This window comes from Pseudonocardia adelaidensis (assembly GCF_039543345.1).
GTDB classification, from domain to species: domain Bacteria; phylum Actinomycetota; class Actinomycetes; order Mycobacteriales; family Pseudonocardiaceae; genus Pseudonocardia; species Pseudonocardia adelaidensis.
Window position 1 is genome coordinate 216,104 of record NZ_BAABJO010000001.1, and the last position, 57,461, is coordinate 273,564.

Consider the following 57,461-nt stretch of genomic DNA (forward strand, 5'->3'; position numbering starts at 1 on the left):
GACTTGCCCAGATGGTCGAAGCTCGCGATACAGCGTTCGAAGGTAGTCCAATTCGAACGGGCGGAAGCCGTGAATTTCTGCCGAGCAGCCGAGCAGTCGGGCCAGCACTGGAATGTCTCGCAGCCCGCCCTCGCGCACCGTGACGCGATACTTGTCCCAGAGCTTTGCGGCCGGGCGCACTCTCCGACGAGCCCGGGCGCGCAGCTCGTCCTCTTCGACTTGAACGTCGACCCGCAGCGATCCGATGGGGGCGAGCTGAGCGTACGAGGGGCGGAAACCGGAGCTCAGCAGACTACCCCTCAGAAGTTCCCCATCCTCGGGTGGCTGGATGAACAGCGCATGGAACCGCCGCGCTGCGAGCTCGGACAGCACCCGCGTCAACAGCTGCAAGGCAAGTGTCGAATGATGCCCGGACGGACAAACCGGGCCGTAGGGGAGGTAGCCGATACTATATCCGATATTGCCGCATTCTAGAACTTTGCGATGAAGCAGCAGTCCCCCGGCCAGCAGCCTGCCCTCCTCTTGGCGCACGAATATGTATAACGGCGAGTACCCGACGTGAGCACGTACTCGCGCCCATGCGGAGAGTTGGGTGACGTCAGTTCCCGGTGCGGTGCGGACCAATTGGTCCCACTCGGCGAGCTCCCATGGCTCCGGGCACGGCTCAACTTGCACCGAGAGCGGCCCAAGTAAATGGTGCGGCTCGTGCAATCGTCGCGAACCGAACGAAATGCGAACCATTGGAGGTCGCCCCGCCTTCGTGAAACCTCACTGGCGACCATCCGCCACGGTTCTAGGGGCACGGACATGGTCGACCGAACTTGCCAAGAGCGCCGCGAGGAAGAGCCGCCACACGCGAGAATACCAGAGAACCGTGGGCGGAGCTCGTGACCGTTTGGCGGCGCCCATCCCATTCGCACCAATTGGCCTGCCGGCACAGGCGCCATTGCACGGCACCACAGTTGGTGTGCCACCGCGCCGGGGGGCGTCAGCGCACCAGGCGGAAGAAGGCCCGCAGTTCCGCGGCGAAGAGCTCCGGTTGCTCGAACGCCGCGAAGTGGCCGCCGCGGTCGGGCTCGTTCCAGTAGCGGATGTCGGGGAAGCGGCGGGCCGCCCAGCGGCGGGACAGCCGGGGGTTCTCGTGCGGGAACACCGAGCACCCGACGGGGACGCCGCGCACCTCGTCGGTGATCTCGCCGGCGAAGATGCGCTGCACCTCGCTGAGGCTCTCCCAGTACAGCCGCGCCGCCGAGGCGCCGGTGCCGGGCAGCCAGTAGAGCATCAGGTTGTCCAGCAGCTGGTCGCGGGTGAGCGTGCTCCCCGGGTCGGTCCACTCGTGGAATTTCTCGATGATCCACGCGGCGAGCAGGGCCGGGGAGTCGACGAGGCCGTACCCGATCGTCTGGGGGCGGGTGGAGTGCTCTATCGCGTAGCCGACGCCGTCCGCCTGGGCGCGGGCGAGGTCGTCGAGGGCGGCCCGTTCGCCCGGGGTGAGGTCGTCGAGGGTGGCCGGGTCCGGTGCGCCCAGGGGCGGTACGAGGTGGATGCCGGCGACGTGCGCCGGGTCGAGCTTCCCGATCCAGGCGGTGACGGAGGTTCCCCAGTCGCTCCCGGCTGCGCCGTAGCGCTCGTAGCCGAGCCGGGCCATCAGCTGCGTCCACGCGGCCGCGATGCGCTCCAGGTTCCAGCCGGAGCGGGCCGGCCGGTCGCTCCACCCGTATCCCGGGAGGGACGGGACCACGACGTGGAACGCGTCCAGCGGCTCGGTCAGCAGCGCGATCGCATCGAGGAACTCGACGACGGATCCGGGCCAGCCGTGCGTGAGCACGAGCGGCAGTGCGTCCGGGTCCGACGACCGGACGTGCAGGAAGTGGATGCCGAGGCCGTCGATCTCGGTGCGGAACTGCGGCAGGGCGTTCAGGCGGGCCTCGGTGGCCCGCCAGTCGTAGCCGTCGGCCCAGTACGCGCACAGCTCCTGCAGGTGCGCCAGCGGCACGCCCTGCGTCCAGCCCTCTGCGGTCCCGGGCTCGGGCCACCGCGTGCGCCGCAGCCGGTCGCGCAGATCTTTCAGCTCGGCGTCGGACACGTCGATGCGGAACGGTGTCACGGTCATGATTGCTCCCTTCGTACGGCCACCGCGAGCGCGGCGGCCAGTGGCAGCACGGCGAGCAGGTACGCCGCGCGGAGGTCGAGCGTCGCGCCGAGGCCGGCGAGCACGGCGGGCGCGACGACGATGGCGGTGCCGGACGCGAGCGCCCCGACCGCCGGCCCCCGCGTGACCGACATGCCCGGCACCCGGACCAGGCGGGCGAGCGTGACGGGGTAGAACGCGGCGGTGCCCAGGCCGGCGACGACGAGCCCGGCGACGACCGGCACCGGCGCGTTCGGCACCGCGACGGCGAGCGTGCCGGCGACGACGACCGCGCACCCGACGGGCACGACCGGGAACCCCCGGGCGATCAGCCACGGGGCCCCGTAGCGGCCGGCGGCCATCCCGAGCAGGAACGCGACGGCGGCCGCGCCCGCGGGGCCCGCCGCCAGTCCCGCGTCCTGCAGGCGGGCGGCGGCCCAGATCGTGAAGCAGAACTCGATCGACACGCCGAGCACCACGGCGGCCCACGCGGTGGCGACGCGCCGCGCGGCCGGTCGGGCGGCCGTCGTCTCGGACGCCGGTGTGGGCCCGGCCGCCCACGTCGCTGCGGCCGCGAGCGCCAGCAGTGGCGGCACGGCGAGCAGCAGCGCGAGCCGGCCGCTGCCCAGCTGCACGTCCAGCACGCCGACTGCCAGCGGGCCGAGGATGCCGCACCCGCTCGAGACGGCGTTGACCTGCGACAGGTGCGCCCCGACCGCCGGGCCGCGCAGCAGGGCGGGCGTGACCAGCACCAGCCCGGCCGACCCCGTGCCCAGCAGCAGGGCGCCTGCTCCCGCGAGCGCGGCCGTCGAGCCAGTCGCGAGGAGCGCCGACCCACCCGCCGCGACGAGCGCGGAACCCCGCAGCACCGGCCGCGGGCCGCGGCGCAGGAGCACCGGCCCCACGGCACCCATGAGCAGGAGCCCCACCCCGAACGACGACGAGAGCCACACCAGCTCCTCGCGCGGCCGGTCCAGGTCGCGGGCGAGCAGCACCAGGCACGCCCCCAGGCTGTTGATCGTGAAGCCGACGGCGGCCGGCCCCGGCGCGACCCGCAGGACGACGCGGTCCGTCACGGGTGGACGAGCAGGAGCGCCTGCTGCGCGGCGAGGCGGACCCGCCCGGTCCGCGGCCGCCCGGGGGTGACGGCCGCGTCGTCCGTGTCGAACACGGCGGGAGCGGGCAGCGCGATCTCCTCGGTCGGCCCGTCGCCGAGCGCGACCAGCACCTCGAGCCCGTCCCGGCGGTACGCGGTGATCCCTGCTCCCCGGTCGACCCGCGAGACCCGCGGGTCGGCGAGCCGGTGGGCCACCGCACGCCGGGTGCGGAGCAGGCGGGTGAGCGTGGCGAGCGGAGACCCGGGGTCCACGGCCTGGGCGGCCGCGGTCTCGGCCTCGGTCCGGTCGCCGTCGGGCAGCCACGGTCTCCCCGTCGTGAACCCGAGGCCGGGCCCCGGCCGCCACGGCATCGGCGTGCGTGCCCCGTCGCGGCTCTGGCCCGGCTCCGCGGTGCCGAGCGGGTCGGCGCCGGCTCCATCCGGCACCTGCCCGTCCTCCAGGCCGAGCTCCTCGCCCTGGTAGAGCCACATCGTTCCGGGCAGGAGCGACGTGACGGCGTGCAGCGCCATCGCGCGCCGCCTGCCGAGCCGGCCGCCGCCGTAGCGGGTGACCGCGCGCATCCGGTCGTGGTTGCTCTGCACCCACGCCAGCTCCGGGGAGGCGGCCGCGGCGGCGTCCAGCATCGTGACGATCCGCCGCGGGTCCCACCCGGACTCGACGAGCCCGAACCAGAACGACGAGTGCAGCCGCTCGGCCCCGACGTAGCGGGCCAGCGCCACCGGGTCGAGCTCGTAGACCTCGCCGACCAGCAGCGCGTCGTGGCGGTCCGCCACCCGCCGCCACCGCTCGTGGATCGCGTGCACGTCCGGCTGGTGGATGTCGTAGCGGTGCTCCTGGTTCTTCCACGCCTCGGTGACGCCCGCGACGACGAACGGGCGCTCGGCCGCCGGGTTGTCCGGCAGGTCCGGGTGCTTGAGCAGGTAGGCGGCGGTGTCGACGCGGAACCCGTCGAGGCCGCGCGCGAACCAGTGCTCCAGCACGGCGTCGACCTCGGCCACGACAGCCGGGTTGCGCCAGTTCAGGTCGGGCTGCTCCGGCCGGAAGAGGTGCAGGTAGTACTGGCCGGTGCCGGGGCTGGACGTCCAGGCGGGTCCACCGAAGTGCGAGAGCCAGTTGTTCGGCGGGCCGCCGTCCAGGGCGGGGTCGCGCCAGATGTAGTAGTCGCGACGGGGATCGGTGCGGGAGGACGCGGCGGCGACGAACCAGGGGTGCGCGTCGCTGGTGTGGTTGACGACCAGGTCGCCGAGCACCCGCAGGCCGCGCCGGTGGGCCTGGTCGAGCAGCTCGTCGAGGGCCTCCTCGCCGCCGAAGCGGGGGTCGACGGCGCGGAGGTCGGCGATGTCGTAGCCGTGGTCGCGCATCGGCGAGACGAAGAACGGCGTCAGCCACACGACGTCGACGCCGAGCCGGACGAGGTGGTCCAGGTGCGCGGTGACGCCGGCGAGGTCGCCCCAGCCGTCTCCGGTGCTGTCGGCGAACGAGGGCAGGTAGACCTGGTAGCCCACGGCGTCGCACCACCACGGCCGCACGCAGGCCCGCTCCAGCAGGTGCGCGAGCTGGGCGAGGTCGGTGATCCGCAGGTCGCCGTCCAGCCCGCGCAGCGCTGCCGTGCGCATGCCGGCGGCGCGGCCCGACGCGAGGCCGGGCTCGCTGTCCTCCACCACGAGGCAGGCCTCCGGGTCGACGCCCAGGCGTGCCGCCGCGATCCGGAACCCCTCCGGGTCGGGCTTGCCGCGCCGCACGTCCTCGACCGTCACGAGCAGCGGTGGCTCGATCCCGGCCGCGCCCAGCCGCGCCTCGGCCAGCCGCACGTCCGCGCTGGTCACGACGGCCCACGGCACACCGAGCCGGTCGAGCGCGGCGAGCAGCTCCGGCGCGCCCGGTGCGGCGACGACGTCGGCGATGTCGTCGTACTGCAGGTCCATCTGGCGCTGCGCGGAGGCCGCGACGGCCGCGTCGTCCAGCGCGGGGAGCAGGCGGCGCACGGTGGGTGCGGGCGGGCTGCCGTGGACGATCGCGAGCACGTCGGCCGGGTCGAGGCCGTGTTCGGCCGACCACGTGGTCCACGCCCGCTCGACGGACGCGTCCGAGTCGACGAGGGTGCCGTCCATGTCGAGCAGGACCGCACGTACCGACGTCATGTCCACGGGGGCCTCCCATTAAACTCGAACTTCGAGCATAATCCTGGAGGGAGGGGCGATGGCAAGCCCACGCTGGTACGGCGCGCTCGCCGTGCTCGTCGAGATGCGCCGCAGCCCGGGCGTCACCCGCGCCGCGGTGGCGCAGCGGCTCGGCCTCTCCAGCGGATCCGCCACGGACATCACGGCCCGGCTGCGCGAGCTCGCGCTGCTGACCGAGACCCCGGCGCCCGCCGAGGGGCGCGGCCGGCCGACCACGGTCCTCTCCCCGCACCCCGACGGCCCGGTCGTCCTCGCGGTCGACCTGCGCCACGAGGACTGGCGCTGCGCGTTCGCGGGCCTCGACGGCAACCCGGTCGTACTGGACGCCGCGCCGCACCCCAGCCGCGAGCCCGAGCAGGCCGTGGCCGCCGTCCGGGAGGCGGTCCGGCGGGCCCACGCCCGCCTCGGCGACCGGGTCCGCGCCGTCGGGGTCGCGGTCGCCGCCACCGTGCAGGACGGGCGCGTCGTGCAGGCGTCCACGCTGGGCTGGGGCCCGGTCGACCTCACACCGCTCGGCCTGCCCGGCGTCCCGCTGCGCATCGACAACGACGCCACCCTCGCCGGCGTCGCCGAGGCACGTGCCGGCGCCGGCGCGGGTGCCGGCACGGCGCTGCACGTCACGGTGGAGGTCGGGGTCGGGGGCACGCTCGTCGTGGACGGGCGGCCGGTGCGCGGGGCCACCGGTGCCGGTGGCGAGTTCGGCCACCTGCCGCTGGGCGACCGCACGCTCCGGTGCCCGTGCGGCGCGCTCGGCTGCTGGGACCTCACCGTCGACGGCCGCGCGCTCGCCCGCCACCTCGGCGAGCCGCCGCCGGCCGACCCGCGCACCTACGCCACGACGGTGCTCAGCCGGACCGACGCCGCCGCCCTGGCCGCCGTCGCACGCGCGGCGGCGAGCCTCGGCAGCGGGATCGCGGGTCTCGCCAACGCGCTCGATCCGCAGGTCGTGACGCTGGGCGGGCTCGCGGACCCGCTGCGGGCGGCCGCGAGCGAGGCGTTCACCGCAGCGTTCACCGACGGCCTCATGACGTTCCGCCGCGCGAAACCTCCCGCGCTGCGCGCCGCCGCGCTGGGCGACGACGCGGCGCTGCACGGGGCAGCCGCCACGGCCCTGGACGCGGTGCTCACCGAGGAGTCGCTGTCGACGTGGGCGCGGCTGCGGGCGGTCTGATCCCACGTCCGTTTCCCGCCAGCGCACGTCCCGGCCCTGCGGGCAGGCTCGGTGCCATGGCCGACGGCGTCGACGAGCTCATCGATCGGTACCTCCTCTCCAGCGCGCAGTTCGAGGAGAAGCTGCGCCGGGTGCGGCCCGGCCAATGGACGCTGCCCACTCCCTGCTCCGAGTGGGACGTGCGCGCCCTCGTCAACCACATGACCCGGGGGAACGTCAACTACGTGCGGCTGATCGACGGCGCGACCGGCGCCGAGTTCCTGAGGTCCCGGGACGCCGACGCGCTCGGCGCGGACCCGGTCGCCGCCTACGCGCGATCCGTCCAGGACTGCGCGGCGGCCTTCACCGCGCCCGGTGTCATGCAGCGCACCGTCGACTACCCCCTGGGCCGGGTGACCGGACGGCAGGCGCTGGCCGTGCGGACCACGGACAGCACGATCCACACCTGGGACCTCGCCCGGGCCATCGGCGCCGACGAGACCCTCGACGCGGGGCTGGTCCGGTGGATCGACGAGCACCTCGACGAGATCTACGCCGGCCTGGCGGAAACCCCGGTCTCGGCCGAGTCCACCCACCGGTTCTTCGCCACGCCGGACGGCGACCCCGGATCCGGCGCCTCGACCCAGGACCGGCTGCTGCACCGGATGGGCAGGACGCCCTGACGGCGCACCGCGTCGAGGTAGTCGGAGATCGCGTCCCGGTTGCGGACGAGGCACCCGATGCGCTCGGACATGCGCGCGTGCTCGCGTTCCAGGATCGCGATGGTCTCCGGCGTGGGATCGGCGACGTGGACCGCGCCGGTGGTGAGGCACGGGAGGATCTGCTTGATGACGCGCGTCGGCAGCCCGGCGTCGAGCAGGCCCCTGATCTGCAGCACCCGGTCCACGCAGGCCACGTCGTACTCGCGGTACCCGTTCGCGCTCCGGCCGGAGGTGATCAGCTCCTGCTCCTCGTAGTACCGCAGCAGGCGTCGGGACCTGCCGGTGCGCTCCGACAGCTGCCCGATGCGCATGTGCGCCACCTCATATCGACCATCACACTTGTGTGAGGGTTCGAGTGTAGGGGCATGCGAGCCCTCCACCAGACGGAACTGACCGGTCCGAGCCGGATGTGCCTGGTCACCGACGCTCCCGTGCCGACCGCGGGCCCGGGCGAGGTCCTGGTCCGGGTCACCGCGGCCGGCGTCAACTTCGCCGACGTCATGCAGACCCGCGGCACCTACGCAGGCGGCCCGCGGGCGCCCTACGTCGCCGGCTTCGAGGCGGCGGGCGAGGTGGTCGCGCTCGGCGCCCGGGTGAGCGGTCTCCGGCGGGGCGACCACGTGATCGGAACCGGGTACGGCGCCTTCGCCGAGTACATGGTGCTGCCCGCGGCCGGCGCCGCGCCGGTCCCGGCGGGCTGGACCGGCGAGCAGGCGCTCGGCCTGGTCCTGAACTGGGGCACCGCGCTCGCCGCCCTGCGGATCGGCCACATCGCCGCCGGCGAGACGGTGCTGGTCCAGGCGGCGGCCGGCGGGGTCGGACAGGCCGCGGTGCGCCTGGCGACGCACCACGGGGCGACCGTGATCGGCAGCGCGTCCCCGGACAAGCACGACGTGGTGCGGGCGCTCGGCGCGACCCACGCCCTCGACCGGAACGCGGACGTGGGGGCCGAGGTGCTGCGGCTCACCGCGAACCGTGGCGCCGACCTCGTGCTCGAGTCCGCCGGCGGGGACGCGTTCCGCGCCGCTCTGGCGGCGACCAGGCGGATCACCGGCCGGATGGTCGTGTACGGCATGGCCGGTGGCGAGGCCGCGATCAGCAACCGGGAGCTGGACTTCACCCACCCGATCCACCTGATCGGCCTGCACATGGGCACCCTGGCCCAGGAGGCGCCGGACCTCTTCACCGAGCTCATGGCCGAGCTGGCCACCCTCATCGCCGCGGGCGTCTACCCGCCCGGCCGGCCCACCGTCCACGAGCTGGCCGACGGGCCGGAGGTCCTCGCTGCGCTCGAGGCCGGGGCCACCGTCGGCAAGCTGGCGCTGCGCCCGTGAGGGGCGGACACTGTCCGGACCGAGCGAGCCGAGGTGAGCGGCATGCAGGCCCTGAAGCGCTGGAGCGTCGCGATCGAGATCGACGAACACGACGGCAGGACGCGGGCGGTGGCCCGCCTGGACGCGGGGGCCACCGAGCTCACCGGGGTCGGCCTGGCCCGGTGCAGCCCCGAGGACCGGGACGTGCCGCAGATCGGCGACGAGCTCGCCGTGGCCAGGGCCCTCTCGGAGCTCTCCCACAAGCTGGTGGACGCCACGGCGTCGGACATCGAGCAGATCACGCACCAGCCGGCGCACGTCCGTATCTAGGCGCGCGGCTGGGGCCCGTGCGCGGCCGCGCCTCCAGCAACGGCAGGACGCGGGGCTCCACCACGACCGAGAGCACCACCACGCTCGTCGAGCGGGCGATGGTGGGGCTGCGCCCGAGCGCGAGCAGGGTGTCCTGCAGGTCCTGGTGCGACGACGCGCCGAGCCGGCAGAGGACGTCGGACGAGCCGGTGGTGGCGTACGCCTCCAGCACGGCGGGCAAGGCCGCGAGCTCCGCGGCGACGTCCGCCAGCTGGCCCTGGGCGATCTCCAGGGTGGCGAAGGCCTGCACCGGGTAGCCGGCCGCTGCCAGGTCGACGTCGGGGCCGTAGCCGGTGATCACACCCTCGCGCTCCAACCGGTCGAGCCGCGCCTGCACGGTGCCCCGCGCGACGCCCAGCGTGCGCGAGAGCTCCAGCACCCCCGCCCGCGGGCTCGCGCGCAACGCCCGGATCAGGTCGACGTCCAGCGCGTCCAGCTCCATGTGGGCGGACTGTACAGCTGAATCGGCCATCTGACCGGCAATCCGTTCAGGCCGACCAGATCGAGCGCGGACAGTTGCGCAGCAGTTCTGGTGTGAGCTGTCCTGAAGCATGGCCATCGAGCAGACCCTCACCAACCAGGAGCGCCTGGCCGAGCTCGGCCTCGACCAGCTGCAGCAGCTCGTCGGGCTCGTCGAGTACGACGAGCAGGGCGACCCGTTCCCGGTCACCGGATGGGACGCCGTCGTGTGGGCCGTCGGCAACGCCACCCAGGCCGCGGCCTTCTACCAGCTCGCCTTCGGCATGGAGCTGGTGGCGTACTCCGGACCGGAGACCGGCAACCGCGACCACCACGCGTACGTGCTGCGCTCGGGCGCGGTCCGGTTCGTGCTGAAGGGCGGGGTGGACCCGGCCAGCCCGGTGCTCGACCACCACCGCCGCCACGGCGACGGGATCGTCGACATCGCGCTCGAGGTGCCCGACGTCGACCGCTGCATCCGGCACGCCCGCGCCCAGGGCGCCACGGTGCTGGAGGAGCCGCACGACGTCACCGACGAGCACGGCACCGTCCGGCTCGCCGCGATCGCCACCTACGGCGAGACCCGGCACACGCTCGTGGACCGCTCCCGCTACACCGGCCCGTACCTGCCCGGCTACGTCGCGCGCACCTCGGGACGGCCGCCGCGCAAGCGGCTGTTCCAGGCGCTCGACCACGTCGTCGGGAACGTGGAGCTGGGCCGGATGGACGAGTGGGTGGGCTTCTACCACCGGGTCATGGGCTTCACGAACATGGCGGAGTTCATCGGCGACGACATCGCCACCGAGTACTCGGCGCTCATGAGCAAGGTGGTGGCGAGCGGCAACCACCGCGTCAAGTTCCCGCTGAACGAGCCGGCGGCCGGCAAGAAGCGCTCACAGATCGACGAATACCTGGAGTTCTACTGCGGGCCCGGCGCCCAGCACCTCGCGCTCGCCACGAACGACATCCTGCGCACCGTCGACGCGCTGCGCGATGCAGGCGTCGAGTTCCTCCCGACGCCCGACTCCTACTACACCGACCCCGCCCTGCGGGCCCGCATCGGGGAGGTGCGCGTGCCGATCGAGGAGCTGCAGGCCCGCGGCATCCTCGTCGACCGCGACGAGGACGGCTACCTCCTGCAGATCTTCACCAGGCCGATCGGCGACCGCCCGACCGTGTTCTTCGAGCTCATCGAGCGCCATGGCTCCCTGGGCTTCGGCAAGGGCAACTTCCAGGCGCTGTTCGAGGCGATCGAACGAGAGCAGGCGAGGCGGGGCAACTTCTAGGGCCGCCCGGACGCCGGCATGGTGGCCTTACTGGCACAAGACGGCAGTAAGGCCACTATGCCGGCGTTGCCGGCCTACACCTGGATCTTCGGCATCGGGGTCGGCTTCTTCAGCCCCGTCGCCTTCTCCGAGCCCGCACCCGTCAACGCGCGGACCTCCATCTCCGCGTGCCGGGCATCGGCCGCCTCGTCCTTGCGGCCGAGGAGGGTGCCGATCGCCCCGAGCAGGAACGACGCCGGGATGGACACCAGCCCGGGGTTGGCCAGCGGGAAGACCGCGAAGTCGAGGCTCGGCACCATCGCGGTCGGGCTGCCGGACACCGCGGGCGAGAGCACGATCAGCACCACGCTGATGCCCAGGCCGCCGTAGATGCTGCACAGGGCGCCCATGGTGTTGAACCGCTTCCAGAACAGCGAGTAGAGGATCGTCGGCAGGTTCGCCGACGCCGCCACCGCGAACGCGAGCGCCACCAGGAACGCCACGTTCTGGTTGCGGGCGAGGATGCCCGCCGCCACCGCCACGACCCCGACGAGCACCGCGGTGCGGCGCGCGACCCGCACCTCGGCGTCCGGGGATGCGGCGCCCCGCTTGATGAGGTTCGCGTACACGTCGTGGGCGAACGACGCCGACGCCGTGATCGTCAGCCCGGCCACCACCGCGAGGATCGTGGCGAACGCGACCGCCGAGATGACCCCCAGCAAGAACTCGCCGCCCAGCTGGTAGGCCAGCAGCGGGGCCGCGGAGTTGCTGCCGCCGGGCGCGGTCGCGATCCGCTGCGCCCCACCCGGCACGAGGGCTGCCGCGCCGTAGCCCAGCACGAGGGAGAACAGGTAGAAGATGCCGATCAGCCAGATCGCCCACACCACGGAACGCCGCGCCTCCTGGGCGTTGGGCACCGTGTAGAAGCGCATCAGGATGTGCGGCAGGCCCGCCGTGCCCAGCACCAACGCGAGGGCGAGCGACAGGAAGTCGATCTTGGCGAGGTCGGACGCACCGTACTGCAGGCCGGGGATGAGCAGCTTCTCCCCCAGCTCCTTGACCGCGCCCGTGGCCGTCGTCATCGACGGGTTCTTCTCCACCGCCTCGCCGAGCAGCTCGGAGAAGTCGAACGCATGCCTGCCGAGTACCCACGTCACCATCGTGGCGGCGCCCACCAGCAGCAACCCGGCCTTGATGATCTGCACCCACGTGGTGCCCTTCATGCCGCCCACCAGCACGTAGGTGATCATCAAGGCGCCGACCACGGCGATCACGACGCCCTGGCCGACCGTGTTGCTGTTCGGGATCTGCAGCAGCAGCGCGATCAGCGCACCCGCACCGGCCATCTGCGCCAGCAGGTAGAACAGCGACACCACGAGCGTGGACGTGGCCGCCGCCGCCCGCACCGGACGCTGCCGCATCCGGAAGCTGAGCACGTCGCCCATCGTGAACTTGCCGGTGTTGCGCATCAGCTCCGCGACCAGCAGCAGCGCCACCAGCCACGCGACGAGGAAACCGATCGAGTAGAGGAACCCGTCGTAGCCGTTCACCGCGATCGCACCCGCGATGCCGAGGAACGACGCCGCGGACAGGTAGTCACCGGCGATCGCGACGCCGTTCTGCGGCCCGGTGAACGACCGCCCGGCCGCGTAGTAGTCCGATGCGGTCCGGTTGTTCCGGCTCACGCGGAACACCACGACGAGCGTCACGAGGACGAACGCCGCGAACACCGAGATGTTGAGGATCGGACTGCCGAGCTTCTCGGACATCAGTGCCCCTCCATGCGGGTACGGATGGAGTCCGCGACGGGATCGAGCCGGGCGCCGGCGTAGCGCACGTACACGCCGGTGATCACGAAGGTCGACACGAACTGCAGCAGGCCGACGACGATCCCCACGTTGATGTAGCCCAGCACCGGGATCGCCATGACGCGGGGCGCGTAGGAGGCGACCAGGACGTAGCCGAGGTACCAGAGCATGAAGGCCGCGCTCATCGGGAACACGAACCGCCGCAGCCGCGACCGCAGTTCGGCGAACTCGGGGCTGGCCTGCACCCACTCGTGGAGCGTCTGCTCGTCTCTCACCGGCACCGTCCCAAATCAGCTTTCGAGGTGTCTGCCAGCCCGGTGCAACGACCGGGGGACCAACCGGTTCCGCGGCCGCGACCTGCAAGATCGAATTTCGGGCACGATGGGGAGCGCCGTTTCCGACGGGGCCGACCCGACCGGGTGAACGTACGCGGCCCGCACGAGGTGTCGTCGCGTAGCAACGCGAATAGGGACACGAGGAGTAGCCGAAATGGAGCGAGTGCGCGCGATCTTCATCCTTTCGGGCCGACTTGCCGCCGCACTCCTGAGCGACATGCCGGTGCCGCGGTGTGACGGACCCCGCGGCTACGCTCCCCCGCGATGGGGGGAACCAGGGAGCTCGTCCGGGCCACGGCGCGCCCGGTCGCGGTCGGCGCCGCCACCGTGGCGTGGGTGCTCGGCGCCGTCGTCAACGACCTCCACGGCTGGCCGTTCACGCTCACGGCAGCCGTGGGCGCCGTGCTCACCGCCCTCGCCGTCGGCATCCCGCTGCGGGCCGAGCACAACGCCCGCGTGCGCGCCGGCACCGCCGAGCAGATCGCGGAGGACGCCTCGGCGCGCATCCAGCTCGTGCTGAACGACGCGCTCGAACCGCTCACCTACCTCATCGGCCGCATCACCGACCGCAGGCGCTGGTCGTTCGGGCGCGAGGCGGCCGAGCTGCAGGGCCAGGCCATGGCCGTGGTGCTCTCGGCGGCCGCCGAGGTGCTCGGCGCCAACCGGCTGCGCTCCTGCTTCTTCGCCCGCGTGGACGAGAAGCCGGTCCGGCTCGTGCCATCGGCGTTCCACGGGCGCGCGGAGGAGCCCCGCACCACGTTCGTGGAGGGCACCGAGCTCGGTGACTTCGCGCTGGGCCTGCTCGCCCGGCGCGAGGACCTGTTCTGCGCCGACACCGAGACCGCCTTCCCACCCGGCTGGGACCCCGGCCCGCACAAGTACCGCACCTTCATCGCGGTGCCGGTGGCCACCGAGGCCCGGCAGTTCGGGATCCTCACCGTCGACGGCCTCGAGGTCGGCGACCTCACCGAGGACGACGTCGCGGCCGTGCGGGTGCTCGCCCGCCTCTTGGCGGTCGCCCTCGGCGCCTGAGCGCAGCTATCCTGGGGTCGTGGCGAAATCCCGCAAGAACGGCGACGACGTGCAGCGCGCTCGGCTGGCACGCCTGCTGAGCGACCCCGCCACCTATTTCGCCGAAGCCCGTCGCCAGGCCCACGAACAGGCCAAGCGGCTGCTCGCCTCCCGCCTGGACGAGCACGGCGAGCCCTCCCCCGGCCGTCCCTGATCCGCCGGACGCACCTCTACTCCGCCGACGCGATCCGTCGACGGGTGGCGCGGGCCGACAACCGGTGCGTGAGCGGAGAAGGCGTGCGCAGCTCGGCCTGTCGACCGGGTGCACGTGCGCGGGCGACCTCCACACTTCCTCCACATCGCGGTCCGCTCCCCTCCACAGGCGCCGCATAGATTCGCCGCCATGAGCGGGGAACGGCGGGTGCTGGTGGTCGACGACGAGCCGACGATCGCCGGGTCGATCGCCGCGCGCCTGCGGGCCGAGGGGTACGCGGTCGAGGTGGCGCACGACGGCCCGTCGGCGATGGCCCGGTTCGAGGCGGACGAGCCCGACCTCGTCGTGCTGGACGTCATGCTCCCCGGCTTCGACGGGCTCGAGGTGTGCCGGCGCATCCAGGCGCACCGGTCGATCCCGGTGCTCATGCTGACCGCCCGCGACACCGAGACCGACCTGCTGGTGGGCCTCGCCGTCGGCGCGGACGACTACCTCACGAAGCCGTTCTCGATCCGCGAGCTGGCCGCCAGGGTCGGGGTGCTGTTCCGCCGGGTCGAGCGCGCGGCCGCCGCGCAGCAGGCGACGGGCCGGATCGTGCTCGGCGACCTCGAGATCGACCCGGCCGAGCGGCGCGTGCTGCGCGGCGGCGAGCCCGCCCACCTCACGCCCATCGAGTTCGACCTGCTCGTCCACCTGGCCAGGCAGCCACGCACCGTGCACCCGCGGGAGGCGCTGCTCGCGAACGTGTGGGGCTGGGCCGACGCCACCGGCACCCGCACCGTCGACAGCCACGTCAAGGCGCTGCGGCGCAAGCTGGGCGCCGACCTGATCCGCACGGTGCACGGGGTGGGCTACGCCCTGGACGTGCCCCGATGAGGCTCATCGCCCGCGTCGCGGATGCGCTGTGCTGATGATTCGCTCGCTCCGCAAGCTCCGCTCGCTCATCGCCCGCCCTCGCTTGCGCTCGGGCGACCGCTTCGCGGATGCGCTGTGCTGATGATTCGCTCGCTCCGCAAGCTCCGCTCGCTCATGGACCTGCTCCCGCGGCCGCTCGACCCGCTGCGGTCGATCAAGCTCAAGATCAGCGTCCTGCTGCTGGGGTCCGGTGCGGCGGGCGCGGTGTACCTGTGGCTGGAGTACCGCTGGCTGCCGCCGCTGGCGACCACGCTCGTGGCGCTCGCGATCGTGCTACTCACCGCGCAGGTGCTCGCCCACGGCATGACCCGGCCGCTGCGCGACATGACGGCGGCCGCGATCGCGATGGCGCAGGGTGACTACACCCGCCGGGTGCGGGCCACCTCGCGGGACGAGGTCGGCAGGCTCGCCGCGGCCTTCAACCAGATGGCGGCCGACCTCGCCGCCGCCGACCGGCAGCGCCGCGAGCTCATCGCCAACGTCTCGCACGAGCTGCGGACGCCGATCGCCGCGTTGCAGGCCGTGCTGGAGAACGTCGCCGACGGGGTGGCCGAGCCCGACCCGGCCACCCTGCGCACCGCGCTGGCGCAGACCGAGCGGCTCGGCGCGCTCGTCAGCGAGCTGCTGGACCTGTCCCGCATCGACGCGGGCGCGCTCACGCTGCAGCCGGAGCTCGTGCGGCTCGTGCCGATGCTGGACCGGGCGGTGGCCGAGGCGCGGGTCGCCGCCGAGGTGGCCGGGCGCGACGTCGGCTTCCGGCTCGACGTCGCGCCACCGGAGCTCTCGGTGCAAGCCGACGCCAACCGGCTGCACCAGGTGGTGCTCAACCTGCTCGACAACGCGGCGCGGCACGCGCCGCCGGGAACGGACGTCCACGTCGTCGGGCGTCGTGAGGGAGGGGATCTCGTGCTCGAGGTGCGGGACGAGGGGCCGGGGATCGCGCCCGAGGAGCGGGACCGCGTGTTCCACCGCTTCACGCGCGGGGAGCGCGCGGTGGGCGGGGGCACCGGGCTCGGGCTCGCGATCGCCCGGTGGGTGGTGGACCTGCACGGCGGCCGGATCGCGGTCGTCGACGGGCCGGCGGCGAACGGGCACCCGGGCTGCCGCATCCGCGTGACCCTGCCGGGGCTGTCGTGAACCGGGCGCCGGACGACCGGGGCACGCCGCAGGAGGCCGGGTCGCCGCCCGGGTCGACGACGCAGCCGGATGACTCGGGACCGGCCGTCGCGGTCGCGGTCGCACCGGTGGCGCAGGTGGGAACGGGCGCACCGCCGCTCGGGTCCACGCCCGTCGAGGTCTTCCCGAACTGGCGCGCCCCGGCCGCCCCGCCGTCCCGGCTGCTGCTCGGCGCGGCGGCCGCGGTCGGGCTGACCACGGCGGTCGTGCTGCCGCTCGAACGGCCCGGGCTCGGCTGGTTCGTCGCCGCGGTCGTGGCCGCGGTCGTGATCGCCGCCGTGGCGCGGCACGCGCATCGCCTCGAGCCCACCGCGCACGCGCGGCGCGCCCACGTCGTCGACGGGGCGTGGGCGCTCGCCGCCATCGGGCTGGTCGGGGTCACCGCCGTGCGCGATGCGGACTGGTTGATCGCGCTCTGCCTGCTCGCGGCCCCGTGCGCCGCGTCGATCGCGGTGGCCGGACGGCACTTCCGCAGCCTCGCCTTCAGCGCGATGGCCGTTCCGCTGGCCGCGCTGAGGGCTCTGCCCTGGGTCGCCAAGGCGCTGTGGGCGGCGCGGCAGGGCGCAGGCGGGCAGGCGGCGCGCACTGCGGTGGCGGGAGCGGTCGGCCTGTGCCTGGTGGCCGTGTTCGCACCGCTGCTCGCCTCGGCCGACCCGGCGTTCGCCCGGCTGCTGCACGACATCGTGCCCACCGTCGACGACGCGGGCGTCGCGCGGGCGGTGCTGTTCGTGCTCGCCGCCTGCGCCGTGCTCGGCAGCGGGTTCCTGCTCGTGGCACCGCCCGCCCCACCCGGACCGCGCGCGAGCGGGCCGGCCCGGCTGCGCCGCGTCGAGTGGGCACTGCCGATCGGGCTGCTGGTGACGCTCTTCGGGCTGTTCGTCGGTGTGCAGTTCGCCACACTCTTCGGCTCGGACGACTACGTCCGCCGCACCACCGGCGTCACCTACGCCGAGTACGCGCGCGGCGGGTTCTGGCAGCTGCTCGCGGTCACCGTGCTCGCGCTGGGTGTGGTGCTGCTCGCCTCGCGGTACGCACCCGCCCCGAGCCGCGCCGACCGCGCGTGGAAGCGCGGCCTCCTCGCGGTGCTCGCCGGCCTCACGCTGGTGATCGTCGCGTCGGCGCTGCGCCGCATGTGGCTCTACCAGGAGGCCTACGGCTTCACGACGTTGCGGCTCGTCGTGCTGACCTGCGAGCTGTGGCTCGGCGCCTGCTTCCTGCTCGTGCTGGTAGCGGTGCTGCGCCTGCGGGCGCGACCGCTGGTCCGCGAGATGGCCGCCGCGGGTGTCGCGGCCCTGCTCGGGCTCGCCGCCCTCGACCCGGACGCGTTCGTGGCCACCTCCAACGTCGACCGGTTCGCGAGCACCGGGCAGCTCGACACCTACTACCTCGGCACGCTCTCGGCCGACGCCGTGCCCGCCCTCGCCCGGCTGCCCGAGCCGCAGCGCTGCGAGGTCCTCCCGCGGATCGCCGCCGTGATGGCCGTGCCGGAGAAGAGCTGGACGGGGTGGAACGCCTCGCGGACCGCGGCCCGCGAGATGCTCGCCCGGATGCCCTGCTGAGTGGTCGCACCGTCAACTAGGCTCGGTCCCACCACGTTCGCCGCGGAATGGGGAGCACGATGACCGCCGTCCAGGAACCGTCCACCGCGGTCCGCACCGTCACCGCCACGATCGACGGCCGAGAGGTCACGGTCGCCGAAGGCACCACGATCTTCGACGCCGCGAAACAGGTCGGCGTGGACATCCCGGTGCTGTGCCACAACGAGCGCTACGACCCGGTCGGGGTGTGCCGGATGTGCGTGGTCGACACGGGTTCCCGCGCGTACGCGGCGGCGTGCGTCCGGCCGTGCGAGGACGGGATGCAGGTGCAGACCGCCACCCCCGAGGTCGAGCGCTCGCGCGCGGTGCTCACCGAGCTGCTGATGGCGGACCAGCCTGCGCCGGAGGACGACCGCAAGCACACGACCACCCGGGACAACCTCCTGTTCGACCTCGCGGACGGCTATGCCGTCGGGCAGGACACCCTGCCCCGCGGGTCGGGGCGGGGCACCGACCTGTCCAACCCGGTGATCGCGGTGGACCACGACGCGTGCATCCTGTGCGACCGCTGCGTGCGGGCGTGCGACGACGTGCAGGGCAACGACGTGATCGGCCGCTCCGGCAAGGGCTACTCCACGCGGATCGCGTTCGACCTGAACGACCCCATGGGCAAGAGCTCGTGCGTGACGTGCGGCGAGTGCGTGCAGGCCTGCCCCACCGGGGCGCTGACGAACAAGCCGATCGGCGGCATCCCGATCCGGCCCCGGGAGGAGCTGGACCAGGTCGAGTCGGTGTGCCCGTACTGCGGCGTCGGGTGCGCGCTCACCTACAACGTCGACCGCGAGCGCGGCGCGATCGTCTTCGCCGAGGGCCGCGACCAGCCCGGCTCGCAGAGCAGGCTCTGCGTGAAGGGCCGCTATGGCTGGGACTACTCCGCCTCCCCGCAGCGGCTCACGATGCCGCTGATCCGGATCGACTCCTCGTACCCGAAGGGCCCGCTGTCCGCGGACGTGCGCGGTGACCGGAACGGCGACAACGACCGGGGCCGCGCCGGCGCGGGCGGTGGCCGCAGCGGCGGTGGCCGGGACAACCGGCCGGGCAAGGACCGCGGCCGCAAGCCCGGCGGTCTCGTCGACTACGACGAGGTGATGCCGCACTTCCGGGAGGCCACCTGGGAGGAGGCGCTCGACCTCGTCGCCCGGCGCCTGAAGGAGATCCACGCGGAGGGCGGCCCGGGGGCGATCGCCGGGTTCGGGTCGGCGAAGTGCTCCAACGAGGAGGCCTACCTCTTCCAGAAGCTGATCCGTACCGGCTTCGGCACCAACAACGTCGACCACTGCACGCGCCTGTGCCACGCCTCGTCGGTGGCAGCGCTGTTCGAAGGGGTCGGCTCCGGGGCGGTGTCGACGACCTACGGCGACGTCGCGAACGCCGACGTCGTGATCATCACCGGTTCCAACCCCACGGCGAACCACCCCGTCGCGAGCTCGTTCTTCAAGCAGGCCCGCCGCCGGGGCACGAAGGTGATCTACGTCGACCCGCGCGCCTCCACGGTGGCGGAGCACGCCGACATCTTCGTGCAGCTCAAGCCGGGCACCGACGTGGCCTTCTACAACGCGCTGATGCACGAGATCATCCGGCTCGGGCTGATCGACCAGGAGTTCATCGCCACCCGCACGTCGAACTACGACGAGCTGGCCCGCACGGTGGCCGACTACCCGCCCGAGCGCGCCGCGCAGATCACCGGGGTGGACGCGGACACCATCCGCGAGGTCGCCCGGACCTGGGGCGAGGCGGGCGCCGCGGTCGTCTACTGGGGGATGGGGATCTCCCAGCACACCACCGGCACCGACAACGCGCGGTGCCTCATCGCACTGTGCTCGATCACCGGCAACGTCGGGCGACCCGGCACCGGCCTGCACCCGCTGCGCGGGCAGAACAACGTGCAGGGCGCCTCCGACGCCGGCCTGATCCCGATGTTCTACCCCGACTACCAGGGCGTCGACGTCGATGCCACCCGCCTGCGGTTCGAGGAGGCGTGGGGCACGCCGCTCGACCCGAACCGCGGCCTCACCGTCACCGAGATCGTCAAGTCGGCTTTGGAGCCGGGCGGCGTGCGGGGCATGTACATGCTCGGCGAGAACCCGTTCCTGTCCGACCCCAACACCAACAAGGTGCGCAAGGCGCTCTCGGCGCTCGACTTCCTGGTGGTGCAGGACATCTTCTTCACCGAGACCGCCGAGTTCGCCGACGTGATCCTGCCCGCCACGTCGTACCTGGAGAAGGACGGCACCTACACCAACACCGACCGCCGGGTGCAGCTCGGGCGCAAGGTCCTCGACGCGCCGGGCCAGGCCCGTCCCGACTGGGAGATCGTGCAGGACATCGCGCGGCGGATGGGGCTCGACTGGCACTACGAGAGCCCGAGCGACGTGTTCGACGAGATGGTCGAGCTCATGCCGTCGTACGCGAACCTCAGGTGGGACAACCTCGGCTCCACCGGCAAGCTCTACCCGAACGCCGACCCGGAGCACACCGACGGCACGATCGTCATGTTCGACGACCGGTTCAACACCGACGACGGGCTCGCCCACCTCGTGCCCGCCCAGTGGCTGCCGCCCAGGGAGCTGCCCGACGCCGACTACCCGATGGTGCTCAACACCGGGCGACTGCTCGAGCACTGGCACACCGGGTCGATGACGCGGCGCTCGTTCGCGCTCGACGCGATCTCGCCCGTCGCCGAGGTCTACATGCACCCCAAGGACGCCGCCGACCGCGGGCTGGCCCACGGGGAACGGGCGCGGGTGCGTTCGCGGCGCGGCACGATCGAGCTGCTGGTGCGGGTGAGCCACCGCGAGCAGCTGGGCAACGTCTTCATCCCGTTCCACTTCCGGGAGGCGGCGGCCAACCTGCTGACCATCGACGAGATCGACCCGTACGGCAAGATCCCGGAGTTCAAGTTCTGCGCCGTCCAGGTCGAGGCCCTATGACCCGAGGGCCCCGGCTCGCGGGGAGGGAGTTCTTCTCGACCCGCACGGTCGCCGAGGCGCTCGCCGGGTTCCGGCCCGCCCGGCGCACCGCGGTGGAGGACGTGCCGCTCGCCGACGCCCTGCACCGGGTGCCCGCGGGCGCGGTGCCGTCCGCGGCGCCGCTGCCCGGGTTCGCCCGCTCCACGGTCGACGGGTACGCGGTGCGCGCCGCCGACACCTACGGGGCGTCCGAGGCCCTGCCCTCCTACCTCGACCTGCTGGGTGCGGTCCGGATGGGCGCGGCACCGGACGTGGCCGTCCGGCCCGGCGGGGCGGTCGGGATGCCGACCGGCGGCGTGCTGCCCGAGGGCGCCGACGCCGTGGTGATGGTCGAGCACACCGCGGAGACGATGCCCGGCACGATCGAGGTCACCCGGCCGGTCGCACCCGGCGGAGGCATCGTCCGCGCCGACGAGGACGTCGCGGCGGGCGCCGCGCTCGTGCCCGGCGGGCGGCCGCTGCGCGCCCCCGACCTCGGGCTGCTCGCGGCGGCGGGCGTCACCTCGGTGCCGGTGCACGCCCGGCCCCGGGTGGTGATCCTCTCCACCGGCGACGAGGTCGTGCCCCCGGACACCGCGGCGCTGCTCCCCGGGCAGGTGCGCGACGCCACGGCCTCCGCCCTGGCCGGGCTCGTCCGGGACGCGGGCGGCGACCCGCTGATCGCCGGGATCGTCTCCGACGAGCCGGGCGCCCTCGAGGCCCGCCTGCGGGAGGTGCTCCCGACGGGCGACCTGGTGGTCGTCTCCGCGGGCTCCTCGGTCGGCGCCCGCGACGAGACGGCGGGCTCCGTTGCCGCGCTCGGCGACGTCTGGTGCCACGGCCTCGCGATCAAGCCCGGCAAGCCGACCCTGCTCGCCGAGTGCTCCGGGGTACCGGTGGTCGGCCTGCCCGGCAACCCGTTGTCGGCGCTGGTGGTGTTCCGGCTGGTCGGAGTGCCGCTGGTCTGGCGGCTGGCCGGCTGCGCCACCCCGCCCCCGCAACCGTCCACCCGGGCCCGGCTGTCGCGCGACCTCCCGTCGGCGGCGGGCCGGCTGGACGTGGTGCAGGTCGCCCTGCGGGACGACCGGGCGGAACCGATCTTCGGCCCGTCGGCCCTCCTGTCCGTGCTCACCCGCGCCGACGGCTACCTGGTCGTCCCGGAACCGGCCACGGGCCTGGACGCCGGGCGCGAGGTGGAGGTGACGCTGTACGGGTAGGCGCGCCGCCCCGGAACGTCCGGGCCTACGCGTGGAACACGCCCTTCGGGTCCAGGTCCGCCTTCAGCTCCGCCCGGCCCGGCACCTCGATCGGCCAGTCCTTCGCCGCCTGCTCGCCGAAGCGGAAGTTGGGGGTGCGGCCGGCCGTCCACGGGGCCACCGCGTCCATCAGCTCGCGGTGCAGGCGGCCGGGCGCGTCCGTGCCGTCCACCAGCGAGAGGACCTGGAGCAGGTAGGGCGCGTCGCGGTGCGCCACCGCGTCCGGCGCGGCGGGCGGGCGGGCCAGCGCGCCGCCCAGGTGCCGCAGGCCCAGCACGCACATGACCGGCGCGTCCGGCCCGGCGATGCCGAGCGCGGCGTCCAGCACGGCGGGGTCGAGCTCGCGGAGCATGGCGTTCGTGCCGGTGTAGGCGTGCGGGGTGGGCGGCTCGTTGAAGATCTCGGCGGCCCGGGTGGAGGGCAGCTCGCCGAGCGTGCCGGTGGTCGGCACGGCCGCGCGCAGGGGTGCGACCAGCCGCTCGCCCTCCGCGGCCGGGCCGGTATGGGCGATCCGGACCTGCGCCACGTACCGGCCGCGCAGGTGCTCCGGCACCATCGGCAGGTCCGGGTAGGGCAGCGCCCCGATCGACGACGCGAGCCGCTCGGGCAGGTCGGCCGTCCACTCCCGGTAGGCGGCGAGCAGGGCGGGCACGTGCTCGGCCGCGACGGACAGGGCGCCGCCGTAGATCCGGCCGACCGGCGCGAGCTCGATCTCCATCGCCGTCACCACGCCGAGGCCCTGGCCCGCCCCGCGCAGCACCCGGAAGAGCACCGGGTCCGAGTCGGCCGTGACGTGCCGCGGCCCCGCGGTGGTGACGAGGTCGATGCTGCGGACCCGGTCGCTCGCCCAGCCCAGCTCCCGGGCGAGCACGCCGATGCCGCCGCCGAGGGTGTAGCCCACGACGCCTGCCTCCGGCGAGGAGCCGCTGGGCGGGGTGAGCCCGTGCTCGGCCGCCGCCGCGACCACGCGCGCCCAGCGGGTGCCCGCCTCGACCCGCGCCACCCGGGCCACCGGGTCGATCCGGACGCCGTCCATCCGCCGGGTGCTGATCAAGACCCCGCCTCGGAGCGGCTCCCCACGCCCGTGGCCGCTGGTCTCGACGGCAACCGGCTGCCCGTGGTCGACGGCGTACCGCACGGCCACCATGACGTCGTCCGCGCTCGTCGCGCCGACGACGAGGTCCGGGCGGTGGGGGTGCGCCACCTGGTAGCCGGCGAGCTCCCCGGGGAACCCGTCGTCCCCGGGACGGAACACGGGCCCGGTCACGTTCTCGATCGCGTTCATGCCCGCGACGCTACGACCCCATCCGGACAGGATCGGTCCGGAACGCGTCCGGGTCCTGCCCGGCGGCGACGAGCAGCCGCTCGCACGCCTGCACCAGGACGTCGGTCACCTTGCGCAGGTCGACCCGCGCAAGCGGGTTCGCCGCGTGGCGCTGCCACCGGGCCAGCTGCTCGGCCGCCGCGCGCGAGACCTCCTGCTGCGACGCGCCCGGCGCGAGCCCGAGCCGGGACCGGGGATCGGTTCCGCCCGCGCCGAGCAGCCGCTCGACGACGGGGCGCTCGCCGTCCGGCAGATCCAGTTCTCCGGCGCGCACCACGTCCACGACGTCCATCTCGGTGAGCTCGAACGCGCCGGAACGGATGCGGTCCAGCCGGTAGCGGAGAACATCGCCACCCACCGGCGGCGGCTCGTGCCGCACCAGGTCCTCCAGTGCCAGCAAGACCCCGCGCGACCTGAGCGGGTCCGCGCGCCGGTTCAGCCGCTCGTCCACGAGCTCGCGCAACCGGGGCAGACCGCTGCCCCGCAGGAGCGCGGCGGCGAGCGCTTCGCGGGTCGGGGCCCGTCCGGACCGGATCTCCGCGAGGGCGAACCCCACGACCGTGTGCTCGAACGGGACGGGCCGCTCCCGGTCGAGCCCGTCCGCGGGTGACGGGGCTCCCGCGCCGGAACCGGCCGGGACCCCGGCCCGCGCCGCGCCCGCCGGGCGGGTGCCGACCACCACGGGCATGGTCACCCCGTCCACCGCGGGCTCGAGACCGCGCCCGGCCCGGGCCAGCAGCGTCCGGAACTGCTCGTCGGACAGCGCCAGCCCGGCCTGCGCGAAGGCGGGCGCCACCGGCACGACGACATGGCACAGCCGCCGCACGTCGGGCACCGCCGCGCACCCGATCGCCACCCGCTGCGCCACCTCGCCCACCGGTCCGTCCACCAGGAGCGCCCCGACCGCATGCGCGGGGCGGTGCCACGCGGAGCCGAACGAACGGCTCGGCAGGACCACGTCACCGCCGGGGCCGCGCCGCAGCAGCACGACGAAGGCGTCGGCATGCGGCGCCGCCGGTGCCGCGACGTCGACCAGGCACGCCGTCCCGTCCGTTCCGAGCGCCGCGAACGCCGCCGAGCCGTCACCGGCCACCCCGATCCGCAGCGGCGCATCGAGTCGCTCGCCGAGCACGCGCACGGCATCGGCCCGGGCGGTGCTGCGATAGCGCTCCCGCGCCTCCCGCACGGCGTCGCGCACCTGGTCGATGAGGGGTTGGGCCGGCCCCACGGCGGCGGGCTGCCCCTTGGCATCCCTAGCGGCCGGCAGCGGAACGGGCACCGACCCCTCCACGGTGGTGCCCTGCCCGGGAGCGGACCGCACGTCGATCTCCCCGCCGACCGCGGAGATCCGGACGGTGACGTTGCGCAAGCCCCGGCCCGGCGAGCCGCTCGCCCGGCTCCGGTCCCAGCCCGGCCCGTCGTCCCGCACGGTGAAGCGCAGCCTGCCGTTCCCGGTGCACAGCCGCACCGCGATCGTGGCGCCCTGGGCGTGCTTGCGCGCGTTGTTCACCGCCTCGAGGCAGGAGAAGTACACGGCCGACTCGACGTCGTGCGGGAACCGGCCGTCCCCGTCCACGCCGCTCGCGTCGACCGCGACCGGCGGCTCCCCGCCCGCCAGCTCCTTCTCCAGCGCGCGCAGCAGCCCGCACTCCGCCAGCAGCGGCGACGACACGCCCATCGCGGTCTCCGCGAGGATCGACTCCGCCAGGTCGATCTGGCCGCTGACCTGCGCGAGGCGCTCCCGCGCCTTCCCGTACTGGGCCGTGGAGACCTGGTGCTCCACCAGGCCGAGCGCGAGCCGCAGCGACACGAGGTGGTGCTGTGCACCGTCGTGCAGGTCGCGCTCGATGCGCCGCCGCTCCCCGTCCATCTCGGCCACCACGGCGCGGCGGGACGCTGCGATCTCGCTCGCGTGGGCGAGGGCGGCCCGCAGCTGGCGCTCCAGCTCGATGCCGTACCGGCTGGCCTGCAGCACGGCGCCGAGGCTCTCGGCGACGTCCTCCAGGAGGTGCTGCCGATGCCGGTGCAGGCCGGCGACCGCGTCGTAGTCCACCGCGAGGGTGCCGATCGCTTCCGTGCCGTGGCGGACGACCACCTGGACGAGCTCGTCCGGGTGGCGCTCCTCCTCCTCGTTCCACGTGTAGCTGCGGTCGCGCAGCCCGGGCCGGGTGACGGTGAGCCGGCAGGTGGCGGCGCCGAGCCCGCGCCCGACGGCCTCCGCGACGCGCGCCAGGTCCGGGGCGTCGGTCGCCGTGACGCGGGAGAACGCCGTGATCCCGGCGAGGACGCTGTACGGGGTGGGCCGGGTACCGAAGAGGAGCTGGTCGGTCCACCGTTCGGACCACACGTAGGCGGGGCGCAGCGCCACCGCCGCCAGAACGACCGCGAGCGCGGCCGGGAGCAGCGTCCCGTCCTCGAAGAGCAGGCCCGTGGTGCTGCGCACGACGCAGTAGCCGCCGCCGACCACCGCCGCCGTGAGCCCCGTCGCGAGCCCGCGGCTGAACAGGCGCTCGGCGTTCAACAGCCCGCCCGTCCGGGTCGCGATGAACACCGCGCAGGCGATCGAGATGCCGGCCAGGCGGGAGAACCAGAACAGCAGCGCGGTGGGCTCGCCCGCCGGCCCGCCCACGCCCGCGGTCGGGTCGGCGAGGAGGAGCAGGCTGCCCAACCCGGTCGCCCACATCAACAACGTGAGCACGGCGAGCACGATCGCGATCGCGGACGCGACCGCGACCACGCTGAACAGCAGCCGTGCCTGGGTGCGTGCCGTCGCCGTCCGGGCACTCCTGATCTGGCGCGGCAGGACCACGACGCCGACGACCGGCCCGAGGAACCCGAAGAACAAGACGCAGCTCACGATGGGCGCGAGCAGCGCGGTGCCGAGCGCCCCCACCAGCAGGGCACCGGCGGCCAGCAACGTGGTGTGGGCGGGCCGCCCCACGCGGGGCTCCCGCTCCGGCGGGAAGACCAGCAGCGCGAGGACGTAGGCGGCGACCGCGACCTCCGGGAGCAGCACCTGCTGGAGCAGGCCGATCCGGAGGTCGGTCACCGCGTCGACCAGCATGACCGTGGCGATCGACTGCAGGTTGAACGCCCCCGCCGACGCGACCATCGCCAGCAGCAGCAACCGGGTCGACCAGCTCGGGCGCCTCCCGGCGACCAACGCGCCCGCCACCACGAGCGAGAGCACGCTGAGGCCGTAGTCGAGGACGCCCTGCACCCCGATCCAGTCGATCAGCGTGTCATGGCCCGCCAGCCAGCCGATCGCACCGACCGCGAGCGACATCAGCGACAGCACGGCGCAGGCCACGAGGAACACCCAGTACGCGGTGAGGACGAGCACGCGACGCGGGGCCCTCGCGACGCCCGCCACGGCGATCACGGGGCCCTCAGCTCGGCGCCGACGCTGCTCTCGACGACCGGCTCGAGCCGGTCGGGCAGCCGGACGCGCACCTCGACCGGGCCCGGCCCGGCCGACCCGGCCGTGCCGCCGCCCGCGGTGATCGTGAGGTCCCCGCCGAGTGCCGCGAGCCGCTCGCTCTCGTCGGCGAGGGCGGCGCGGAGCTCGTCGGTGCCCACCGCAGCGGCCGGGTCCTCGATGTCCACCACCACGTGCCCGTCGGCGCGGCCGAGGTGCACGAGCAGGTCGCCGTCGGCCGCGCGACCGCCGAGGAGGCCCAGTGCCGCGGCGACCACGTAGTAGACGCCCGACTCGATCTCGTAGTCCAGGCGGGCGCCGAGGCCGCCGGACACCCGCACCGGCCGCGGGAGGTCCGCGGCCACCTCGTCGAGGGCGGCGGCAGGCCCCTGGTCGCGCAGCACCGCCGGGTAGACCCCGCGGGCGATCAGGCGGAACCGGTCCAGGAGCTCGTCGAGCGCGACCCGGGCCCTGGTGAGCGCCCGCTGCGCCGCCGCCGGGTCCTCCGGCGAGCGCCCGAGCTCGGCGCCCGCGGCGGCGACGTCGGTGCGCAGGGCGGCCAGCCGGACGCTCGTGGCATTGCCCAGCTCCATCACCAGCCGCCTGCGCTCCACCTCCCGCGCGCGGGCCAGCCGGTGCCGCGACGCCTGCAGCTCCCGGGCGAGGTCGTCGGCGCGGCGCACCCGCTCGGCGAGCTCGGCGTTGAGCGCCACCCCGCGCAGCAGCAGTGCGGCCCCGTTGGCGACGTCCCGGACGAGCGCCTGGTCGCCGGGCGTGATCGGCGAGTCGGGCTTGGTGATCGCGAGGGCCGCCCGCAGGACCGTGCCGTCCAGCACGGGGACGACGTGGTCGACCTCCGGCCGGGCGAGCAGTACCGCCAGGTTCTCCACGGTGTCCGGCCCGCTGCCGGTGCCGAGCGGGGGGTACTCCGCCGCCCCCACCAGCCGGTCGCCGACGGCGAGCCACACGACCGCTCTCGTGGCGCCGGTGCCGTCGGCGAGCACCTGCGCGAGCCCGGGCAGCGCCTGCTCGAGCGCCCCCGCCCTGATGCGCGCCGCCGCGGCGGCGAGCGACGAGTACGGCGTGATCTCGCGGCTGTGGGTGACCCGCTCGACGATGCGGTCGATCCGCGGCTGCACGGCACCGAGCCCCAGCACGGCGACGGTCACGGCCACGAACGGCATCAGGATCTCGAGCGGGCCGTGGCCCAGCGGGCGAGCCGACCAGTCGACCACGACGACGAGCACGACGACGACGCCGCAGGCGACGAGCACCGCCCGCAGCGACCGCGCCACGATCGTCCGATTCATCGCGCTCCCGAGGTCGCCACGCTATGCGCCATGGCGGCGGAGGCCAATCGGGCGGACGGGCGAGGGCGGTCCATCGATGGGCGTCAGTCGCCGTTGCGCTGCGAGCGCAGGTAGGTGAGCACGGCGAGCACCCTGCGGTGGTGCTCGGTGGTGTCTGCGTGCAGGTTCAGCTTCCCGAAGATGTTGGCGATGTGCTTCTCGACGGCCTTCGGTGTGACGAACAGCTGCCCGGCGATGCCGTTGTTCGAGCGGCCCTCCGCCATGAGGCGCAGCACGTCGAGCTCGCGCTCGGACAGCGTGGAGATGATCCCCTTCCGTTCCCCGCGCGGCCGCTCCACCAGCCGCCTGGCGAGCACCGGCTCGATGACGATCTCACCGGCGCCGATCCGCGCGAGCGTGTCGCTGAGGACGTCGACGCTCCCGACCTTCTCCTTGAGGCGGTACCCGACGGACTCCGTGCCGATCTGCAGGATGCGCATCAGGTAGTGCGACTCGGCGTAGTGGGACAGGAACAGCAGCCCGAGGCCCGGGTGCGCGGCGCGCAGGCGTTCCGCGGTGACCAGGCCGCCGTCCGGCTCGGGGGGCATCCGGATGTCGAGGATCGCGATGTCCGCCGGTTCCTCCGCCAGCAGCTCGACGATCGAGTCGCCGTCGGCGGTGCAACCCACCACCTCGTGCCCCGCCGCCTCGAGGAGCATGACCAGGCCCTCGCGGAAGAGTGCACCGTCCTCGGCAAGCGCTACTCGCATGGGATCCTCACCGTGATCGTGCCGACACCTGGACCGCCCACCACGTCGATCACCCCGTCCAGCCGGCCGACGGCTCCCAGCATCGCGTCGGCGTGGCACGGCTCGACGCCGACGACGTCCACCGCGAGCGTCCGGTCCTCCCGCCGCGCCACGACGGCGAGGCCGGGGGTACCGGGCCGAAGGGCCTCCAGGCACCCGACCACCGCGAAGTAGGCGACGCCCTCGGCCGCGGGTCCGAAGCGGTCCTCGGGGACGTCCACCCGCAGCGGCACGTCCACCCGGTCGGCCGCCTCACGCAGGGCGGGCCCGAGGCCCGCCTCGTCGAGCAGCGGCGGGTAGATCCGGACGGAGACGTCGCGCAGCTCCTGCAGCACGGCGTGCAGCTCGTCCTGGAAGCCCTCGATGTAGGCGTGGAGGTCACCGCACTCGGCCTTCGCGGCACGGTGGCGCAACAACCCGAGCTGCAGCGTGAGCGCGGAGATCCGCAGCGATGCGCCGTCGTGCAGCTGCCGTTCGAGGTTGCGGCGCAGCCGCCACTGCTCGCGCTCGGCGCGCAGGCGGGCATCTCCCGTGGGGGCGGGCAGGCGGGTGCCGGGTGCGGGGGACGGGCCCTGCTCGGAGGCCGCGCGGGGAGCGTCGCCGGCGCGCTGCGCTGGCTCGAGCATCATGCCGTCATCGTCCGGCGACAGCGCGTATCAGTGAATGGGGCGCACCCCACCTCTGGTAGGGCTGTCCCCCTTGTTCCGGCGGGATCCGCCCAGAACCGTAATGGAACGCCCCCTGGTGGCGACGACGGTGCACATGCGACCCGTTCCCGGGAGGAGACGTGGGCTATCACCTCGGAGTGGACCTCGGAACGACGTTCGTCGCTGCCGCGCTGGCCACCGACAGCGGCGTCGAGATGTTCACCCTCGGCGACCGGACGGTGGTGACCCCCGCCGTCGTGTACCTGCGCGAGGACGGCACGCTCGTCTCCGGTGACGCCGCCGCCCGCCGGGCGGTCAGCAGCCCGGACCGGATCGGCCGCGAGTTCAAGCGCCGCCTCGGCGACCCGACACCGGTGATGCTCGGCGGCACCCCGTACGCGGTCACCGTGCTGCTCGGCACCCTGCTGCACGACGTCCTCACCCGGGTCACCGAGACCGAGGGCACCAAGCCGGAGAGCGTGGTGCTCACCCACCCCGCGAACTGGGGACCGTTCCGCAGGGAGCTGTTCGACGAGGTCCCCCACGTCGCGGGGCTCACCGCACCGCGGATGGTCACCGAGCCGGAGGCCGCGGCGGCCCACTACGCCGCCTCCCGGCAGCTGTCCGACGGTGAGGTCATCGCCGTGTACGACCTCGGCGGGGGCACGTTCGACGCCACCGTGCTGCGCAAACACCCCGGCGGCATCGAGATCCTCGGCATCCCCGAGGGGATCGAGCGCCTCGGCGGTGTCGACTTCGACGAGTCGATCCTCTCCCGCGTCAACTACGTGGCGGGCGGCGCGCTCAGCGAGCTGGACATGAGCGACCCGCAGACCGGCGTCGCGCTCGCCCGGCTGAGCCAGGACTGCGTGCTGGCCAAGGAGGCGCTCTCTATCGACACCGAGACGACGATCCCGGTGTTCCTGCCCAACCGGCACTTCGACGTGCGGATCACGAGGGCCGAGTTCGAGGACATGATCCGGGCCCCGGTCGAGTCCACGATCGGCACCCTCATCCGCACGTTGCGTTCGGCACAGGTCGACCCGAGCCAGCTCACCGCCGTGCTGCTGGTCGGAGGGTCGTCGCGCATCCCGCTGGTGGCGCGGATGATCTCCGAGGAGCTGGGCCGCCCGACGGTGGTCGACGCACACCCGAAGTACGCCGTCGCGCTCGGTGCCGCCGCCCTCGCGCGCACCGGCGTGAGCACCACGCGGGACAGCGCGGCCGGCGGGGCCCCGGGCCCGGCGGTCGCCGACCTCCCGGCGTTCGTTCCGCACGACGTCCCGGCCGATGCGGGCGCTCCCCCGGTCCCGCAGGCGTACGACGCGGGCGGCGGGCCCGCGGGCTTCGACGCCCCACGAGCGGGCGCTCCGGGCACGTCGTACGGCCCGCCGGCACCCCCCGACAGCCCGCCCGCGCCACCGGCGCTGGGCGGCGGCCCGAGCGGCCGCAACCGCGTCCTGCTCGTCGTGGCGGCGGTGATCGCACTGCTCGCCGTGGTCGGCGGGGTCGGCTACGTCGCGTTCGGTCAGCTGGGGGGCGACCGGCAGGCGCCCGTCGCGCAGCCCGCTGCCGTGCCGGCGCCACCACCAGCGGCCGCGCCGCCCGCGGCCGCGCCACCGTCGGCCGCCAAGCCCGCGGCGAGCGTCCCGGTGCCGTCGCTGGGCCCGACGGTTCCGGCCGGGGCCACCTCCGGCTTCGTCGTCGTCTCGCCCAACGGGCGGCAGGCCTACATCGCGAACCGGACGGCTGGCGTCGTCACGGTCCTCGACACGGCGGTGAACCGGGTCACGGCCACGATCCCCGTGGAAGCGGGCCCACCGCAGTTCCTGTCGTTCTCCCCGGACGGCAGGACCATCTACGTCAGCATCTGGGACGACGCCCGCACGATCGCCGCCGTCGGCGTGCTGGACACCACGAGCAACTCGATGGTCGCCACGATCCCCGTCCGCACCAGGCCGTACCTCGCCGCCGTCAGCCGTGACGGGAAATGGCTGTACGTGCCCAACCACGACTCCGGAACGGTCTCCCTCATCGACACCGCCACCAACCAGGTCACCAACGAGATCAAGGTGGCCCCCAACCCGCACTGGATCGAGTTCTCGACGGACGGCACGCGCGCCTACATCGCCAACCACGAGTCCAACCTGGTGTCGGTGCTCGACACGTCGAACAACACCGTGATCGCCGAGATCCCCGTCGACGTCAGCCCGCACAGCGTGGCGGTGCACCCGACGCGGCCGCTCGTGGCGAACGTCAACTACGACTCCAGCACGGTCACGATGATCGACACGAACACCGAGCAGGTCGTGGCCAGGATCCCGGTGGGCAAGAAGCCCCAGGACGTCACCTGGGCGCCCGACGGCCGGTTCGCCTACACCGCCAACGTCGAGGACAACTCGGTGTCGGTGATCAACGCGGACACGATGACCGTGACGGCCACCATCCCGACCGGCGGATCGCCCACGTCCGTCGCGGTGACCCCGGACGGCAGGACCGGCTACGTCACCAACCTCAAGGACGGCACGCTCACGCTGCTGAACGTCGCCGGCTGAGCCGGTGGGGTCCGCCCTACCCGGGAATGGCGGGTCGGCCCGCTGGTTTCGTAGGGCAGGCGTCATGTATCGCTGAAGATCAGGGGGACATCCTTCACAGGTCAGGGAAAGCGCCGGACCGGAAGGAGAACGACGATGAGCACCACCGCCGCCCCCCTCACCAATCGTGACCGTGCCGTTCTCCGGGCTGTCGCCGCCGGCCGGTGCCGGATCTCCCCGGCCGGCGGTGAACTGGTCGTCGACGGCATGTACTTCGCCGACCAGTTCGCCGGTTCGCGCCTCACCGCTGCTGGGCTCATCGCCCCCGCGACGGGGCCTGCCGTGCTCACCGCGTCCGGCCGTGCGCTGATCGGCGCCGCAGTGGCGGCGTGACCAGCGTGGCCGCGGGGCCCTGACCCCGACACCCCCTCCCACGAGCCCGGCCGCCTCCCGCGCGGCCGGGCTCGCCGCGTGCCGGGCCCCGCCGGGAGGAGGGTTCGCACCACCCGTGCTCGGGTGCCAGCTCCCCCACCGGTGGGGTCTGCTCGATGTTCCCGGCGCCCGTGAACCGCCATTCTCGACATGGGCGAGTAAATGCGGGAATCCGTCCCGCGGCCCGTTTCCCGAAAGGTGGACAACATGTCGGACTACTGCGACGACGAGTTCGAGGACGTCGACTGGGACGAGAACGAGGAATCGGACGGGGACGAGCACGACGAGGAGGTCGACTACGACGAGGACGAGGACAGCGAGGACCACGAGTACGTCTGACCCTCGCACCGACCTCGGATCGAGAGCCATGAACGCGCAACCCGTGCCGGGAACCGGCGCAGCGCGGGCCGGAGGCCGGCCGGACCCCACCGGCCGGCCTCCGGCATCTCGGCACCGCCATGGGGGCACACCGGCCACCGTGCAGGTGGCCGGCGGCACGCAGCAGGACCGGACCGCGCTCGCGACGGCACTGCTGCGCGCCTGCTCCGGCCGCCTCGCGTTCACCGGCGGCCATCCCGGCAGCCCACTGGGCGCCGCGGTGGACGCCGTCGTGCTCATCGCCCCGGCCGGTCAGGTCATCGGGGCCGCCGAGCTCGACCTGGCGCGCACCCTGTGCCACCGCTCCCCGCACATCCTGCTCGCCCTCACCGCGGTCGACCGGTGCCCCTCGTGGCAGGAGGTGCTCGACGACGACCTCGAGCGGCTGCGGGCCGCCGGCGTCACCGCCGCCCCCTTCGCGGTCTCGGTCGACGCGCACAGCGCGGCCGTCGCCGCCGGCGATCCCGCCCGCACCGCCGCATCCGGCATCCCCACGCTCGCCCGGCGCCTCGACGACATCGCCGAGCACGTCGCCCGCCGCGGCCGCGTCGTCGACCGCCCCCCGGGGCGCCGGCCGCGCCCCACCCCCGACCGCGCCCGCTGGCAGCAGGTGCTCGCCGACGGCATGGCCGCCGCATCGTCGGACGTGGACTTCGAGCTGCGCCGCCGCGTCCGCGCCGCGATCGCCGACGCCGAGGGCGTCCTGGAGGCGAGCGACCCCGCGCGGGACTGGGACGACGTGGTGACCTGGCTGCGCGCCCGGCTCGCCCACGAGGGCGAGCAGGCGTTCGCCGTGCTGGCCCGCCGCACCGCGGCGGTCACCGCGGCGCTCGAGCGGGAGCTCGGCGGGGACCCGCTGCCGCGGCCGGCGCCGGTGGAGCCGCCCGACCTCGTCGGCCACCTGCCGGCCGGCGACGCACCCCGAGGAACCCGGCGCCCGCTCCTGACCCGCGGTCGCAGCATGGTGATGTCCGCCTACGGCGGCCTGATGATGGGGCTGCTCCTGCCCCGCCTCGCGGGCGTGCACCTCCCCGTCGGGGTGATCGTGGCCTGCGCCCTCGTGTCCGCGCTCCTCCTGGGTGGCGCCACCCTGTCCGGCGAGCGCACCCGGCAGCTGGAGACGAGCCGCACGAGAGCGAAGTCCCGCGCCCGCCACCTGGCCGACGACTACGTGCTGGCAGCGGCGAAAGCGACGAAGGACGAGCTGAGGTCGGCCCACCAAAGGTTGCGCAACGAATGCACTCACCGCACCACGGAGCCATGATTCTGTTGAAATGGCCGGAAAACAGCAGTCACTTTTGGAGTTGATCGAGGCGTTGGGTGAGGTAGTCGCGTTCGATGGTGTTCTCGGTCAGGAGCAGCGCTTCTTCGTAGGCGGTGCGGGCGTCGCGGGTGCGTCCGAGGCGGGCGAGGAACTCGGCACGTGAGGCGGCGAGGTAGCTGTAAGCGGCGAGTTGGGGCTCGGTGGCGAGTGGGTCGAGTGCATCGAGGCCTGCGGCGGGACCGTCGGCGAACCCGACCGCGACGGCGCGGTTGAGCGCGACGACCGGTGAGGGCCACAGGGCTACGAGCAGGTCGTAGAGCCCGACGATCTCGCGCCAGTCGGTCGCGTCCCAGCTGTCGGCTTCGTCGTGGACCGCGGCGATGGCAGCCATCAACGCGAACCGCCCTGGAGGCCGACGGCGCAGGGCCTCGCGGACCAGGGCCACGCCCTCGGTGATCGCGTCGTGGTCCCAGCGGGCACGATTCTGGTCGGCGAGCAGCACGAGCTGTCCGTGTGCGTCGAGACGGGCGCCGCGGCGGGCGTCGGTGAGCAGGATCAGCGCCAGCAGCCCGGTGACATCGGCGCTGGCGGGTAGCAGGGTGCGCAGCATCCGGGCCAGGTCGAGGGCGCGCTCGACGAGATCTCGGCGGATCAACTCGGCGCCGGTGGGGGCGGCGTGCCCGGTGGTGAACAGCAGGTGCACCACCTCGCACACCGATGTCACGCGGTCGGGCAGCTCCTCACGCGCGGGCACCCGGTAGGGAATCCGCGCCTGCGTGATCTTCTTCTTGGCGCGGGTGATCCGGGCGGCCATGGTCGACTCGCTGACCAGGAAGGCACGGGCCACCTCGGCGGTGGACAGTCCGCACAGCAGCCGCAGGGTCAGCGCCACCTGAGCGTCGCGGGAAAGGGTGGGGTGGCAGCAGATGAACACCAGCCGCAACCGCTCATCGCCGATCTCGGCCCCGACGAGCCGCTCCTCACGTCCCAGGTCGGCTCCCTCGTCGGTGTTGGTCTCGACGAGCAGGGGCAACGCCCGGGCCGCGGTGGCCTGGCGGCGCAGCAGGTCCAGCGCCCGGCGGCGGGCGGTAGTGGTCAACCAGGCCCCGGTGTTGCTGGGGACGCCGTTGGGGCCCCAGGTGGCCAGTGCTCTGGCGTAGGCGTCTTGGACGCACTCCTCAGCCAGGTCCAGATCGCGGGTGACGCGCACCGTCGCGGCGAGCACGAAGGCCCACTCGCGGCGGTGCGCGTCCGCGACCGCGGCACCCACCTGCGGGTCCACTGCCATCACGCGGCGTCCTCGGGTCGTCAGTCGAAGGTGAGTACGGGCCGGACCTCGACCCCGCCGGCGAACGTCGGCACCTGCTCGGCGATGGCCACGGCCCGGTCGAGGTCGTCGGCCTCGATGAGGTAGTAGCCCACGAGGGCCTCCTTGGTCTCGGCGAACGGCGCGTCGGTGACGCTGAACCCGCCTGCGCCGTCCGGACGGATCGAGGTGGCCGTCGCGGTCGGCTGCAGGGCATTGCCGCCGCGCAGGGCCGTCTCGTGCGCGGCCATGAACCGCTGGTGGTCGGCCAGCAGCCGCTCGGACTCCTCCTGGCCGGCGCCGGCCAGCGCGCTCTCGGCATCGTAGATCAACACCAGGTACTGGGCCATCGTTTCGTCCTTCCCGTTGCGGTCCGCCACTCGGACCCTCCACCCACCTCGACGCGCGAGCGGGGGCGGCATCGACACCGGCGCTGCCGAATTCTCCGCGCCTGCCGTCGATCCCGGCTGCTGCCGGGCGTCGGTAGAGGTGAGACCCGGTCGCTGTCGGGTGCCACCACCATCTCGCTCAACCCGACCACCGACCCAGCCCAACCACGAGGGAGGCCGCCATGACCACATCAGCCGTGATGACCGAGGCAACTTCGACGGTGTTCTTGATCGTCGGCGCGGGTGGCAGTCATGGGGCGACGGGTAACCACGTCGCCCGACAGCTACTGGCAAAGGGGCTGACAGTTCGAGCGTTCGTCCACCACGACGATGACCGTTCCGCCGCACTCGAGGCGCTGGGCGCGCAGATCGTTGTCGGTGACGTCGGCGACTTCACCACCGCACGCGCCGCCCTCGAAGGCGTGCGGCGCGCCTATTTCACCTACCCACTCGCCGATAGCCTCCTCGCGGCAACGACAACCTTCGCCGCTGCCGGAAAACAAGCGGGCGTCGAGTCGATCGTGAACATGTCCCAGCTGACCGCCCGCCCGGATCACGCGAGCCCAGCCGCCCGCGGACACTGGCTGGCCGAGCGCGTACTCGACTGGTCCGGGATCGGCGTGACCCACATACGCCCGCCCTACTTCCTGGAGAACCTGCTCACCATCGCCGATCCAGCGGCCATGCGAAGCGAAGGCAGCATCTACCTGCCCTACGGCCAGGGCAGACATGCCCCCGTCGCCGGTGAGGACCTCGCCCGCGTGGCCGTCGGTGTGCTGGTCGATCCCGTGCCGCACCACGGCAGGACCTACGCGGCGACGGGCCCGATCTCACTGTCCATGGCCGAACAAGCCGACACGATCAGCCGCGTACTCGGCCGCCCGATCCACTATGTGGACATCCCCGTCGAGGACTGGGGGCAGGCCCTGGCTCAGGCCGGATTCCCCCCATTCCTGGTCGAACACCTCTGTCATGTAGCCGAAACCCACAAACACGGTGAGCAGGACATCGCCACCGACGTGGTCGAAACGATCGGCGGCTCACCACCGAAAACTCTCGAGGCGTTCGTCGACGAGAACCGCAGCGCGTTCGAACCCACGACACCTCGAGGCAGCCCGACCGCCTCCTAGTCCAGGGCCGGCCCCGGTGCGCGGTGAGGAGAGCCGGTCATGGCGCCACAGTGCTGCTTTCGAGCCCTCCCCACAGCATCATGGAGCCATTCTGTGATCCAGGTGGCGGTGTTGGCGGCGGGACAACGCTCTCAGCGTCATCGTCAGGGTCACGGTGGCCGCCGGGGCGGCGGCCATCGTCGCCGCGATTCCTCCCGGCGTGGCCTTTCCCGGGAGCGGGACCTCGCTCCCCGTGCCGTCGTGGTGGCCGCGGTGCACGGCCGGCGCCACCACCGGGCCGGGAGCGGCACCCAGCGCCAGCTTCAGCGAGTCGTGCGCGGGCTCGGGTCCGCCATCGGCCCAGCTGTCCGTCCACTCGACGGTGTTCCCGGCCGCGTCCGTGCAGGCCGCCCGGAAGCGCACCGGGCCTGCACCGTCCGGCATCAGGCCCACGTGCAGGGTGAAGTCCGCCGGGCCTGTGGCCCGGGGCGCCGTGGCCGTCCACGTCACGGCCGACACGATCTCGGTCACCGGGCCGTCCGCGCTCGGGGCCGGGGCCGGGAGCGCGGTCGTGGTGAGGGCGGCCGTCCACCCGGGCGGGTCCGGCGCCGTGACGCCCCCCAGCGGCCGCCCGGTGGGCAGGAGCAGCCGGAACCGGGTGGTGGGAACCGCCGGGTCACCGTCGGTGAGGCGGAACGCCAGCGTGACGTCCCGGGCGCCGGGCGCGACGTGGCCCGGCTCGATCACCAGCCCGGTCCCGCCCGGTGCCGCGGCCGCGCTCCCGGCCGCGAGCAGCAGCGGCACGAGCGCCATCAGAACCATGGCGACGACCCGCTGCGCGGTCATCCGTGGCGGCTCAGGTCGTGGAAGAAGCCGTCGACGACCTGCAGCTCACCGGAGCGGGTCACCTCGTCGTAGACGTACTTGCCCACCGCGAGGTCGAGCACGCCGAGGCCGAACGGGGAGAACACCACCGGCTTATCCGCCGGGACGTGCACCCGCCCGGACATGACGTCGTCGAGCGTGCCGTCCAGGAAGTCCCGGTTGCCGGTGCGCTGCTCCACCAGGTGCGGCGACGTGTCGGCCTTGAGGCAGTGCTCGACGTCGTCGACCACATTTGCCGACGCGAGCAGGATCTCCGGTGCGAGGTCGCGCAGGGACACGTGCAGCACCACCGGGTTGTGCGCGAACCACGACACGTCGTGGACGTACGGGGCGCCCGCCACCGTGGCGAAGACGACCAGGTCGGACGACCGGATCAGCTGCTCGGCGGTGTCGTGCACCGTGACGCGCCCCGCCACCCCTGATCGCTCCAGGTGACCGCGGAACCCCGCGGCGCTCCCCGCGGACAGGTCGTGCACGCCGACCTCGTCGAACGTCCAGCCGGTGCTCGTGAGGAACGTGTGGATGTAGCGGGCGATGAGGCCCGTGCCGACGAACCCGACGCGCGCCGGGCGCGCCCGTCCCCGCGTCAGCCGGTCGGCCCCCAGCGCCGCCGACGCCGCGGTGCGGGTGGCGCTGATGATCGAGCTCTCCAGGCAGGCGAACGGGTAGCCGGTGTCGTGGTCGTTGAGGATCAGCACGGCCGAGGCCCGCGGGATGCCCGCCGACACGTTCTCCGGGAAACTGGAGATCCACTTCAGGCCGTCCACCCTGATCGCCCCGCCGATCGACGCGGGTAGCGCGATGATGCGGGCGGTCGGGCGGTCCGGGAACCGCAGGAAGTACGACGGCGGGTTCACCGAGTCGCCGGAGCCGTGCAGCCGGTAGGTGGCCTCGACCAGCTCCACGACCTGCTTCTCGCGGCCCTGCAACGCGCGCTGGACCTGGGCACCGGAGATCACCGCGAACGGCGGCACGCCGGTCATCGGACGGCCCCCGGCACCGGCATGCGCAGCGGGGCGCTCATGCCGACGACGACCTCGCGTGCCCCCTCGTAGGGCTCCCGGCTGTGCGCCGTCCGCACGTTGTCGACGAGCAGCAGGTCACCGGCCTGCCACGGCTCGCGCAGCGTGTTGGCCTCGTAGACCTGGTTGAGCAGCTCGACGACGTCCGCGCCCACCGGCTCACCGTTGCCGAAGCACGTGGTGAACGGCAGGTTGTCCGCGCCGTAGGCCTCCACGAGGTACTCGTGCACGTCGGGGTCCATCGTCCACTCGTTCAGGAACGCGATCTGGTTGAACCAGCAGGCCTGCCCGGTGACGGGGTGTCCGACGAGCGCGTGGCGCCGCTGCCGGGTCCGCAGGCCGCCGTCGGGGCGCCATTCGACCGCGATCGCGTTCGCCGCGCAGTAGGCCTCGACGGCACCGCGGTCGTCCGTGCCGAACGCGTCGGCGTACGACGCACCGATCTCGTCGTTGTAGTTGCGGACGAGCATCCAGCCCTCGCGCGCGAACCGCTGCACAAGGTCCGGGGGCAGCTGGTTCATCACGGCCGTCGAGTCGGCCACGCCGGTCGCGCCGCCCGCCGCCGGCGGGGTGATGCACGCGAACAGCATCAGCGACGGGACCTCGAGGGTGTAGCTCAGCTCGTGGTGCATGCACATCGGCTGGTTCGCGGGCCACTTGGTCGACGAGTAGACGCCCTCGACGTACGTCTGGCGCGGCGCGAACGCCTCCCGCTCGGCCATCAGGCCCAGGCCGAGGTGCTGGAACACGGCCGCCGCCTCGGCGGCGTCGCGCAGCCCCAGGCCGCGGACGAGAACGGCGCCGTGCTGCGCCACGACGCCACGCAAGCCGTCGCGGTGCTGGGCCGTCCAGCCCGCGGCGTCGGAGGTGGGTTCGACGGGCAGGAGCGGGGTCCGGCCGGGGCGCAGCTCGACGTCGAGCGGTGGCGCCAGGTGTGGGGACGACATCGCGTTCTCCTCTTGTCGGATTCGTTCGCGTGGTGGACTCGGATCGGATCAATCAGGCGTATCGGCAGGCGACGACGAAGTTGCGGCCTTCGCCCGACAGCTCGTCCGGTGCCGGCCTGCTGTCGATCAGCTCGGCGAGATCGGCCAGCGCCGGGTGCCGGACGACGTCCTTGAGGGACACGACGCGGTCGAGGGCGACCGCGAGCTTCACGGCGGACAGCGAGGAGCCGCCCAGGTCGAAGAAGCGATCCCGCCGGCCGATCCGGTCCGCGTCGAGGCCGAGCATCCGCGCCCACACGGCCGCGAGCCGCACCTCGGTCGGGGTGGCCGGCGGTTCGTGCTCGTCATCGTCGGTCGTGGCCGCGAGTTCGGCGGCCAGTGCGGTGAGGGCCTTCGTGTCGATCTTGCCGTTGCCGGTCAGCGGCAGGTTCTCCCGCCAGTGGAACGCGACCGGCACCATGTAGTGCGGCAACGACGCCCCGAGCCGCTCCCGCAGGAGGTCGACGTCGAGGGGCCGGTCGCCCGAGTAGAACGCGACCAGGTGCTTCCCGCGGTCGGGCCGCTCGGTGCCGTCCGCTCGCTCGGCGGAGCCTCGCCCGGTCACGACGACCGCGCCGTCGCGGACGCCGGGGACGCGCAGCAGGGTGTCGTCGATCTCGCCGATCTCGATGCGGAAACCGGAGATCTTCACCTGGTTGTCGCGGCGCCCGAGGAACTCCAGCTTGCCGTCCGGGCGCCAGCGGCCGTAGTCGCCGCCCTTGTAGAGGCGCCTGCCGGGCCGGTGCGGGTCGGTCAGGTACGTCGCGCGCGTCCGCTCGGGGTCGTTGACGTACCCGCGGCCCACGCACACGCCGGAGAAGGCGATCAGCCCGGGAGCACCGAGCGGCACCGGCTGGAGGTGCTCGTCGACCACGTAGACGTCGACGTTCTGCACCGCGGGGCCGAGCGGCATCCGGCCCCCCTCCGGGGCGGCGTGCATGACCTCGTGGTTGGTGTCGTCCGAGGTCTCGGTCAGGCCGTAGGCGTTGACCAGGGCGGTCCCCTGCCGGACGGCGAAGAAGCGCTGGGCGAGCTCGGTCTTGAGGGCCTCGCCGGTGGCGGAGACGCAGTGCAGGTCGGGCAGCTCGTGCGGGTGCTGCTCCAGGTAGGACAGGACGACCTCGAGGTAGGAGGGCACGACCTGCGCGACCCCGACCCGCTCCCGCTCGAGCGTCTCGACGAAGCGCGCGACGTCCAGGATCACGTCCTGCTCGACCAGCACCGTCCGCCCGCCGACCAGCAGCGCGGACACCAGCTGCCACAGCGAGATGTCGAAGCACTGCGGGGCGACCTGCGCCACGACCTCGCCCTCGCGGATCCCGAGGTCGGAGATCTTGGCGTGGAGGTGGTTGAGCATGCCGGCGTGCTCGCACATCGCGCCCTTCGGCTCGCCGGTGGAGCCCGAGGTGAAGTAGATGTAGGCGAGCTGGTCCGCCGCGACGGCGACACCGAGGCCGGTGTCGGCGTGCCCCTCGGCGTAGGCCGTGCCGACGAACACCTTCTGCACCCCCGGGAGCGACTCGAGGGCCGGGTCGAGCGTGGTGGTGCTGCCGGGCTCGGTCAGCACCAGCGTGCAGTCCGCCCGCGACAGGGTCCTCGCGATGCGGTCCGCCGGGAAGTGCGGCTCGATGGGCAGGTACGCGCCACCGGCCTTGAAGATCGCGATGACGGCGGCCACCCAGTCCAGGTTCCGCTCGGTCACCACCGCGACCACGCCCTCGCGCCGCAGCCCGCGCGCCAGCAGGGCCCGCCCCAGCCGGTTCGCCCGCGCGTCGAGCTCCCGGTACGTCCACCGCCGGTCGCGGTGCACGGCGGCGACGGCGTCCGGGTGCATCCGCACGCGCTGCTCGAACAGCTCGTGGAAGCGGCGGTCCGGCAGCTCCCGGCGGGGTCCGGCGAGGCCGTCGAGCTGGAAGCGCAGCTCCTCGGGCGACAGCAGCACCGCCCGCCCGTGCTCGGCGTCCGGGTCGGCGACCATCGCCTCGAGCGCGGCGAGGTGGTAGCCGGCGATCCGCCGGGCGCTCGGGTCGTCGAGCGCGTCGGTCCGGTAGGTCAGCCGCAGCGCACCGCCGCCGTTCGTCAGCCCGATCCGGAGCACGACGCCGCCCGCGAGGTCGCGCGGCTCGAGGGTGTCGATCGGGTCGAACTCGGTCTCGAACCGCGGCCCGGCCACACCGATCTCGTCCGTCAGCGCGTCCAGGTCGAACGCCCGGTGCCGCACCACGTCCATCTCGACCGGGGCGACCGCCTGCAGCAGCGACCGCCACGAGCCGGGCTCGGCGGTGAGCGGGCACGGCAGCGCCCGCCCGGCCGGTCCCGCGGCGTAGCCGGTGACGACGTCCGGCTCGCCGGACAGCGCCGACAGCACCTTCGCGTGCGCGGCCAGCACGAGCGAGTGCAGCGGCAGGTTCGTCGAACCGGCCAACCGGCGCATCGCGGCGACGAGCTCGGCGCGCAGCGGCGCGACGTGCTCGGCGGTGCCGGGGACCGGGTCGAGCGTCCACCGCGGGATCGCGGTCGCCCCGCCCCCGGCGAGGACCCGCTGCCAGAAATCCCGGCCGGTCTCGATCTGCGTGTTCATCGAATCGTTCCTCTCCTTGCCGGGGCTGCTAGCCGCGGACGAGCACGGCGGCGCAGTTGTCGTCGATGCTGATCCGGCGCACCTGCAGATCAGCCGATTGCTCGCGCATCTTCTTCGCGGGGTTTCCGCCCCAGCGCGCACCTACGGGCACTTCCTCGCCCTTCATGAGGAAGGAGTCGGCGGCGAGTACGGCGCCGTCGCCCATCGAGACGCCGTAGAGGATGAATGCGCCGACGCCGATCGTGCAGCCGGCGCCGATCACGGTCCGATCCGACTTGAACCCGCCGTCCTCCTGCGAGTGGCACTGGATGACGCTGCCCGCGTTCAGAGTGCAGTTGTCGCCGATCGTCACGAAGGACCGTTCCGACATGTAGCAGCCGTCGTCGAAGACGCGGTGGCCCATCCGCACACCCAGCAGCCGCCACACCACGTTCTTGAGCGGAGTGCCGTTGAAGACGGTGAAGTACGCGTCGGCACGCACCTTCCAGAAGCGTTCGTGCCGCCAGAACGCACGGTCGTAGAGCGAGCAGCCCATGGGCCGCAAGGCCTGCAGCGGCCGGAGCAGCCGGTCGACGAGGACGAAGTACACGACGGTGAGGACGAAGACACCGACGGTGGCCACCGCGATCACGGGCGCACCCATCGACCCCCAGTGGTCGACGGCGCCCATGTAGAGCACGGTGACCACGACGAGGTAGATCCAACGGACCAGCAGGGAAAGCGCGATGGTGATGGTGTTGTGGACGTTCTTGGCCCGCAGGCCGCGGCGCAACTCGTCGGCGCCGTTCACGAGGAGTTGCTTGTCGCGTTCGACCGACCGCGGGATGTCGAAGCCGGGCGCGCCCAGCAGGCCCACGCCTTCCCGCACCGGTCCGTCGACGGGAACCATGAGCTTCGTCGCGAGGAGGCAGTCGTCGCCGGTCCGGCCCTGCGCGGGATAGGCGATCCTGTTGCCGAGGAAGTTGTGGGCTCCGATCGACACGCGGGACAGCCGGAAGGATGTGTTCGAGTAGTCGGAGTTGATGATGGACAGCCCGTCCGCGACCATCGTTCCGCTGCCGACCGTGCTGAGGAACGGCGTATCGTGCTTGACTTCTTCGCCGAAGTTCGCACCGGTCTGCTTGAGCGCGGGAAAGTCGTATCCCAGCCAGCGCAGGTAGTGGACGATGTAGGAGCTGTCACCGAACAGGCGCGTGCAGAACTTCTGGTTGGTCGTGCGTGTGATCGCGCGCTGGACCCAGTAGTGGAAGCCGTAGAGCGGGTAGACCCGGTCCGGCCGGATCGCCAGATTCAGCAGACGGGGAACGGTTCCCACGAACAACAGACCGACCAGCAGGCCGCCGAGGAGCAGCACGGTGGAGATGGTCAGCGCGTCGAGGTAGAACGTCCAGCTCGTCAGGGACAGGGCTCCCGGGGCCAGCAGCGTGGCGAGCTGTGGGACCTCGGTGAGCAGGAGGACCAGACCGCCGATCGCCAACGGCGTGCCCACCAGGAGCAGGTTGGCGAGCTGCACCGTCACGAAGACGGTTCGTCGCACGACGCCGACCTTCCGCGCGTCGAGCGGCCGGGCGTCCAGCTCCGCCCGCTGCGCGGGGGAACCGTGCCAGCGCTCGCCGTCGGGCACGGTCTGCCCGGCGTGCAGCGAGGAGGAGTGCGCCAGCTCGGCGCCGTCACCGAGCGACGTCCAGATGTCGAGCACCGTCGCCTCTCCGACGAGAGCGCCGTTGCCGAGGCTCACCGCACCCGTCTGGATGGCGCCGTCGTGGGCCCGGTAGCCGGGGAAGAACGAGTCCTTCCGGATCACCGCGCCGTCGCCGATCTCGAGCATGTCGGTGCACACCGGCACGTTGCCGGACAGCACCACGGCGCCCCGGCCGATCTTCGCTCCGAGCATCCGCAGGTAGAACACGTAGAGCGGTGAGCCGACGAACAGCGCCATCGGGCTGCGCTGCACGAGCGTCCTGACGAGCCAGAAGCGGAAGTACGCCATGCTCCAGACCGGGATCTCCTGGGGCTTCCACCGCCCGACGAGCACCCACTTGAGCAGGATCGGAAGGGCGCACATGCCGAAGAACAGCGCGCTGCCGACGGCGACCGACCGCAGGTAGACGGTGAGCAGGTCCGGGCCGACCAAGATCCACTCATAGCCCTCGACCCCGGCGACCGCGACGACGGACGGGTAGCTGATGAGGAACAGCAGCTGCAGCACGCCGCAGAGCACGTACCGCTGCTTGCGGGTCGGCACCTGCCGGTGCCGGGCGGCGCGAACCGTGCGGACGGCCCGGACCGCCCGCATGATCTGCGTCCCGAGCACCGGCGGCTCCGCCGAATCGTCCGGGCCGACGACGCCGGAGGCCGGCGTGCCGAACGCCGTGGCGAGCGTCGTGACCGTGGGGTAGGCGTAGACGTCCTTCATCGCGACGTTCGGCAGGCCGTCCCGCTTGCGGAGCCGGGCGCAGAACCGCGCCATCAGCATCGAGTCGGCACCCAGGTCGTCGAAGAAGTGGGCGTCGACCGCCACCTGCGAGACCCCCATGACCTCGGCCAGGATCGCGGCGAGCTCGGTCGCGAGGCCGGGGTCGGCCCCACCGGTCGCCGGTGCGAAGGCCGTCGCCAGGCTCCTGACGGTCGGGTGCTCGTAGACGTCCCTCATCGCGACGTTCGGCAGGCCGTCCCGCTTGCGGAGCCGGGCGCAGAACCGCGCCATCAGCATCGAGTCGGCACCCAGGTCGTCGAAGAAGTGGGCGTCGACCGCCACCTGCGAGACCCCGATGACCTCGGCCAGCAGTCCGGCGAGGTCCCGCTCCACGTCGGAGGCCGGACCCGCGCTCGTGGACGGGGTCGGCGGCTCCGCCCGGTCCACCGGTCCCGCGGCCGCGCCGACCTGCGTCGGGAGGGGGTCGACGAGCGGTGTCGGGAGGGGGGCGACGGCCTGCGGAACGGGCAGCTCGAGAGCCCGGGGCACCGGCAGCTCCAGAGCCTGCGGCACCGGCAACTCCACCGCCTGCGGCACCGGCAACTCCACGGCCTGGGGCACGGGAGGCCGGGACGTCCGCGGGAACGGTGTCGGGGGCGGGGACGGTGTCGGGCGCGCCTGCGGTGTCGCCGACCCGATCTCGCCCGTCCCGAACCCGGTCGCCGTCCGCTGCCCGTCGAGCCGGCCGTGGTACTCGATCTCGCCGTCGGGGTTGACCCGGCCCAGGTCGCCGGTGCGGAAGATCCGGCCGGAGGGGTTCGCCGGGATCCCCAGGAAGTCGGGGATGAACGCCTTCTCGGTGAGGTCGTCGCGGTTGAGGTAGCCGCACGTCAGCCCGATGCCGGCGATGCCGATCTCGCCGACCCGCCCGTGCTGCAGGGCGCAGAACGGGTCCGCCGGGTCGAGGATGACCGTGCTGTAGGTGGGCAGCGGGATCCCGATGGTCGCGGGCTTGTCCGGGCGCAGCTCGGTCCAGGTGGCCGACACCGTCGCCTCGGACGGGCCGTACACGCTCAGGAACCGCCGGCCGGGCTTGTGCCACCGCCGGACGAGGTCCTGCGGGCAGGCCTGCCCGGCCACCAGCAGGAACCGCAGGTCGGGGAGGTCGCGCTCGAGCGTGCCCAGCAGGTCCGCGGTGCAGCGCATCGCGGTGGCGCGGTGCGCGGTCAGGAAGGCGTGCAGGTCCCGGCCCCGCAGATCGACGCCTGCCGGCCGCGGCACCAGCGTGGCTCCCACGGCCCACGGCACCCAGGTCTCCTCGACCGGGACGTCGTGCGCGCCCTGGTAGACGCGGTCCCACGGGCGGATGCCGTACACCTCGGCGGCGACGCGGACGAAGTTGCAGATGCTCCGGTGGTCGACGGCCACACCCGTGGGCCTGCCGTCGGGGCCGGGCCGGTAGGTGATGTAGGCGATCGAGTCCTCCCGCAGACCCCGCTCGGTGGGCGTGAGCCGGTGCTCCGCCTGCTCGTCGAGCAGCCGGGCCACCCGGTCGAGCCGGACGATCTCGACGCTCCCCGCGGCCGCGACGTCGGCCCGGGCGAGCACGTCCGACGACGACAGCACCATGCGGATGCGGGCGTCCTCGACGATGGCCTCGATGCGGTGCGCGGGCGTGCTCACGTCGACGGGGACGTACGCGGCCCCGATCTTCAGCACCGCGAGCACCGCCACGTACGCGTCTGCCGGACGGCCGAACAGCAGGCCGATCCGGTCGCCCGCGTTCGCACCCCGCAGCCGCAGGAACCGGGCGAGCTGGTTGGCCCGAGCGTCGAGCTGCTCGTAGGTGAGCGACAGCTCGGCGGAGTCGATCGCGAGCTGCCCCGCGCGGCCGTAGGTGCGGACCCAGTCGCAGCGCTCCTCGAAGAGGTGGTCGAGGCGCTCGTCCTTGCGAACCCGCCAGCCCTGCGCCTCGTACCGGTCGACCAACACCAGCTCGGACATCGGGACGGACCGCCGGATGTCGTCGCGCTCGGTGAGCGGGATCTCCTGCTGCGTGCTCATCGTGGTGCTCCTCAGGCCGCGCGAACGCCGGCGGACGGGTCGTCGAGGGCGAGCACGCCCTCGCCGTAGAGGTCCTGCACCCAGTTGCTCTGGTAGATCGTGTCGAGGTAGCGCTCGCCGAGATCCGGCGCGATGGCCACTGCGGTGAGGTCACGCGCACCGTGGCGGGCCAGCCAACCCGTGGCGCCGCTCACGACCGTGCCGGTCGAGCCGCCGAACAGGAACCCGCGCCGGGCCAGCCGGTGGCACGTGCGGATGGCGTCGGCCTCCTCGACGTGGAGGACCTCGTCCACGTAGCTCTCGTCGAGCAGCGGCGGGCGGACGTTCATCCCGAGGCCGGGGAGCATCCGGCGCGCGGCCGGCGTGCCGAAGCTGACCGATCCGACGGTGTCGACGGCGACGACCCGCACTGACGGGTGGTGGTCCTTGAAGTAGCGGGCGCAGCCCATGAGCGTCCCGGTGGTGCCTGCCCCGACGAACACGACGTCCAGCCCGGGGAACTGCTGTGCGATCGCGGGTCCGGTCGTGCGGTAGTGCGCCTTCCACGCATTGGCGTTCGTGTACTGGTTGAGCCAGACGTAACGCCGGTCGGACGCGCAGAGGTTGCGGACGTAGTTCAGGCGCGCGCCGAGGTATCCGGTTTCCGGGTCGGGCTCGGTGATGACGTGCACCTCGGCGCCCAGCGCCTCCATCAGCAGGCGGGTGGCCAGGTTGCAGCGCGAGTCGGTCACGCACCGGAACCCGTAGCCCTTGCTCGCCGCGATGATGCTCAGCGCCACGCCCAGGTTCCCCGACGAGGACTCGACCAGGACGGACCCCCGGCGCAACGCGCCCCCGCGCTCGGCCGCCTCGACCATCTCGTTCGCGGCCTTCAGTTTGACGGACCCCGCGAAATTGAATCCCTCGCACTTCAGGAACAGCGGGTTCCCGAAGATCGATCGCAGGTCGACGTAGAGATCGTCCTGGTTGAACTCCTGAGGAACGGAGATGATCGGCATGATGCCCCCTCATTGCTGAACCGACTGGATCTCTCGATCGGCCGGTGCGTCACTGGCACAAGAATGCGATCGGCGGCGGCGCGGAACGATGGGGGCAACACGTCGCCCGGTGCGGTGGACCCCCGGATCGAGGTGGGGTTGTCCCGACCGGCGGGAGCGGGGGTGCACACACCTCGGCCCGACACGACGTACCGTTCCGAGGTGGTCGCCGACTCGCCGTTCGTGTCCGACGTTCCCGCCGTCGCGGCGCTGGACGCGTGGCGGGACGCGTGCGCGGCCGCGGGGTGCCCGGCGCGGGTGGACGCCGTGCGGGTGCCCGTCGGCGAGGCGGTCGGGCGGGTCACGGCCGAGCCGGTGTGGGCCCGCCGTTCCTCCCCCGCGTTCGACGCGGCGGGCATGGACGGGATCGCGGTGCGCGCGGCCGACACCGTCGGGGCGGCGGAGACCACGCCCGTCCTCCTCACCGACTTCGCCGTGGTCGACACCGGTGACCCGCTGCCCGACGGCTACGACGCCGTGGTCATGCGCGAGCACGTCCACCACGTCGGCGGCGCCGCGGAGGTGCGCGCCGCCGTGCCGCCCTACCAGCACGTGCGGTCGATCGGCGAGGACGTGTCCGCAGCCGAGCTGCTGCTCCCCGCTGGCCACCGGCTGCGCCCGGTCGACGTCGCGGCCGCCGCGGCGGCGGGGGCGGTGGAACTGGTGGTCCGGCGTGCCCCGGTGGTCGCGGTGGTGCCGACCGGTGACGAGATCCGCCCGATCGGCGCCGAGCCGGCGCCGGGCGAGATCCTCGACACCAACTCGCTCATGCTCGCCGCCCAGGCCAGGGAGCTGGGCTGCACGGCGCGTATCACCCCGATCATCCCCGACGACCCGGCGCTCATCACCGAGGCGATGCGCAAGGCCGCGGCCGATGCCGACCTGGTGGTGCTCGTCGCCGGATCGAGCGCCGGGCGCGACGACTACACGGCCCGGGTCGTCGCAGGCGCCGGCACGCTCGCGGTGCACGGCGTCGCGGTGCGGCCCGGCCACCCGGTGGTGCTCGGCGCGGTGGACGCCACACCGGTGCTCGGCGCCCCCGGCTACCCGGTGTCGGCCGCGCTGACCTTCGACATCTTCGCCGCGCCGCTGCTCGCCGCGCTGGAGGGCGCGGCGCCCCGCGAGCGGCCGGTCACGACGGCCCGGCTGGCCCGCAAGCTCGCCTCCAACATCGGCATGGACGACTGGGTGCGGGTGCGGCTCGGGCGGGTCGGCGGCGAGATCGTCGCCACGCCGCTCCCCCGCGGGGCAGGCGTGCTCACCTCGCTCGTGCGCGCCGACGGGCTGCTGGTCGTCCCGGCCGGACTGGAGGGCCACCACGCCGGCGAGCGGGTGCGGGTGGAGCTGCTGCGCGGGCTCGGCGAGATCGGACGCACGATCGTCGCGATCGGGTCGCACGACCTCGTGCTCGACGTGGCCGCGTCCGCGCTGCGGGCCGCCGACCCGCTGCTGACGCTCGCCGGCTCGAACGTCGGGTCGCTCGGCGGGCTCGTCGCGCTGCGCGACGGGCTGTGCCACCTCGCGGGCTCGCACCTGCTCGACCCGGCGACCGGCGAGTACACGCTCCCGTACGTCGAGAAGGTCCTCGGCGGCGGCGACGACGTCGCCGTCGTGCGGCTGGTGCACCGCGACCAGGGCCTGATCGTCGCGCCCGGCAACCCGCTCGGTCTATCCGGCATCGAGGACCTCACCCGCGTCCGCTACGTCAACCGGCAGCGCGGCGCGGGCACCCGGGTGCTGCTCGACCACGAGCTGACGAAGCGCGGCATCGACCCCGCGGACGTCGAGGGTTACTCCCGCGAGGAGCACACCCACCTCGCGGTGGCCGCGGCCGTCGCCGCCGGTCGCGCCGACGCCGGGATGGGCATCCTCGCCGCGGCGCGGGCGTTCGGGCTGGGCTTCGTGCCGGTCGCGCGCGAGCCCTACGACCTGGTCCTGCGCGCGTCGACGGTGGACGACCCGCTGCTCGCCCCGCTGTGGGAGCTGCTGGCGAACGAGGGGTTCCGGGCCGAGGTCGAGGCGCTGGGCGGCTACGACTGCGCGGAGACGGGCCGGCGGATCCGCTGAGCCCGGCCCGAACTGCAGCAAGGTGGCTTTGCTCCGGTTGAACCGGAGCAGAGCCACCTTGCTGCGGACGCGGGTGCCGCCTCAGTCGTCGCTGAGCTCGTCTTCCAGCGGCATGAGCTCGTCGACGAACTGGTCGAGGAACCCGGCCCACGCCGGGACGGGCGCGGCAGGCCGCACCACGAACTTGGTGATGCCCACGTCGACGAACCGGCGGACGAGCTCGCGCGCCTCCCCCCAGCCGTGCGGCACGAGGCCGTCCGGGTCGAGGTCCGGCCTGCGCCGGACGACGCGCTCCCGCGCCGCGGCCACCTCGGCGTCGGAGGCGTCCGGCGCCACGACGGCGATGTTGGTGCCGTAGTGGTCGTCCTCGATCTCCCGGCCCGCGTCGGCGGCCGCGCGCTCGATCTGCTCCCGGGCGTCGCCGGCCTCGTCGGGGGTGACGAAGCTGCCGAGCCAGCCGTCGGCGAGCCGCCCGACCCGCCGCAGCCCGGCCGGTGCCCGCCCGCCCAGCCAGATGTCCGGCGGCCGGGGCGGCAGCGGGGCCACGGACACGTCGTCGAGGTGGAGGAACCGGCCGTGGTGCGTGACGCGCGGCTCGGCGAGCAGGCGGCGGACCACCTCGAGGGACTCGTCGAAGAGGGCCGCGCGGGACCCGTCCGGGGCGGGGAAGAGCTGCCGCTCCGCCCCGATCGCCGGCCGCACCCCGAACGCGGGCAGGATGCGCTTGGGCGCGAGGGCGACCAGCGACGCGAGCTGCGCGGCGACCATTGCGGGGTTCCGCCCGGGCAGCACGATCACGCCGCTGCCGACCTTGAGGTTGCGGGTGCGGGACGCGGCGAACGCCATCCCGACCAGCGGGTCGATCAGCGGGCCGGACGCCTGGTCCGCCAGCCACAGCGAGTCGATCCGCCGCGCCTCCAGCTCGTCGACGAGCGCGCCCAGCTCCGGGCCGGGACCCGGCCCGCAGGCGAGTGGAACCGACCCGATGCCGATGCGGACCTTCACGAAGGTCACGCTACTGGCGTCGGACGGACCCCGTCGGTGCCGAGTGTGCGGCGTTACCCCGGAGCGATCACGTCGAACCGAACGCCGTCCACGTCGGGGCTGAGGAACGCACTCCCCTCGCCCTTCCGCCAGCCCGAGGGGAGCAGCACGACCACCTCGGAGGTGCTGACGAGGCGCCGGAGGCCCGCGTAGCGGACCCCCCACACCGCATGTCCCCCCGGCCCGCCGCGGAGGGAAGCTCCACCTTCCGATCCAGAACCAAGATGTGATCTGCGCCACTCCGCCCGGAGATCGATCGCCCGTAGGTTCGGGGAGTGCCCGCCGCGCTCCCTCGCCCGGAACACCGCCAGCTCGACCACGAGGTACGCCTGGAGTGGGGCCGGGAGGGCGCGGCGCTGCTGGCGGCCGGCTGCTCGGTGGTGATCGTGGTCGACGTGCTGTCGTTCTCCACGGCCGTGGACGTCGCCGTGGGCCGCGGGGCGGCGGTGCTCCCGTTGCGTTCCGTGGAACGCGACCGCCCCGTTCCGCCGGGCGTCGTCCGCGCGGGTCCGCGGCGCGGGCCGGGCCCGTCGCTCTCGCCCGCGTCGCTCACCGGGCTGTCCGCGGGTACCCGCCTCGCCCTGCCCTCTCCCAACGGCGCCACCCTCTGCGCGGCCGTCGCCGCCACCGGGGCGGTGCTGCTGGCCGGGTGCCTGCGCAACGCGTCCGCCGTGGCGGCGGCGGCGCGGGCGGTCGGCGGTCCGATCGGCATCGTTCCGGCCGGTGAGCGCTGGCCGGACGACACGATGCGGGTCGCCGCCGAGGACGCGCTGGGCGCAGGCGCCATCGCCGCCGCACTGCCCGGGCGTTCCCCGGAGGCCGAGCTCGCCGCCGCGCAGTTCGCGGCGGCACGCAACCGGGGGCTCCGCGACGTGCTCGCGGCCACCTGCTCCGGACGGGAGCTGCACGCCGAGGGCTTCGCGGCCGACGTCGAGCTCGCCGCCGCACTGGACGCCAGCGCCGCCGTCCCGCGCCTGCGCGCCGGCTTCCTGCGGGCCGCGTGATGGACGGGCGGTGGCTGGAGGTCGGCGACGGCGTCCTCACCCGCCGGTACACCGAGCTGGACCTCACCGTGGGGCTGGTGCTCGGCCCGGAGCGGGCCCTCGTCGTCGACACCCGCGGCGACGCCCGCCAGGGCGCGGAGCTCGCCGCCGCCGTGCGGGCGGTCACCCCGCTGCCGCAGGCCGTCGCGATCACCCACGCGCACTTCGACCACTGCTTCGGCACGGCCGCCTTCGCCCCCGCCCCCGTGTACGCGCTGCCCCGCTGCCGGGCGGTGCTCGCCGCCACCTCTGCCGACCAGCGGAACCGGTGGGCCGCGTACTACCGCGACCGCGGTGACCCCGGTACCGCCGAGGCGCTTTCCGCCACCGAGCCCCCGCTGCCCGACGCCGACGCTCCCGCCACGCTGGACCTCGGCGGCCGGACCGTCGAGCTCCTGCACCTCGGCCGCGGCCACACCGACCACGACCTCGTCGTCGCGGTGCCCGACGCCGGCGTCGTGTTCGCGGGTGATCTGGTCGAGCAGGGCGCCCCACCCGACCTGGAGGACGCCGTCGTGCCGGAGTGGCCCGCCACCCTGGACGCGCTGCTCGCGCTGCGGCCCCGCACCGTCGTGCCCGGCCACGGCGAGCCGGTCGACCCCGCCTTCGTGGCCGGCCAGCGAGCGGAGCTGGCCGAGGTGGCGGCCCTGCACGCCGCGGTCGCAGGCGGCACCCTGTCCGCCGCCGAGGCGGCCCGCCGCTCCCCCTACCCGCGCGTCCCGTGGCCGCTGCGTTCGTCGCCGCTAGGGTCGCGGGAGTGACCTTCTCAGCGCAGCTGCGGGAGCTGACCGCGGCCACGTGGGACGCCGCTGTCGGGCACCGGTTCGTCGAAGAGATCTGGCGCGGCGGGGTCGACGGCGAGGTGCTGACGACCTACCTCGTGCAGGACCACCAGTTCGTCGACGCCTTCCTCGCGCTGATGGGCGCGGCCGTGGCGTCGGCCGACCGCGCGGACGCCCGCGTGGTGCACGCCCGCCAGCTCGGCATCATCGCCGGCCCCGAGAACGACTTCTTCGCCCGTGCGCTGGACACCCTCGACGTCCCGCTGGCCGACCGCACCGATCCCGAGCTGCGGGAACCGACCCGCGGCTTCGTCGAGCTGATGGACGACGCCCGCCGCAGCGGCGACTACCCCTCGTGCCTGGCGGTGCTCCTCGTCGCCGAGTGGCTGTACCTGGAATGGGCCACGCGGCCCGAGGAGGCCGTGCCGGACGAGCCGCTGCAGGCCGAGTGGATCGCCCTGCACAGCGGGCGGGCGTTCGCGGCGTGGGTGGAGTTCCTGCGCGCGGAGTTCGACCGCGTGTGCGCCGACCTCGAGCCGTCTCGCCGGGACCGCGTCCGGGAGCTGTTCGTCCGCGCCGTCGACCTCGAGCTGGCGTTCTTCGACGCGGCGTACACCTGAGCCGGCGCGGACGCGGGTCGCACCAGGGCGGGCGACCTCACATCCCGCCGGGCTACCGCGTCGTGGAGGTATGGACGCTCGCCTGGATCTCGCCACGAACCCCGTCTCGGCCAAGGCTGTGAAGCACATCGTCGCCGCATCCAGGGCGGTCGAGGCCTCGACGCTGCCCGCCGCCACGCAACAGCTGGTGGCCCTGCGCACCAGCCAGATCAACGGCTGCGGGTTCTGCACCGACATGCACACCAAGGACGCCGCGGAGGCCGGGGAGACCGCCACCCGCATCAACCTGGTCGCCACCTGGCGGGAAGCCACGGTCTTCACCGAGGCCGAACGCGCCGCCCTGGAGCTGACCGAGCAGGGCACCCGGATCGCCGACGCATCCGGTGGGGTCACGGACGACGCATGGGAGAACGCCGCCGCGCACTACGACGAGGACCAGCTCGCCGCGCTGGTGTCGCTCATCGCGGTCATGAACGCCTTCAACCGCGCGAACGTCATCGTGCGCCAGCCGGCCGGGGACTACCGGCCGGGCCAGTTCGGCTAGCGACGCCGCGTCCGCGGCGGGAAGACGCCCTCGGCGAGGTCGAGCGGCGGTACACGCCTGCAACATCGGTGTGGCACGGTTCGCTCCATGGGCGACCTCCCGCTGCTCGGCGTCGAAGAGGAGTTCCACGTCGTCGACCTGGGGTCCCGCCGGGCCGCGCCGCAGGTCGACGCGCTGCTCGCCCAGCTCGACGGCACGGAGTTCGCGCCCGAGCTGCAACGCTCGCTGGTGGAGACGAACACGCCGCCGTGCGGCACGCTCGACGAGCTGCGCTCCCACATCACGCGGCTGCGGGGGCGCCTCGACGCCGTCGCCGAACCGCTCGGGCTGGGGGTGGTCGCCGCCGGCACCGTGCCCCTCGCCGAGACGGGCGGCGATGCCGTCTCGGCAGGAGCCCGCTACGAGAAGATGCAGCACGAGTACCAGATCCTGGTGCGCGAGCAGCACATCTGCGGTGCGCAGGTGCACGTGGACGTGCCCGACCGCGATCTCGCGGTGCAGGTCGTGCGCCGGGTCGCGCCGTACCTGCCGCTCCTGTTGGCGGTATCGGCCAGCTCGCCGTACTGGAACGGCCGGGACTCCGGCTACGCCAGCTTCCGGTCCATGGTGTGGTCGCGCTGGCCCACCGCGGGTCCGCCCGCCCACGTCGAGACGGCGGCGGACTACGACGCACTGGTCGCCGACCTGATCGCGTCCGGCACGATCAGCGACCCGGGGATGGTCTACTTCGACATCCGGCCCAGCGCCCACCTGCCCACCGTCGAGCTCCGCGTGTGCGACGCCTGCCCGGACGTCGAGGACGTCGTGCTGATCGCCGGGCTCTTCCGCGCGCTGGTCGGCAAGGCGCGCGCGGACATCGCGGCCGAGCTGCCGCCGATGGACGTGCGGCACGAGCTGCTGCGGGCGGCGTCCTGGCGGGCGGCCCGCTCCGGGCTGGAGGGCGACCTGGTCGACCTCGTCGGGCCGTCGCTCGTCGCGCCCGCGCTGCTGATCGGTCAGCTCGTCGACCAGCTGCGCCCGCAGCTGGAGGAGCTCGGCGACTGGGAGCAGGTGCTCGAGCTCTCCCAGGCCACGATCTCCCGCGGCAGCGCGGCGGCCCGGCAGCGCCGGGTGTTCGGCCGCCGGGGCGAGCTCGCCGACGTCGTGGACGTGCTGATCGCGGGCACCCAGGGCCGCACGCTGCGCACCGAGCCACCATCCACCGTGCCCAGCACCCCCGGGCTGCTCGTCGGCTACCACGAGGACGGGCGCGCGGCCTACGACGAGGCGGTGAGCGCGGGCGGCACCGTGCTGCCGCACTACGGGTGGATGTTCCGCACCCTCGACCGGCTGGGCCCGCGCGGCATGCGGGCCGCCCGGGCGGCGCTGCGCACGGAGCAGCAGGCGCGGGGCGTCACCTTCCGGGTGGGCGAGGGCGACACCGACCGGCTCTTCCCGCTCGACCTCGTCCCGCGGCTCATCACCTCCGAGGACTGGGAGAACCTCTCGGCCGGGCTCGCGCAGCGCGTGCGCGCCCTGGAGGCGTTCCTGCGCGACGCGTACGGCGACCGCAAGATCGTCGCGGACGGGGTGGTGCCGGCCGGGGTCGTGGACGGCGCACCGGGCCGGAGCCGGCAGGGCAGGCTGGTGCCCGCCGACGCCGTGCGGATCGCGGTGGCCGGCATCGACCTCGTCCGCGACCGCGCCGACCACTGGTTCGTGCTGGAGGACAACCTGCGGGTGCCGTCCGGGATCGGGTACGCGCTGATCAGCAGGCGCCTGATCCGCAGCGCGATGCCCGACCTCGAGCCGCCCGCCGGGGTCGTCGGGGTCGAGGGCGTGCCCGGCATGCTGCGCTCGGCCCTGCTGTCGGCCACCGAACCCGACGCGCCGGGGCACGACGAGGTCGCGGTGCTGTCGGCGGGCCCGTCCGACTCCGCCTACTTCGAGCACCGCCTCCTCGCCGACCGGATGGGGGTTCCGTTGGTGACCCCGCGCGACCTGCAGGTCACCGAGGACGGCGTCCACCTGGTGAGCATCGGGGCCCGGCGCAGGCTGTCGGCGCTCTACCGCCGCCTCGACGAGCGCGAGCTCCTCACGGCGACCGGCGCGGACATGCGCCCGATCGGCCGGGCCCTGTCGAACGCGGTGGCCCGCGGCACCGTGGCCGTGCTCAACGCGCTGGGCAACGGCCTCGCCGACGACAAGCTCGTCTACGCCTACGTGCCGCAGATGATCCGGTACTACCTGGGCGAGGACGCGCTGCTCGACAACGTCCCGACCTACCCCTGCGTCGACCCGGACCGGCGCGAGGAGGTGCTCGACCGGCTCCACGAGCTGGTGCTCAAGCCCGTGGACGGCTACGGCGGGCAGGGCATCGTGATCGGCCCGGACGCCGGCCGGGCCGAGCTCGCCGAGCTCGAGAAGGCGGTGCGGGCCGACCCGGCGGGCTGGGTGGCGCAGGACGTCGTGCACCTGTCCACCCACCCGACCCTCGCCGGCGACCAGCTGGAACCGCGGGCCGTCGACCTGCGGGCCTTCGTGCTCCAGTCGCGGCTGGGCGACCGGACCGCCGTGGACGTCGCCCCGGCCGCCCTGAGCCGCGTGGCGCCGGCCGGGACCATGATCGTCAACTCGTCCCGCGGGGGTGGGGCGAAGGACACGTGGGTGCTGCGCTGACCTCCATCGGTCGAGAGCGGAGCGCGTCGACGTCAGAGTGGAGCGGCCGGGGTGCCGACCCCGCGGAGCAGGGTGTCGATCAGCTGGGTGGCGAGCGTGTCGATGTCGGGGGCGGACTCGGCGACGACGTCCTGGCAGGCCTCGTGGATCAGGGCGTAGTACACCCGGCGGGCCCAGACCGGGTCGACGTCGGAGCGCAGCGCCCCGGTGTCCCTCAGGCGCCGGAACAGCCGGTCGCACGTGTCGAGCATCCGGCACTGGATCTCCTCCACCTCCTCGCCCTTGGCGAGGGCGCTGTCCATCGCGAAGCCCCAGGAGATGTTCACCCGGAGCACGTTCGCGGTGGCCCGGTAGAGCGCGACCAGGGGTGGCGCGGTGTCCGGGCGGGCCGGTCCCCTCCACGACGGCGAAGGCCGCGCTGACCGCTCTCGGCAAGGCGCTGGCCGAGGAGTTCGGACCGCAGGGCGTGCGCGTCAACACCGTGTCCCCGGGGCCGGTGCGCACGGCGCTCTGGGAGCACCCGGTGTCCTACGGCGGCCAGCTCGCCGCCAGGCTCGGCGTACCGCACGACCAGCTGCTGGCAGCCCTGCCGGCGCAGGCGGGGATGCTGACGGGGCGGCTCATCGAGGCCGGTGAGGTCGCTGACCTGATCGTGCAGCTCTGCTCGCCGCGCGCGGGCAGCATCACGGGCGCCGACCACCTGATCGACGGCGGACTGGTGAAGAGCGCGTAGGTCCTCGAGACGCGGAGCGGGGGCTGACGGCCCGGGGTTCGGGAGAGAGCGTCAGTCGCCGGTGACCCGCCCGTAGCCCGAGCCGAGGACGTTGTCGCGGATGGTGATCCCC

48 protein-coding genes and 1 pseudogene (2 of these 49 running past the window's edge) are annotated in these 57,461 nt (G+C 73.6%); 24 read left to right on the forward strand and 25 right to left on the reverse strand.

Features of this window, described 5'->3' with window-relative positions; all coding sequences use genetic code 11:
• The 4 genes from ABEA81_RS01075 to ABEA81_RS01090 form a co-directional block, all read right to left on the reverse strand.
• On the reverse strand, nt 1-531 hold the 5' portion of the coding sequence (locus tag ABEA81_RS01075; protein ID WP_345602579.1) for a GNAT family N-acetyltransferase. 426 nt of this gene lie to the left of the window's left edge; only the first 531 of its 957 coding nucleotides appear in the window; it begins with the start codon at nt 529-531; its stop codon lies beyond the left edge, outside the window.
• A gap of 457 nt (nt 532-988) precedes the next feature.
• The gene (locus tag ABEA81_RS01080; RefSeq protein ID WP_345602580.1) at nt 989-2,113 is read right to left on the reverse strand and encodes an epoxide hydrolase family protein; all 1,125 of its coding nucleotides are present in this window, start codon (nt 2,111-2,113) and stop codon (nt 989-991) included.
• Nucleotides 2,110-3,207, reverse strand: coding sequence for a hypothetical protein (locus ABEA81_RS01085; protein WP_345602581.1), 1,098 nt, complete (start codon nt 3,205-3,207; stop codon nt 2,110-2,112). Before ABEA81_RS01085 ends, ABEA81_RS01080 begins: the two co-directional genes overlap by 4 nt.
• The gene (locus ABEA81_RS01090) at nt 3,204-5,390 is read right to left on the reverse strand and encodes an HAD-IA family hydrolase (RefSeq protein ID WP_345602773.1); all 2,187 of its coding nucleotides are present in this window, start codon (nt 5,388-5,390) and stop codon (nt 3,204-3,206) included. Before ABEA81_RS01090 ends, ABEA81_RS01085 begins: the two co-directional genes overlap by 4 nt.
• 58 nt (nt 5,391-5,448) lie before the next feature.
• On the opposite strand from ABEA81_RS01090, the gene ABEA81_RS01095 reads away from it, so the two are divergent.
• Together ABEA81_RS01095 and ABEA81_RS01100 are read left to right on the forward strand one after the other, a co-directional pair.
• Nucleotides 5,449-6,600: an ROK family transcriptional regulator gene (locus ABEA81_RS01095; protein ID WP_345602582.1), complete on the forward strand. Its 1,152-nt coding sequence runs from the start codon at nt 5,449-5,451 to the stop codon at nt 6,598-6,600.
• Between the two features lie 56 nt (nt 6,601-6,656).
• On the forward strand, nt 6,657-7,262 hold the full coding sequence (locus tag ABEA81_RS01100) for a TIGR03086 family metal-binding protein (RefSeq protein WP_345602584.1): 606 nt from the start codon (nt 6,657-6,659) through the stop codon (nt 7,260-7,262).
• Between the two features lie 2 nt (nt 7,263-7,264).
• Here the strand turns inward: ABEA81_RS01100 and ABEA81_RS01105 are convergent.
• Nucleotides 7,265-7,612, reverse strand: a pseudogene (locus ABEA81_RS01105) (MerR family transcriptional regulator); the annotation flags it as partial.
• A gap of 54 nt (nt 7,613-7,666) precedes the next feature.
• Between ABEA81_RS01105 and ABEA81_RS01110 the strand changes: the two are divergent.
• Nucleotides 7,667-8,635, forward strand: coding sequence for a zinc-binding dehydrogenase (locus ABEA81_RS01110; protein WP_345602585.1), 969 nt, complete (start codon nt 7,667-7,669; stop codon nt 8,633-8,635).
• A gap of 42 nt (nt 8,636-8,677) precedes the next feature.
• Nucleotides 8,678-8,944 (forward strand): DUF1876 domain-containing protein, encoded by a 267-nt coding sequence (locus ABEA81_RS01115; RefSeq protein ID WP_345602586.1) that lies wholly within the window; start codon nt 8,678-8,680, stop codon nt 8,942-8,944.
• On the opposite strand, the gene ABEA81_RS01120 is transcribed toward ABEA81_RS01115, so the two are convergent.
• Complete coding sequence (locus ABEA81_RS01120) at nt 8,913-9,425, reverse strand: Lrp/AsnC family transcriptional regulator (RefSeq protein WP_345602587.1); 513 nt, start codon at nt 9,423-9,425, stop codon at nt 8,913-8,915. The genes ABEA81_RS01115 and ABEA81_RS01120 overlap by 32 nt on opposite strands.
• Nucleotides 9,426-9,534: 109 nt before the next feature.
• Between ABEA81_RS01120 and hppD the strand changes: the two genes are divergently transcribed.
• Entirely contained in the window at nt 9,535-10,728 is a 1,194-nt protein-coding gene (hppD, locus tag ABEA81_RS01125) for a 4-hydroxyphenylpyruvate dioxygenase (RefSeq protein WP_345602590.1), read from the forward strand.
• Between the two features lie 74 nt (nt 10,729-10,802).
• On the opposite strand, the gene ABEA81_RS01130 is transcribed toward hppD, so the two are convergent.
• Nucleotides 10,803-12,476, reverse strand: coding sequence for a solute symporter family protein (locus tag ABEA81_RS01130; protein WP_345602591.1), 1,674 nt, complete (start codon nt 12,474-12,476; stop codon nt 10,803-10,805).
• Nucleotides 12,476-12,796, reverse strand: a complete 321-nt coding sequence (locus ABEA81_RS01135) for a DUF485 domain-containing protein (RefSeq protein WP_425570410.1) — start codon at nt 12,794-12,796, stop codon at nt 12,476-12,478. The genes ABEA81_RS01130 and ABEA81_RS01135 overlap by 1 nt, the downstream gene beginning before the upstream one ends.
• A gap of 318 nt (nt 12,797-13,114) precedes the next feature.
• On the opposite strand from ABEA81_RS01135, the gene ABEA81_RS01140 reads away from it, so the two are divergent.
• From ABEA81_RS01140 to ABEA81_RS01170, 7 genes are all read left to right on the forward strand, one after another.
• Nucleotides 13,115-13,882 carry a GAF domain-containing protein gene (locus tag ABEA81_RS01140; RefSeq protein ID WP_345602594.1) on the forward strand — a complete coding sequence of 256 codons (768 nt, stop codon included), beginning with the start codon at nt 13,115-13,117 and terminating at the stop codon, nt 13,880-13,882.
• 19 nt (nt 13,883-13,901) lie between these two features.
• Nucleotides 13,902-14,075, forward strand: coding sequence for a hypothetical protein (locus tag ABEA81_RS01145; RefSeq protein WP_345602595.1), 174 nt, complete (start codon nt 13,902-13,904; stop codon nt 14,073-14,075).
• 189 nt (nt 14,076-14,264) lie between these two features.
• The gene (locus tag ABEA81_RS01150) at nt 14,265-14,951 is read left to right on the forward strand and encodes a response regulator transcription factor (RefSeq protein ID WP_345602597.1); all 687 of its coding nucleotides are present in this window, start codon (nt 14,265-14,267) and stop codon (nt 14,949-14,951) included.
• Nucleotides 14,952-15,071: 120 nt separating this feature from the next.
• Nucleotides 15,072-16,127 carry a HAMP domain-containing sensor histidine kinase gene (locus ABEA81_RS01155; RefSeq protein ID WP_345602598.1) on the forward strand — a complete coding sequence of 352 codons (1,056 nt, stop codon included), beginning with the start codon at nt 15,072-15,074 and terminating at the stop codon, nt 16,125-16,127.
• Nucleotides 16,124-17,725 carry a DUF4153 domain-containing protein gene (locus ABEA81_RS01160; protein WP_345602599.1) on the forward strand — a complete coding sequence of 534 codons (1,602 nt, stop codon included), beginning with the start codon at nt 16,124-16,126 and terminating at the stop codon, nt 17,723-17,725. The genes ABEA81_RS01155 and ABEA81_RS01160 overlap by 4 nt, the downstream gene beginning before the upstream one ends.
• 59 nt (nt 17,726-17,784) lie before the next feature.
• Nucleotides 17,785-20,694: a formate dehydrogenase subunit alpha gene (gene fdhF, locus ABEA81_RS01165; RefSeq protein WP_345602600.1), complete on the forward strand. Its 2,910-nt coding sequence runs from the start codon at nt 17,785-17,787 to the stop codon at nt 20,692-20,694.
• Nucleotides 20,691-21,929 (forward strand): molybdopterin-binding protein, encoded by a 1,239-nt coding sequence (locus ABEA81_RS01170; protein WP_345602601.1) that lies wholly within the window; start codon nt 20,691-20,693, stop codon nt 21,927-21,929. Before fdhF ends, ABEA81_RS01170 begins: the two co-directional genes overlap by 4 nt.
• Nucleotides 21,930-21,954: 25 nt before the next feature.
• Here the strand turns inward: ABEA81_RS01170 and ABEA81_RS01175 are convergent, their stop codons facing one another.
• From ABEA81_RS01175 to ABEA81_RS01195, 5 genes are all read right to left on the reverse strand, one after another.
• Entirely contained in the window at nt 21,955-23,253 is a 1,299-nt protein-coding gene (locus ABEA81_RS01175) for an FAD-binding oxidoreductase (protein WP_345602602.1), read from the reverse strand.
• Between the two features lie 10 nt (nt 23,254-23,263).
• Entirely contained in the window at nt 23,264-26,674 is a 3,411-nt protein-coding gene (locus ABEA81_RS01180; RefSeq protein ID WP_345602603.1) for an ATP-binding protein, read from the reverse strand.
• The gene (locus tag ABEA81_RS01185) at nt 26,671-28,020 is read right to left on the reverse strand and encodes a sensor histidine kinase (protein ID WP_345602605.1); all 1,350 of its coding nucleotides are present in this window, start codon (nt 28,018-28,020) and stop codon (nt 26,671-26,673) included. Before ABEA81_RS01185 ends, ABEA81_RS01180 begins: the two co-directional genes overlap by 4 nt.
• Before the next feature lie 83 nt (nt 28,021-28,103).
• A complete protein-coding gene (locus ABEA81_RS01190) occupies nt 28,104-28,769 on the reverse strand; it encodes a response regulator transcription factor (RefSeq protein ID WP_345602606.1) in 666 nt (221 codons plus the stop codon).
• A complete protein-coding gene (locus tag ABEA81_RS01195) occupies nt 28,760-29,437 on the reverse strand; it encodes a sensor histidine kinase (protein WP_345602607.1) in 678 nt (225 codons plus the stop codon). The genes ABEA81_RS01190 and ABEA81_RS01195 overlap by 10 nt, the downstream gene beginning before the upstream one ends.
• 176 nt (nt 29,438-29,613) lie before the next feature.
• Between ABEA81_RS01195 and ABEA81_RS01200 the strand changes: the two genes are divergently transcribed.
• From ABEA81_RS01200 to ABEA81_RS01215, 4 genes are all read left to right on the forward strand, one after another.
• On the forward strand, nt 29,614-32,010 hold the full coding sequence (locus ABEA81_RS01200) for an Hsp70 family protein (protein WP_345602608.1): 2,397 nt from the start codon (nt 29,614-29,616) through the stop codon (nt 32,008-32,010).
• A 135-nt stretch (nt 32,011-32,145) separates the two neighbouring features.
• On the forward strand, nt 32,146-32,382 hold the full coding sequence (locus tag ABEA81_RS01205; protein ID WP_345602609.1) for a hypothetical protein: 237 nt from the start codon (nt 32,146-32,148) through the stop codon (nt 32,380-32,382).
• 246 nt (nt 32,383-32,628) lie between these two features.
• The gene (locus ABEA81_RS01210) at nt 32,629-32,760 is read left to right on the forward strand and encodes a hypothetical protein (RefSeq protein WP_345602610.1); all 132 of its coding nucleotides are present in this window, start codon (nt 32,629-32,631) and stop codon (nt 32,758-32,760) included.
• 139 nt (nt 32,761-32,899) lie between these two features.
• The gene (locus ABEA81_RS01215) at nt 32,900-34,063 is read left to right on the forward strand and encodes a serine/threonine-protein kinase (RefSeq protein ID WP_345602611.1); all 1,164 of its coding nucleotides are present in this window, start codon (nt 32,900-32,902) and stop codon (nt 34,061-34,063) included.
• Nucleotides 34,064-34,091: 28 nt separating this feature from the next.
• On the opposite strand, the gene ABEA81_RS01220 is transcribed toward ABEA81_RS01215, so the two are convergent.
• On the reverse strand, nt 34,092-35,351 hold the full coding sequence (locus tag ABEA81_RS01220; RefSeq protein ID WP_345602613.1) for an RNA polymerase sigma factor: 1,260 nt from the start codon (nt 35,349-35,351) through the stop codon (nt 34,092-34,094).
• Between the two features lie 20 nt (nt 35,352-35,371).
• On the reverse strand, nt 35,372-35,719 hold the full coding sequence (locus tag ABEA81_RS01225; protein WP_345602614.1) for a YciI family protein: 348 nt from the start codon (nt 35,717-35,719) through the stop codon (nt 35,372-35,374).
• 221 nt (nt 35,720-35,940) lie between these two features.
• Here ABEA81_RS01225 and ABEA81_RS01230 point away from each other — a divergent pair, with 221 nt between their 5' ends.
• The gene (locus tag ABEA81_RS01230; RefSeq protein ID WP_345602615.1) at nt 35,941-36,888 is read left to right on the forward strand and encodes an NmrA family NAD(P)-binding protein; all 948 of its coding nucleotides are present in this window, start codon (nt 35,941-35,943) and stop codon (nt 36,886-36,888) included.
• 78 nt (nt 36,889-36,966) lie between these two features.
• Here ABEA81_RS01230 and ABEA81_RS01235 read toward each other — a convergent pair whose 3' ends face one another.
• Genes ABEA81_RS01235 through sbnA form a run of 6 tightly spaced genes read right to left on the reverse strand, consistent with a single transcriptional unit; the run spans nt 36,967 to nt 47,819 of the window.
• Complete coding sequence (locus tag ABEA81_RS01235) at nt 36,967-37,713, reverse strand: DUF1775 domain-containing protein (protein ID WP_345602617.1); 747 nt, start codon at nt 37,711-37,713, stop codon at nt 36,967-36,969.
• On the reverse strand, nt 37,710-38,735 hold the full coding sequence (gene sbnB / locus ABEA81_RS01240; protein WP_345602618.1) for a 2,3-diaminopropionate biosynthesis protein SbnB: 1,026 nt from the start codon (nt 38,733-38,735) through the stop codon (nt 37,710-37,712). Before sbnB ends, ABEA81_RS01235 begins: the two co-directional genes overlap by 4 nt.
• Nucleotides 38,732-39,721: a TauD/TfdA family dioxygenase gene (locus ABEA81_RS01245; RefSeq protein WP_345602619.1), complete on the reverse strand. Its 990-nt coding sequence runs from the start codon at nt 39,719-39,721 to the stop codon at nt 38,732-38,734. The genes sbnB and ABEA81_RS01245 overlap by 4 nt, the downstream gene beginning before the upstream one ends.
• Nucleotides 39,722-39,773: 52 nt before the next feature.
• Nucleotides 39,774-42,341: a non-ribosomal peptide synthetase gene (locus tag ABEA81_RS01250; protein ID WP_345602620.1), complete on the reverse strand. Its 2,568-nt coding sequence runs from the start codon at nt 42,339-42,341 to the stop codon at nt 39,774-39,776.
• Nucleotides 42,342-42,369: 28 nt separating this feature from the next.
• Entirely contained in the window at nt 42,370-46,821 is a 4,452-nt protein-coding gene (locus ABEA81_RS01255; protein WP_345602621.1) for a Pls/PosA family non-ribosomal peptide synthetase, read from the reverse strand.
• Nucleotides 46,822-46,832: 11 nt separating this feature from the next.
• Complete coding sequence (sbnA, locus tag ABEA81_RS01260; protein WP_345602623.1) at nt 46,833-47,819, reverse strand: 2,3-diaminopropionate biosynthesis protein SbnA; 987 nt, start codon at nt 47,817-47,819, stop codon at nt 46,833-46,835.
• A 201-nt stretch (nt 47,820-48,020) separates the two neighbouring features.
• Between sbnA and ABEA81_RS01265 the strand changes: the two genes are divergently transcribed.
• The gene (locus tag ABEA81_RS01265) at nt 48,021-49,925 is read left to right on the forward strand and encodes a molybdopterin biosynthesis protein (RefSeq protein ID WP_345602625.1); all 1,905 of its coding nucleotides are present in this window, start codon (nt 48,021-48,023) and stop codon (nt 49,923-49,925) included.
• 81 nt (nt 49,926-50,006) lie between these two features.
• Here ABEA81_RS01265 and ABEA81_RS01270 read toward each other — a convergent pair whose 3' ends face one another.
• Entirely contained in the window at nt 50,007-50,930 is a 924-nt protein-coding gene (locus ABEA81_RS01270) for a TIGR03854 family LLM class F420-dependent oxidoreductase (RefSeq protein WP_345602626.1), read from the reverse strand.
• A 53-nt stretch (nt 50,931-50,983) separates the two neighbouring features.
• Nucleotides 50,984-51,136 carry a hypothetical protein gene (locus ABEA81_RS01275; RefSeq protein ID WP_345602627.1) on the reverse strand — a complete coding sequence of 51 codons (153 nt, stop codon included), beginning with the start codon at nt 51,134-51,136 and terminating at the stop codon, nt 50,984-50,986.
• A 108-nt stretch (nt 51,137-51,244) separates the two neighbouring features.
• Between ABEA81_RS01275 and ABEA81_RS01280 the strand changes: the two genes are divergently transcribed.
• From ABEA81_RS01280 to ABEA81_RS01300, 5 genes are all read left to right on the forward strand, one after another.
• Nucleotides 51,245-51,973 carry a 2-phosphosulfolactate phosphatase gene (locus tag ABEA81_RS01280; RefSeq protein ID WP_345602628.1) on the forward strand — a complete coding sequence of 243 codons (729 nt, stop codon included), beginning with the start codon at nt 51,245-51,247 and terminating at the stop codon, nt 51,971-51,973.
• Nucleotides 51,973-52,773 (forward strand): MBL fold metallo-hydrolase, encoded by an 801-nt coding sequence (locus ABEA81_RS01285; protein ID WP_345602630.1) that lies wholly within the window; start codon nt 51,973-51,975, stop codon nt 52,771-52,773. Before ABEA81_RS01280 ends, ABEA81_RS01285 begins: the two co-directional genes overlap by 1 nt.
• Nucleotides 52,770-53,414, forward strand: a complete 645-nt coding sequence (locus tag ABEA81_RS01290; RefSeq protein ID WP_345602632.1) for a TenA family protein — start codon at nt 52,770-52,772, stop codon at nt 53,412-53,414. The genes ABEA81_RS01285 and ABEA81_RS01290 overlap by 4 nt, the downstream gene beginning before the upstream one ends.
• 70 nt (nt 53,415-53,484) lie before the next feature.
• Nucleotides 53,485-53,958, forward strand: a complete 474-nt coding sequence (locus tag ABEA81_RS01295; protein ID WP_345602633.1) for a carboxymuconolactone decarboxylase family protein — start codon at nt 53,485-53,487, stop codon at nt 53,956-53,958.
• Between the two features lie 87 nt (nt 53,959-54,045).
• Nucleotides 54,046-56,616 (forward strand): carboxylate--amine ligase/circularly permuted type 2 ATP-grasp protein, encoded by a 2,571-nt coding sequence (locus ABEA81_RS01300; protein WP_345602634.1) that lies wholly within the window; start codon nt 54,046-54,048, stop codon nt 56,614-56,616.
• Between the two features lie 32 nt (nt 56,617-56,648).
• Here ABEA81_RS01300 and ABEA81_RS01305 read toward each other — a convergent pair whose 3' ends face one another.
• Nucleotides 56,649-56,942, reverse strand: coding sequence for a hypothetical protein (locus ABEA81_RS01305; protein ID WP_345602635.1), 294 nt, complete (start codon nt 56,940-56,942; stop codon nt 56,649-56,651).
• A gap of 41 nt (nt 56,943-56,983) precedes the next feature.
• On the opposite strand from ABEA81_RS01305, the gene ABEA81_RS01310 reads away from it, so the two are divergent.
• Nucleotides 56,984-57,349, forward strand: coding sequence for an SDR family oxidoreductase (locus ABEA81_RS01310; protein WP_345602636.1), 366 nt, complete (start codon nt 56,984-56,986; stop codon nt 57,347-57,349).
• Nucleotides 57,350-57,400: 51 nt separating this feature from the next.
• Here the strand turns inward: ABEA81_RS01310 and ABEA81_RS01315 are convergent, their stop codons facing one another.
• A protein-coding gene (locus tag ABEA81_RS01315; protein ID WP_345602637.1) for a right-handed parallel beta-helix repeat-containing protein crosses the window boundary here: on the reverse strand, nt 57,401-57,461 show its end. Its footprint extends 833 nt past the window's final position; the window shows 61 of its 894 coding nt (coding positions 834-894); the start codon falls outside the window, past its right edge — the gene reads right to left on this strand; it ends in the stop codon at nt 57,401-57,403.

Coding starts and splice junctions, on each gene's coding strand:
- ABEA81_RS01080 (WP_345602580.1), bottom strand. CDS start 2,113: ATGACCGTGACACCGTTCCGCATCGACGTGTCCGACGCCGAGCTGAAA.
- ABEA81_RS01090 (WP_345602773.1), bottom strand. CDS start 5,390: ATGACGTCGGTACGTGCGGTCCTGCTCGACATGGACGGCACCCTCGTC.
- ABEA81_RS01095 (WP_345602582.1), top strand. CDS start 5,449: ATGGCAAGCCCACGCTGGTACGGCGCGCTCGCCGTGCTCGTCGAGATG.
- ABEA81_RS01100 (WP_345602584.1), top strand. CDS start 6,657: ATGGCCGACGGCGTCGACGAGCTCATCGATCGGTACCTCCTCTCCAGC.
- ABEA81_RS01110 (WP_345602585.1), top strand. CDS start 7,667: ATGCGAGCCCTCCACCAGACGGAACTGACCGGTCCGAGCCGGATGTGC.
- ABEA81_RS01115 (WP_345602586.1), top strand. CDS start 8,678: ATGCAGGCCCTGAAGCGCTGGAGCGTCGCGATCGAGATCGACGAACAC.
- ABEA81_RS01120 (WP_345602587.1), bottom strand. CDS start 9,425: ATGGAGCTGGACGCGCTGGACGTCGACCTGATCCGGGCGTTGCGCGCG.
- hppD (WP_345602590.1), top strand. CDS start 9,535: ATGGCCATCGAGCAGACCCTCACCAACCAGGAGCGCCTGGCCGAGCTC.
- ABEA81_RS01130 (WP_345602591.1), bottom strand. CDS start 12,476: ATGTCCGAGAAGCTCGGCAGTCCGATCCTCAACATCTCGGTGTTCGCG.
- ABEA81_RS01140 (WP_345602594.1), top strand. CDS start 13,115: ATGGGGGGAACCAGGGAGCTCGTCCGGGCCACGGCGCGCCCGGTCGCG.
- ABEA81_RS01150 (WP_345602597.1), top strand. CDS start 14,265: ATGAGCGGGGAACGGCGGGTGCTGGTGGTCGACGACGAGCCGACGATC.
- ABEA81_RS01155 (WP_345602598.1), top strand. CDS start 15,072: ATGATTCGCTCGCTCCGCAAGCTCCGCTCGCTCATGGACCTGCTCCCG.
- fdhF (WP_345602600.1), top strand. CDS start 17,785: ATGACCGCCGTCCAGGAACCGTCCACCGCGGTCCGCACCGTCACCGCC.
- ABEA81_RS01170 (WP_345602601.1), top strand. CDS start 20,691: ATGACCCGAGGGCCCCGGCTCGCGGGGAGGGAGTTCTTCTCGACCCGC.
- ABEA81_RS01175 (WP_345602602.1), bottom strand. CDS start 23,253: ATGAACGCGATCGAGAACGTGACCGGGCCCGTGTTCCGTCCCGGGGAC.
- ABEA81_RS01185 (WP_345602605.1), bottom strand. CDS start 28,020: ATGAATCGGACGATCGTGGCGCGGTCGCTGCGGGCGGTGCTCGTCGCC.
- ABEA81_RS01190 (WP_345602606.1), bottom strand. CDS start 28,769: ATGCGAGTAGCGCTTGCCGAGGACGGTGCACTCTTCCGCGAGGGCCTG.
- ABEA81_RS01195 (WP_345602607.1), bottom strand. CDS start 29,437: ATGATGCTCGAGCCAGCGCAGCGCGCCGGCGACGCTCCCCGCGCGGCC.
- ABEA81_RS01205 (WP_345602609.1), top strand. CDS start 32,146: ATGAGCACCACCGCCGCCCCCCTCACCAATCGTGACCGTGCCGTTCTC.
- ABEA81_RS01210 (WP_345602610.1), top strand. CDS start 32,629: ATGTCGGACTACTGCGACGACGAGTTCGAGGACGTCGACTGGGACGAG.
- ABEA81_RS01220 (WP_345602613.1), bottom strand. CDS start 35,351: ATGGCAGTGGACCCGCAGGTGGGTGCCGCGGTCGCGGACGCGCACCGC.
- ABEA81_RS01225 (WP_345602614.1), bottom strand. CDS start 35,719: ATGGCCCAGTACCTGGTGTTGATCTACGATGCCGAGAGCGCGCTGGCC.
- ABEA81_RS01230 (WP_345602615.1), top strand. CDS start 35,941: ATGACCACATCAGCCGTGATGACCGAGGCAACTTCGACGGTGTTCTTG.
- ABEA81_RS01235 (WP_345602617.1), bottom strand. CDS start 37,713: ATGACCGCGCAGCGGGTCGTCGCCATGGTTCTGATGGCGCTCGTGCCG.
- sbnB (WP_345602618.1), bottom strand. CDS start 38,735: ATGACCGGCGTGCCGCCGTTCGCGGTGATCTCCGGTGCCCAGGTCCAG.
- ABEA81_RS01245 (WP_345602619.1), bottom strand. CDS start 39,721: ATGTCGTCCCCACACCTGGCGCCACCGCTCGACGTCGAGCTGCGCCCC.
- ABEA81_RS01250 (WP_345602620.1), bottom strand. CDS start 42,341: ATGAACACGCAGATCGAGACCGGCCGGGATTTCTGGCAGCGGGTCCTC.
- ABEA81_RS01255 (WP_345602621.1), bottom strand. CDS start 46,821: ATGAGCACGCAGCAGGAGATCCCGCTCACCGAGCGCGACGACATCCGG.
- sbnA (WP_345602623.1), bottom strand. CDS start 47,819: ATGCCGATCATCTCCGTTCCTCAGGAGTTCAACCAGGACGATCTCTAC.
- ABEA81_RS01285 (WP_345602630.1), top strand. CDS start 51,973: ATGGACGGGCGGTGGCTGGAGGTCGGCGACGGCGTCCTCACCCGCCGG.
- ABEA81_RS01295 (WP_345602633.1), top strand. CDS start 53,485: ATGGACGCTCGCCTGGATCTCGCCACGAACCCCGTCTCGGCCAAGGCT.
- ABEA81_RS01300 (WP_345602634.1), top strand. CDS start 54,046: ATGGGCGACCTCCCGCTGCTCGGCGTCGAAGAGGAGTTCCACGTCGTC.